Below are 56,717 nucleotides of genomic sequence, written 5' to 3'. Positions count from 1 at the left end.
GCGGCCGGGTCGAGCTCGTCGTCGGCCGGCTCCTGCTGGGTCCCGCCCGACGCCGCGGGCTGGGTGGGCGAGGCCGTCGCCGCGATCTCGTCCGCGGGCGTGGGAAGCGTGGGCAGGGCGCTCGTGGCGGGGGTGGCCTGGGCGGAGATCGCCTGGGTGGCCTGCGTGGTCGCCTCGAGCGGGCTCGTCATGGCCTGGGTGGCGGCGTCGCCGGCCCCCAGGAACGCGGCCATGCCCGGCACGGCCGCCACGGCGGCCTCGGTGCGGCCGGCGCGCAGCGCGTCGGCGGCGATGGCCAGCTGGGACGCGTTGGCGGGGCGGTCCGCCGGGTCCTTGGCCAGCATCGAGAGGATGAGGGCGCGCAGCGGTAGCGGCAGCGTTTCGGGCAACGCCGGAGGGCGGTCGTTGACCTGCGCCAGGGCAATGGCGATCTGCGATTCGCCCGTGAACGGGCGGCGACCGGCCAGGCACTCGTAGCCAATGACGCCGAGCGAATAGAGGTCAGATTGGCCCGTGGCCGTCTGGCCCGTGGCCTGCTCCGGCGCCAGGTATTGGGCCGTGCCCATGACCTGGCCCGTGGCGGTCAGCGGCACCTGGTCGGCCAGGCGGGCGATGCCGAAGTCGGTGATCTTCACCTTGCCGTTGGGCATGATGAGCAGATTGCCCGGCTTGACGTCGCGGTGCACCAGCCCGCGCGCGTGCGCGGCGGAGAGCGCCCGCGCCGTCTGCGCGATGACGGAGAGCGTGAAGTCGGGCGTCAGGACCCGCTCGCGCTCGATGATCGTGGAGAGGGGCTCCCCCGGCACGAGCTCCATCACGAGGTAGGCCGAGCCGTCGGCCTCGCCGTAGTCGAACACGTTCGCGATGCCATCGTTGTTCAGCAGGGCAGTGTGCCGGGCCTCCGCGCGGAAGCGCTCAAGGAAGCCGGGATCGCCCGTGTATTCCTCCTTGAGGATCTTGATGGCCACGACGCGCCCGAGGACGTCGTCGAGGGCCTTCCAGACCTCGCCCATGCCCCCGATGGCGATCCGGTCGGTCAGCCTGTATCGGCCGCCGAGGGAGATGCCGCTGGTGGGTCTCACTTGTTGAACACCGCCTTGAGTACGTTCTTCATAATCGTGCTGGTGAGCCCGTGGCTCTGGTCGTAGGTGATGTTCTCGACGTTCACCGCGATGGCGACCTCGGGATCATCGGCCGGGGCGAACCCCGTGATCCACGCGTTGACCTTGCCGGTCCCCGTGCCGATCTGCGCCGTGCCGGTCTTGGCGGCGATGTCGAGGCCGGGAACGGCCGCCCGCCTCGCCGTGCCCGACTGCACCGGGCCGCGCATGAGCTCGGTGACGTCGTTGGCAATCTGCGGCGTCGTCACGGTGGAGTACTTCTCGGCCTTGAAGTCCTGCAGGACCTTGAGGTCGGAGCCCGTGACCTGCTTGATGAGCTGGGGCTTCATCAGCACGCCGTCGTTCGCGATGCCGGCGGAGACCATGGCCATCTGCAGGACCGTGGTCTGCACGTCGTACTGACCGATCGAGGCCGAGGCGAGGTTGCCGGGGGACATCTTGTCCGTGGGCCACACCGAGGCGGCCGTCGGGGAGAGACCCAGCCAATCCGGCTTCGAGTTGAAGCCGAAGCGCTCGGTCACCTCCTTCATCTTGTCCTGGCCGATCTCCTGGATCGCCTGGCCGAAGGGGGTGTTGCAGGACTGGGCCACGATGAAGCGCAGCGAGGCCTTGTCGGGCTGCTGCGAGCAATTGCCGCCGTCGAAGTTGCCGAGCGGCGTGCTGGTTCCGGGCGGGGTCCACTTCAGGGAGTTGTCGTACTCCCCGTCGAGCTTGAAGTAGCCCGTCTCCATGCCGGCCACGAGGTCGAGGACCTTGAACGTGGAACCGGGGGACACGCGGTCCTGAACGGCCGGATTCCAGTAGAGCCGGATGTTCTTGTTCTTCGAGAGCTCCGCGCGGTTGGCGGCGGCCTTCGAGGTCGACTGCACGGCGAGCAGGTTGGTGTCGAAGCTGGGCTTGGACACCATGGCCAGGATCTCGCCGGTCTTGGGGTTCAGGACGACGACCGAACCCTTGAAGTCATCGGGCAGCGCGTCGTAGGCCGCCTTCTGGATCTTCGGGTCGATCGTGAGCTCGATGTTGGCGCCCTGATCCTCCGTGCCCGTGAACAGGTTCGCGATGCGGTCGAAGAACTGATCGTCCGAGCTGCCCATGAGCGTCTGGTTCTGGGAAGACTCGAGCTGGGTCACGCCGGCGTCCAGGCTGAAGTAGCCAGTGAGGCCCGAGTACAGCTTGGCGTCGTTGTAGACCCGCTTGTAGGCGTAGGTGCTGCCCTCGGGGTTCTTGACCGACTCGGCGATCGCCTCGCCTCCGGCCAGGATCGTCCCACGCGGGGAGGAGTTGGCGGCGTCGAGCTTGCGCGAGGTGTTCAGCGCATCGTTGTTGATCGCGTCGGCGGCGAAGAACTGCACGTAGGTCGTGGCACCCATGATGATCGCCAGGAGCGCGACGATGGCGACCCAGGTGCGCCTGATGGCCTGGTTCACGCGTCCTCACCCCCCGCGAGCGGCGCGCCGGGGCCGGTCTCGCTGGCCTCCTGCGCGCGCTTGGCCTCGACCTTGCGGTCGATGAGGCCCTGCTCGGTGGTCGAGAGGGTGCCGCCGCCCGTGGAGGGGCGCCTGGCGTTGTGGGAGATCAGGAGCAAGAGGGACACCAGGATCCAGTTGGCCAGCAGGGCGGAACCGCCCGCGGCGAGGAAGGGCGTGGCGAGGCCGGTGAGCGGCATGACGCGCAGGACGCCGGCCGTCACCACAAAGAACTGCAGCGCGAGGATGAAGCTCAGGCCCGTGCCCAGCAGCTTGCCGAAGCTGTCGCGGGCGCCGAGGGCCGCGCGGATGCCGCGGCTGATGAGGATGAGGAAGAGGCAGACGATCGCCAGCATGCCGATGAGGCCGAGTTCCTCGCCGAGGGAGGCATAGATCATGTCGGACTTGGCCACGGGGATGCGGTACGGCTGTCCGCCGCCGAGGCCCGTACCCACCATGCCGCCGTTGGCCATGGCAAAGAGGCCTTGGACGATCTGCAGGCTTCCGCCCTTGGCCTCGTAGACGTTCGGGTCGAAGGCGTTCAGCCAGACGTTGACGCGGCGCTGGACGTGGCCCATGAACATCATGGCGGCGGCGCCGCCGAGCACCATGAGGCCCAGGCCGATGACGATCCAGGAGACGCGGCCCGTCGCCACGTAGATCATCACCATGAAGAGGCCGAAGAACATGATGGCCGAGCCCAGATCGCGCTGGAAGACCAGGACGCCGAGGGCCACGGCCCAGGCGACGAGCATGGGGCCGAGATCGCGGGCGCGGGGCAGCTGGAGCGGGCCGATCTTGCGCCCGGCCAACAGGATGAGATCCCGCTTGGAGCCGAGGTAGGACGCGAAGAACAGCGCGAGCGTGATCTTGGCGAACTCACCCGGCTGGAGCGAGAAGGAACCCACGCGGATCCAGATGTTGGCGCCGTTGATGGTGCCGGCGCCGAGGCCCGGAACGAGCGGCAGGAGTAAGAGGACCACGGAGGCGGCGAGCCACACGTAGGTGAAGCGGCGCAGCACGCGGTGGTCGCGGATGATCCACATGACCACCACTGCGCAGATCATGCCTAGTCCGGTATATAACAACTGGCTCGTGGCTGCATTGCTGCCCGCCGCCGCGCTTGAGGCCAGATCGAGGCGGTGGATCATGGCCAGGCCGATGCCGTTCAGGGCCACAACGACCGGAAGAATGAACGGATCGGCATATTTTGCCCACAGGCGCAGAGAAACGTTCACGCCGAACCCCAGCAGGCCGAGGACGACCACGTGGGTGATCCAGGAGGTGTCGTTGCTCGAGGCCCCGACGCTGGAGGAGACGAGGAAGTCGGCCAGGGCGGTGACGCCCAGCGCGAGCAGGAGCAGGAAGAGCTCGAGGGTGCGGCGCGTGGGCTGCGGGCGCTGTCGTTTCGCCTTCATGCCGCTTGTAGCATCAACAACGGGGGCGCTCACTGGGGCACCTCCTCGGTGCAGAAGGCCGGGGCCTCGCTGCTCACCGAGCCGCCGGCGCCGGGTGCCACGACGGTGCATTGCTCCTTGGCCTTGAGCACGATGAGGCGCAGGGTGTCCATGGCCTCCTGGCGATTTTCGGCCGGGATGCCGGCGCTGAGCTTGTCCTGCCAGAACTTGGGCAGCACGTCGACCGGCACCTGCGTGGTGGTGTCCACGTGGGAGAGCTTGAGCGGGCCGATGTCCTGGGAGACGCCCTGGAAGACGGCGACCTTGCCGTTGTCCAGGCCGGCGAAGTAACGGGTCTGCGTCCACGTGTACCCGAAGTACAGCACCGAGGCGAGCAGGCCGATGCACACCACAAGGATGCCCGGGAGCACCCAACCGCGGCGACGGCGCGGCTCATCGGTGAGCAGCTCGGCCTCGGGGGCCAGCGCATCCGCCTCGGCCTGGGCCGACTTGTGGTTGAGCAGGGCGGCGGCGCGGCGCTCACCGGAGCGCTGCGTGACGATCGGAATCTGCCCGGACTCGGTCGCGAGCAGGGCGGCGCCCACGAGGGAGTGCGGGCGATTGGCCATCTCGTGGCGCAGGATCGCCTGGTTGGCGGCAAGGTCGCCGTCGGCCGCCACGCGCAGCTGGCCGGTGTCCGGCGAGGGATCATCGGCCGCCTCGGCGGGGGTGCGGGGAAGCGAAGGCGGCGTCGCCGCGTCGTCGAGCACCTGGACCACCACGGCGGTGACGTTATCCGGGCTCCCCAGCTCCAGCGTGCGCTGGACCAGGGCGTTCGCCGCGTCCTCGACGGAGCCTGACAGGCGCACGATGCGCTCGGTCTCCTCCTCGGGAACCACGGCGTTGATGCCGTCGGAGCAGAGCATCCAGACCTCGCCGGGTTCCACGGGGAACTCCTGCAGATCGAGCTCGGGGGAGGCATCGGAATCTCCGAGCACGCGCATGATCACGTTGCGGTGGGGGTGCACCTTCGCCTCTTCGGGCGTGATGCGGCCCTCCTCGAGCAGCTTCTCCACGAAGGTGTGATCGCGCGAGATCTGCTCCCACACGCCGTCCTTGAGGCGGTAGGCGCGGGAATCGCCGATGTGGGCGAAGCGGAAGCGATCGCCCGTGAGCAGCAGTGCCGTCACCGTGGTGCCCATGCCGGAGAGCTTGGGATTGGCGTCGACGAGCTCGTTGAGGATGATGTTGGCGCTCTGGATCTCATCCGCGAGCGTCGTGGCCGGGTGGGCCACGTCGGGGTGATCCAGGTGCACCAGATCGAGGACGGTGGATGCCGAGGCGACATCGCCGCCCACGTGGCCTCCCATGCCGTCGGCGACGACGGCAAGGTAGCGCCCGGCGTAGCCGGAATCGTCGTTCTTCTTGCGGACGCGTCCCACGTCGGAGGCGGCCGCGAAGTCGAGATAGAGCGCCATGCTACGGCCTCAACTCCATCACGGTCTTGCCGATGCGGATGCGCTGGCCGGGCTCCACCGGCTGGGCGCGCGTGAGCGGCGCGTCATCGATGAAGGTGCCGTTGGTCGAGCCAAGGTCCTCGAGGAACCAGCGGCTGCCCTGCGGGAACAGGCGCGCGTGGCGGCCCGAGGAGTAGTCGTCGTCGAGCACGAGGTTGGCCTCCTGGGCGCGGCCGAGCAACAGCGGGCTGGCGCCGAGGGGGAGGACGGTGCCGGCCCGGCTGCCCGCGAGCACCACGAGCTCACTCGCCGGGCGCGGAGCTTCCTCGACGGGCGGGGCGAGGGGTGTCTCGGGGGCCGGCGCCTTGAGGCCGCGGCGTTCGGCGCCGGCCGCGGCCACGCGGGTGCGCTGGCCCACTCCGAGATCGCGGCGCAGGGCCAGGATGACCACGAGAACGAGGATCCACACCAAGGCCAGGAAGCCGAAGCGCAGAAGGGTCAGGACGAGTGGTGCCACTGGGCTACTTCACCCCTTGGGGGTTGGCCTCAAGGCGGAAGGTGATGCGGGTGTGTCCCAGCGCCACCACCGTTCCGTCGAGAAGTTCGGTGTCTCCCGTGATCCGGGTGCCGTTCACGAAGGTGCCGTTGGTCGAGCCGAGGTCGCGGGCGTAGACCCGGTCCCCGCGGCGCACGATCGCGGTGTGCTTGCGGGACACGCCGGTGTCGTCCACCTGGATGTCGGCCTCGGACGAGCGCCCGATGGTGATCTCTTCCGCGTTGATCCCGTAGCGGCGGCCCTCGACCTCGATGACGGGGGTGGGTGCCTGCGGGCGCGGCGGCGGGGGAGCGATGCGGGTCGTGGCGCCGCGCGGGATCTCCGGGGCGGGCGCCGGCGCCGCGGCGGGTGCCGGGCGGGAGGGGCGCGGGGGTGCCGCCTGCGGGCCACCGAGGGAGGAATCGACCTCGAGGTGGCCGCGACCGAGCGAGGGGTCGTGGCGGAACGTGACGCTCACGGCGTCGCGCAGCGTGTAGTCCTGCGCCTGGGCGTGCTCCAGGGCGACGTCGGCAAGTTCCTGCGCGAGGGGCTGTCCCCAGCCGCGCGCCTTCTCGTAGTCCTCGTCGCCCAGGCGAACGGTGAAGGAGTGGGGCGCGACGGTGCGGCCCTCCGACAGTGCGAAGGCCTCGTCGTCCATGACGTTGCGGAGTCGATTGGCGATCTCGACCGGCTTGACGCCGTCGTTGGCCGCGCCCCGGAAGGCCTTGGCCACCAATCTCTCGAGGCCGCGCTCGAGTCCCTTAACGATGCCCATCGTGGCCTCCTTTCCTCAAACTGGGGGAATGCCGGCGCGCATGCGCCGACCGGACTCGTTGGCGGTGTCACCATGCGTCCCGCGAGGGGCGACCGGCGGGCCGCACGAGGGCACGCCGGGGTGATCACCGACACCGGTGTCCGGCCTCGATGCTACCCAACACGACTGCGAGGAGGGCGGAATCCCCGTGATAGCGCGCTGTGAAAGGGGTTGCGAAGAGGACACGACGACGGCGCGCGGCCGGGTTTTCCGCCGCCGGACACCGGGGCGCGGGCCGTGTCGAGTGGGCGGGGACGGCCCGATTAGGAATCTCGCGGAGAGGCCTGTAAGCTTAATCTCGCTCCGAATGCGGCCCCCACGGCCGCACCAGGTGCAGCTACTCTGCGCGAGTGGCGGAATTGGTAGACGCGCTGGCTTCAGGTGCCAGTGTTCGTAAGGACGTGGGGGTTCAAGTCCCCCCTCGCGCACAAAGGAAAGACCCGGTCCATCGGACCGGGTCTTTTGTTTTGCCCGGACGGTGATGAGCGGACTCGGGCTTGCTCCGGAGGCTGAGCCACGGGCTACGACGGCGCGTGGCCGGCTCCGCGGACCAGGCCGCGCGCCGTCGGGCGGGGAAGCCCCGGGGTCCGTGGACCCGGCCCGAGAAGTGTCTTTCCGTGGTCCTAGGGGCCCGAGGCGGCCCGGCGTAGGCTTCGCGCTGTCCGGCCCCCACCTGTCATTCAAGGAGCCAGCATGCGTCGTCGAGCCGTATTCCTCGCCGCCGCCCTGAGCGCGGCCCTCCTCGCGAGCCCCGTCGCCGCGGCCTCCGCCGCCCCATCGCCAGCCGCCGCCACGGTGCTGCGCACGACGGTCACGCCAGACCCGAGCTGGAAGTCCGTCACCTCCACCTATCTGACGAAGGTGCTCACCGGCACCCAGGGCGCCAGCAAGAAGGCGGGGGCGAAGCCGCTCGCGAAGGACGTCGCCGGCACCGCCGCGCTCATGCGCGCCTACGCCAAGAAGGACACGGCCTATCTGGCCAAGCAACCGGCCTCCTTCAAGATCACGGTGAAGCTCAAGAAGCGCACCCCGGCAGAGGCTCAGGCGCTCGAGGCCTCGACGCTCGCGGCGATGAAGTCCTCCGGGGCGCTCAAGAAGTTCTCCTCGAAGCGGCTCAGCAAGCTCTCGCTCGTGGTCTACACGCGCTTCGACGCTTCCGGAAAGCCCACGGCCCTGACGCTCTGGATGAGCGCCCGCTAGCCCCCTTGGCCCGGTGCCGGAGGGGCCCCTGCCCCGCCGGCACCGGGAGCGCGAGGCCCCTGCGGTATCGTCGCGGGCGAAGGGCGAGCGCCCGGCCCACGCCGCCGCGCGGGGCCGGAGGCGCACGGACGGCACGGCGGGAGCAGCGTGGAAAACAACAAGGCCGAGGGCATCGTCGACACCTACGTGTCGCTGCTCGTCGAGGCCGGGGTGCGCACGGCCACGATCGACGCCGTCGCGAAGGCCTGCGGCCTCTCCAAGGCCGGGTTGCTGCACTATTTCCGCTCACGCTCCGAGCTTGACGACGCCCTCGTGGCCCGCCTGCGCACCCTGCTCACGGAGGACCTGCGGCTCATGCGCGCGGCCGAGGGCGGGCCCGTGCGCTACTACCTGACCTCCTCCCTCGACACCGAGGCACCGCTCGAACGCGCCGTCGTCGCGGCCTCGCGCCTGGCGCAGGCCGGCAACGCGGAGGCCCGCGCGGCGCTCGCCGAGGCCCACGCCGCGTGGCTCGACGTGCTCGAGGACTTCCTGGGCAACCCGGTGCTCGCGCGCCTCGCGCTGCTGGCCGGCGACGGCGCGAGCCATCACGCCGACCTTGCCGAGCCGGGCGAGGAAGCCTTCCTGAGCGCCCAGGACATCGAACACTTCGCGCGGATCATCGAGCGCTGAGCGCCCGCCTGGGTCCATCGGAAGTGCACGACGGCGCGTGTCCGCTTCCGGGGCGGCCGGCCCCTGGCGCGGGCTCACTTTCGGCGCAGGATCGCGTCCCCGAGTGCAGGGAACAGGCGCACCGCGAGCGCGGCGAGCCGTGAGTCGGCTCCCGGCACGATGAGCCGCGGCGGGCGGGGGAGTGCGCGCAGCATCGCTTCGGCGACGTCCTCGGCCGAGAGCGTGCGGACCTTCTCCTCGCTCGCGAGCACCTCGGCCGGCTTGTCCACGTTCTCGGCGGCGAACCCCGGCGTGCGGGTGTTGGGAGGGCACAGCACGCTCACGCGGAGGCCGTCGCGGTGGATCTCGCGCCGCAGGGCGTCCGCGAAGCCGAGGACGCCGAACTTGGCGGCCGAGTACGCCGTGTAGCCGGGCACGGCCACGAGCCCGGCGAGCGAGCTCGTGAGGATCAGCCGCCCAGTGCCCGCCGTGCGCAGGGCGGGCAGGAGCGCCCGCGCCACGTTCATGGAGCCGAGCAGATTGACGGCGATGATGTCCTCCGCCAGTCCCACTTCGTCCTCGCCGAACCAGGCGGCGCGCGCGAAGCCCGCCGTCACGAGGACGAGCTGCGGGGTGCCGTGGAGCGCCAGGGCCTCGCCGAGGACCGCCTCGGTGCCTGCACGGTCGCGGACGTCGAGGGCGTGGGCCGCGTGCCGCGCGCCTGCGGTCCCGAGGGAGGAGAGCGCCGCCTCGAGTTTGGCGGGGGAACGCCCGAAGAGCACCACGCTCGTGCCCCGGGCGGCCAGGGCGCGGGCCGTGGCGAGGCCGATTCCCTCGCTGCCTCCGATGAGGAACGCGAGCCGGGGCGGGGTCGGGTGGCGCGTGGGCATGGCGTCAGGTTACGCGGGGCGACGCCTCGGGACGGTGAGTTTTTTGGCCCGTGCGCGGCGGACCTAGCGTGCCGGGCATGAGCTCTCGACTGCGCCTCGGCTTCCTGCACATCGTTCCTTTCGATCCCGCCGATCCGGGCACGGGGCTCCGGGACGCCCTCGACCTCTTCCGTTTCGCGGAGGAGCTCGGCTTCGACTCCGGGTGGGTGCGCACGCGGCACCTGCAGAAGGCGGCAGGCGCCCCCGGGGTCATCCTCGGCGCGCTCGCCGTGGCCACAGAGCGCCTCGAGCTCGGCAACGCCGTGATCCCGCTGGAGCACGAGAACCCCTTCCGCCTCGCCGAGGACCTCGCGACCGCCGACGCGCTCTCCGGCGGGCGCCTGCGCCCCGGCCTGAGCGTGCACCCGCCGCGTGGTGACGCGGCCTTCAACGCCGCCGTTTTCGGGGCCGGCTGGGAGGCCGGCGACTACGGCTACGGGCGCATCGAAGAGCTGCGGGAGATCCTGCGCGGCAAGAAGCTGCGGGAGGTGCCCCCGTACAAGGGGCTGGGTGGGGACCTCGACACCGAAACGGTCCAGCCGCTCGGCGTGGGGCTCGCCGACCGCCTCAACTACGGGGCCGGATCCCTGCGCTCGGCCACGTGGGCCGGGTCCGCCGGGCTGGGGCTCCTGCTCTCCAACATCTCCTCGGCCGAGGAGGGCAACAGCACCGTGGGGACGGCCCAGGCCGCGCAGATCGGCGCCTACCGGGCCGCCTACGCTGCCGCCCACCCGGCCGGGCTGGGCAACGTGGCCCATGCGCGCGTCGTCGTGCCGGTGGAGGGAACCACGCCGGAGCAGGAGGCGCGCTACCGCGCCTACGCGGAGGCGCGGAACCCGCGCACCGAGGGGATCGTGGGGGAGAAGACGATCATTGCGCGCGACATCATCGGCTCGCTCGACGAGATCGTTGAGGTCTACCGCGCCGACCCGTCCTTCGCGCTCGCCGACGAGGTGCTCTTCGAGCTGCCCATCGAACTCGAGCCCGCCGATTGGCGGCACCTGCTCACGCAGCTGGCCACGCGCGTGGGCCCGGCGCTCGGCTGGCAGCCCCGCACCGCGCCCGCGCGGTCGGGTGCCTCGGCGTCACGCGGCGACGCATCACGGTTTCGCTGGCGTCGCGCGGCGTCATGAAGGGCCGCCGGGGCCCGGCGGGCGCGTCGCGGAAGCGTCACGCGGGGACGTGGGGGAACACGTGTTCTCCGCCCGGGGCGCCCGCTTCGTAGCGTGAGCGGGCCGGGCATCGGGCCCGGCCGCACCCACGCCGAGGAGAATCATGGCTCAGCCGAGCGCTCCGTCCCACACCACCGCCGCCCAGCGGCCCGCCGCAGCTGGCCCCGCGCCGCAGGGCGCCGAAAGCACCGGACACGGGAGCGGCCTGCGCGGCCGCCTCGGCCTATGGTCCATCGTCTTCATGGTGGTCGCCGCCGCCTCGCCGCTCGGCGTCATCGGCGGGCCGGTTCCCCTCGGCAACGGCGCGGCCTTCCCCGCCACCTTCGTGATTGCCGCCCTGGTGCTCGCGCTCTTCGCGGTGGGCTTCACAGCCATGACCCCGCATGTGCGCCGCGCCGGCGCGTTCTCCTCCTACGTCCGCGAGGGCCTCGGCGCCGGAGCCGGCGTGGGAACGGGCTTCGCCGCCCTGCTCACGTACCTGACGCTCGAGGCCGCCGTCTACGGGCTGATCGGCCCAGGCATCCAGGAGCTCCTGGCCTCCTACGGCGTCCCGAGCCTCCCGTGGTGGGCCTGGGCGCTGCTCGTCGCCGCCGGCGTGGCCGCGCTGGGCTACGGGAACATCGCGGTCTCCGGGAAGGTGCTCGCGATCCTGCTGATCGCCGAGGTCGCCATCGTGGTGGTGCTCGACGTCGCCGTCATCGCCTCCGGTTCCGGCCCCGAGGGCCCCTCCACCGCCGCCTTCCAGCCCTCCCAGATCTTCTCCGGTGCCCCGGGAGTCGCCATTCTCTTCGCGCTCCTGAGCTTCCTGGGCTTCGAGGTCACTGCCGTTTTCCGCGACGAGACCAAGGACCCCAGCCGCACCATCCCGCGCGCCACCTACGTGGCCCTCCGCGGCGTTGCCGTGTTCTACGCCGTGTCCAGCTGGGTCCTCGTGACCGCCGTGGGCGAGTCCACCGTGGCCGGCGTCGCCTCCGATCACTCGGCGACCCTGCTCTCCGACGTCACGGGCACCTACCTCGGCCCATCCGCATGCCCGCCTGGTTCGGCCCGATCCTGACCTTCGGTGTCGGCGCCGCGTTCTTCGCCGTGGTCGTGGCCCCGCTCAACGTGGTGGGCCGCATCCTTTACGTCATGGGCAAGGAGGGCGTGATCCACGAGAGCTTCGGTCGCACCCATGAACGCCACCTGACCCCGCACCGCGTGCTGCTCATCGCCGGCCCGCTCGCGATCGCCCTGGACATCGTCCTGCTGCTGATCGGCACGGCGCCCATGGACATCACGGTCTACGTGGACACCTACGGCACCTACGGGTACATGGTGGCCTACGCGCTCGTTGCGATCGCCTGCGTGGTCTACACGCGCCGCGAGGGCATGAAGAACACGCGCTCGTGTGGATCTGCGCGACGGTCGCCGTGGTCAGCATGGCCTCCGTCTTCTATGCGAACGTGTGGCCCGTCCCGGCGTTCCCCGTCAACGTGATCCCGTACCTCTTCCTCGTCACGATGCTCGTGGCCGTGGCCTGGTACGTCTTCCTGCGGGCCCGCCGCCCCCAGGTGATCTCCGCGATCGGCAACACCGAGACCGACATGCTCGACGGCGTGGGCTAAGCACCCAGCCGCGCGTCGCCTGAGGCGACGCGAGACTCGCGCGACGCCCTCCCGCCGGGAGGCGGGAGGGCGCCGTCGTGCTGCGGCTCAGTCTTGCAGTGCCCGCAACGCCAGGTGCACGGCGAGGCGCGTGTCCGGATCGGCGAGGTCCAAGCCCAAGAGGTCCTTGATGCGCTCGATCCTGGTGCTCACCGTGTTGCGGTGAAACCCGAGCGCGTGGGCCGTGGCGGCTGTGGAGGACTCGTGATCGAGATAGGCACCGAGCGTCGGAAGAAGCTCGCCGCCGGCCTCGATGAGTGGCTGTAGGAGCGAACGCGCGGCGGGGAGAAAGATGTCGTTGCGCGTGCGGGAGAGCAGAAGCTGCTCCAAGCCGAGGGCGTCGATGCGCAGGAAATACCCGCCGCGCTCGCGATGGGCGGCGACGCGCGCCGCCTCGCCGGCGGCGTCGAGGCTCGAGGCAAGCCCCTCGGCCCCCGCCTCGGGCGTCCCCACGCCGGTGGAGACGTTGAATGACCGGCGCAACGTCCGGTGCAGCTCGCGCAGCGCCCCGGTGTGGCGTTCCAGCTCGCGGCTGGAGGGCGGCTCGGGAAAGGTGAGCCAGCCGATGACGCCGAGGCCGGCCGTGCTCACGTGTGTGTCGACGTCCCAAGCCCCCGTTTCACGGGAAACGCTGCGCAGGAGCTCCAGCGGAGTGAGCCGGCTGAGCCCCTGAATGCGGAAGCCAAGGTGCACCCCGGAGGTGCGCCAACCGCGCTCGTGCATGCGGCGGCGCACGTCGGAGTCGGGGCCGCCCGGCTGCTCGAGGAAATCTCGAATGAGGCCGGAATCGATCGACGCGTTGTTGACTGAGGCCACCTCGTCGATGAGGAGGCGCGCGGCCACGGCGGGCATGGCCATTTCGGCGGCCACCGCGAGGGCCGAGAGCTGCGCGCCGGCCAGGCCTCCGTCGAAGAAGACGAGGCGCAGTCCCTCCCGGCTGGGGCTCTCCACCCTGACCGAGGCACCGGAGGTATCCCCGGCCTGGGCCGCCTGAGTCCATGCGTCGGAGCAGAGGGCCGCGTGCAGATCGGGGGAGAGGTGTTGACCGGCCTCCAGCAAGACGCCTTCGCGGTCAACGAGGGCCACCCCGTGCCCCACGCTCGCCGCGAGATGGCGCAGCAGATCCTGCACATGATCGGCGTGGTATTCGACGGACTGCGCCACCTTGCGCACGTATCCCAAGGTGAGGGCGTCCTGATTTCCCTGCAGCTCCCACGCGGCCCGTGCGAGCGCGAGTGGGGCACCCGACCCCAAGACGTGAAGGCCGAGGCGGCGGGCCACGGCCAGAGTCCCGGCCCCCAGGTCAGCGGGTTCCTTGAAGGCTAGGGCGACGTGCCCGCGCGACTTCACCCGGCGCAGGAGCGCGTCGGCCTCCCATGGCTCCGCTGGCGGGGGTTGGGTGAAGACGACGAGCGATCCGACGGGGCCGGGGGCGCCCGGCCCCACGGCTTCCGCCGGCCCGTGGGAGGGGAGCTCCTCGACCGAGGTGACTAGAGCGACGTCGTGCAACGGGATATCTACCGGATCCAAGAGGTCAGCGTTCTCGGCCGGTTCGATCCACCGCAGGCCCCCATTGCGGGGGTGGGCCACGAGAGCCCTCAAGTTCAAGGTGTGCTGCATGATCCTCCGTCCTGATCCAGGCCCCGCACGCCATAGGCGGCCGGGGTGACGTGGCGCAGGCGGTGCGGCGCCGCCGACCACCACGCAGGGGCGGGCAAGGCGAAAATCTCCACACGTCGGGCCGGATGAATGCCGTGCACCTCGAGGATCTCGTTGCTGCTCGGATCGATGCAGACGATCACCTCCGGCGCGCTGGCGACCGCCTCGCCGTCGCGCTGCACCGCCAGGAATTCTGTGTGGGAGACCAAACGCAAGACCGCGCCGTCGTCCCCCGCCATGAGCGCGGAGGAGGTGTAGGGGTCCGCCACGCCCGCCGTCACCGACTCCACGCGGCCGCCGCCCACGTAACGCCCACCCACGGAGGCTGCCACCTCCAGCGGGGGGCCGCCCAGATCCACCCGGCCCAAGGTGAGGGCCCGCTCCATCCCGCCCGTGATGGCATGGTCGGTCAGCTGCCCCACCGTAAAGCCGGCGATGAGCACGGGGCCCACCCCGCCGGCGCAGACCACTGCTGCGCGCACGAGCGACTCCACATCCGCGGAGCGACTCGCCTCGATGACGCACACCCCGCCCGCACCGGTGGAGACGCAGGCGAGCAGGCCGGGAACCTCGTCGACAAACATGGTCATCTGGTCGAAGCGGGGGAGGGCGCGGCCCGTGAAGTCGGCGTCAATGAGAGCAAGCTCCGGCGCCAAGAGGAGCGGCGTCAGGCCGTTCATCCCGCCGCCCTCCATCGAGCACACGGCGCGCGCCGGGGTACCGGTCCAGCGTTCGGCCGCCGCCAGGAGCGGGGCGAACAGGGCGGCATCGGGGAGGCGTTCCGTCATGAGGTAGGTGGAGCCCGCGTAGCCGACGGCCACCGCTGGGGTATCAGGGTCCAGCTCGTGGACGCCGTGAACCTGGAGCGGCCAGGGCCTGCGCTGGCCCAGGATCAGTTCGAGCGTGAGCGTGTTCCCGCCACCACCCGCCCCCAACCACGAGAACCCCCGGGCCAGCACCGGAAGGTGCTCGGCTCCGAGGGTCCTCGTCATGGCTTCAGTTTAGGCGGCGGCCAAGCGCTGCCTATGACTCCACGGGAACGAAGGGCTCGCTCAGCCCGAAGGCCGCCGGGCCAAACGTGGCCAGCGCCTCCGGAGTGCGCATGATTTCCGGCGTGGAAATGCCGAGCACGCGCACGCGCTGGCCGTACCGCAGGCCCTCCGTGGTGATGGGCTCGGCCGTCTCCGCATCAACAACGCAGATGAGGTCGGGCACGATCGCTACGACCGCCCCGCCACAACGGGCCACGAGGTTTTCGTTCTGAAAATCGATCTCCATCTGCTGGCCCTCGGGCGCCTCGATGATCGCCCGGCCGCGTGCGAAGCCCTCAGTGGTGCGCCGTTCGACATCGGCGACCTTGCCGCGGAAGAGCTCGCGAACGTGGCTGTAGAGCGTGGGGGCCAACGCCGCCGCGATCGCCTCGAACGGATCCTCGTGGCGCTCCCGCGCCTCCCGGATGGCCCGGCCGAGCGCCAGCGCCATGGAGAGCGTGCGTGGCACCGCAGTGGCGCGGACTTGCTCGCCCGTCATGGCGTACTCGGCGATGTGGCCCACACCGCCCAGGCGGATGGTGACCCCACGTGCAAGCCACTCCATCTGCCGATCGTCGTCACCGGTGTCGATGATGACGCGCTCGCCACGCTCGCCGGCCAGCGCCAGCGGGGATCCGTGGACCCCGTAGACGGCAAAGGTCTCCATCGACAGCTCGGGGAAGGCCCGACCCATGCCGTCGGCATCGACGACGGGCAGTCCCGTCTCCGCCGCGACGATGAGCGGGATCATCGAGTTGATGCCCCCGCACTCGATCGGCATGGTGGCCTGCGCCGTGCGTCCCAGGTGCTCTTCGAGCATCCGTAGTGCCAAGGTGGGCTCGGTCCCCGCGGGGATCTTCTCCACCATGACGGTCGGCGCACCCATCTGCGCCGTGGGAATGACCAGGGCGTCGGCCGGAACATCCTCGGGATCCCACACCGTGATGGTGCGCTCGCCGAGCACCCGCTCAACGAGCTTTTGGCCGATGTACGGATCACCGCCGCCGCCCGTCCCGAGGAGGGTGGCGCCGCGGGCCAGGTCGGGGAGGTCCTCGGCGCGCAGCTGCCAGCTCATGAGGCCACCGTCGCCGGCTCGGGATCGGTACTGCCGTCCCAGCGGTGCGATGGCATCTCGTAGCCGAAGTAGCGGGGCCCCACCATGGCCAGGGCCTCCGGCTGGTGCCAGCGCGGATCCGACGGCGCCGCGAGGACACGCACGCGCTGGCCGTAGCGCAGCGCCTCCGTGGTGATCGGTTCACCGGAGTCGTGGTCGACCACCATGATCAGATCCGGCGCAGTGACGAGCACCTTGGTGTCGGTGCGGGCCACGAGGTGCTCGTTCTGGAAGTTGAGCTCGAGGGCGCTCGCCTCCGCGCCGCTCCCAGCCTCGATGCGTGCCCGGCCGCGGGCGAAGCCGGCAGTGGTGCCGCGCTGGACATCGACCACCTTGCCGCCAAAGAGTTCGCGGCCGCGCACCAACTCGACGATGGCGCCGACTGGGTCGCGCTTCTCCTCTCGGGCGGCCAGGATCGCGGATCCGATGTTGCCGCAGTGGCTCAGGGAGTCCGGAACCAGGGCGGCCCTGGCCGTGGCACCATCCATGGGGAAGCCGGAGATTATGACGGAGCAACCCATCTCCACGCAGGCTACGCGGGCGATCCGCTCGGTCCAGGTGTTGTCCACGGTGTTCAGGACGGAGACATTCCCCTTCTCATCGGCGAGGGCCAGGGGCGAGGCCGTGACGCCGTAGAGGGTGGGGAGCACCATTTGCAGCTCGGGGAAGGCGCGGCCCATGCCGTCGGCGTCGATGAGCGGCAGGCCCAGCGCTGCTGCGGCGGCGATGGGAATCGTGGAGTTCACCCCGCCCACCTCGGCGCAGGCCACGTGCGTCACAGGGCGACCCAGGTACTCGCCCACGGCGCGCACGGGGGCCATGACTTCCTTGAGGCTCGGCAGCTTCTCCACCATCACGGTGGGGGCGCCCATCATGGCAACGGTGAGCACGACTGCGTCGTCGGGCACCTCTTCGAGGGTCACCGCGGTCACGGGGCCGTGTTCGGCCAGCGCCTGGCGGGCGAGCAGGGCACCGATGTAGGGGTCTCCGCCGCCGCCCGTGCCGAGCAGTGCCGCACCGCGGGCGATGTCTTCGACGCGCCCGGCGTCAAGGATCCAGCTCATGCCTGCACCCCCGTGTTCATGTCGAGATCGCCCACGGCCTTGACACGGAGGCGCGTGGCGTTGCCAGGCAGATAAGGGATGGGCACCTCGTCGAAGTCGACGATGACGACGGAATCCGGCGCGGCGCCGGCGGCGATGGCCTTGTTGACTGCCTCGGCACGGACGTCGGCGATCGTCTCTTCGCGGCGCCCCGGTTCCACGGCGTAGACCTTGTCGATCTCGCCGCCAACCTGGGCGATCGAGGCGCCGATGGCGTTGGCCACGGCGTAGTTCTCGGGGCGGTGCACCGTCCCGAAGAGCGGCAGCTCGTCCGGCAGCAGGATGGACCCGCCGCCCACGGCGACCACGGGGAGCGGCTCGGGGGAGGTGCGCATGCGGTCCACGGCTTCGGAGACGCGTTCGGCAATGCGGGCGAGGACGCGCTGGACGAGCTCGGGGTCAAGGTGGGCCACCTTGCTCGCGTCGCCAACGCTCGCGCGCCCGGCGGCCACAGCGATGTCGGTCGCCGTCAGAGTGGAGCCGCCGAACACGAGCGCCTCGGTGCTCAAGCGATAGCCCACGGACTCCGGCCCCACCTCGGCGGTGTCGGGGTTCACGATGGACCCGCCGCCGATGCCGAGCGAGAGCACGTCCGGCATGCGGAAGTTGGTGCGGATGCCAGCGACCTTGACCTCGTTGGCGGTCTCACGGGGGAAGCCGTTGATGAGCAGGCCGATGTCGGCCGTGGTGCCTCCCACGTCGATGACGGCGCACGTGGCCAGCCCCGAAGTCTGGGCGGCGCCGCGCATCGAGTTGGTCGGGCCGGAGGCGAAGGTGGCCACCGGGTACTGGCGCACGTAGTCCTCGTCCATGAGCGTGCCGTCGTTCTGGCTCAGGAAGATGGGGGCCTCGATTCCCTGGGCGCGGACCGCGGCGGTCAGGCCGTCGACGATCTCGCCGGCCAATTCGCGCAACGCCGCGTTGATGATCGTGGCGTTCTCGCGCTCCAGGATCCCGATGCGGCCGATCTCGTGCGAGAGCGAGATGGCGACGCCGTCGCCGAGCACCTCGGAGAGGATTTGGGCCGCCTGCACCTCGAGGTCGTGGTTGACGGGGCTGAAGACGGAGGAGACGGCGACGGAGCGGATGCCGTTGGCCGCCATGTCGGCGGCGATACCGCGCAGTTCCTCGGGATCCAGGGGTGAGATGGGGCGACCGTCGAACTCGTAGCCGCCGTGCGCGAGGTAGCTCTTGGCATGGATCGCCTCGAGCAGCGTGTCCGGCCAGTCGACGAGCGGCGGCAGCGCAGCAGTGGCCGGGAGGCCGAGCCGGACGGCGGCCGTGGGGGCCAGGCGCCTGGCCTCGACGAGGGCGTTGATGAAGTGCGTGGTGCCGATCATCACGGCGGAGATCTCGTGGCCTTCGAAGGCATGGTCGCCGCGCAGCGCTTCGATGGCGGCCACGATGCCGCTGGTCACGTCGGAGCTGGTGGAGTTCTTCACGCCCGCGAGCGTGGTGCGCCCGTCCATGAGGACCGCGTCGGTGTTGGTTCCGCCAACGTCGATGCCGATGTGCATGTGCTTCTTCTTTCGCTGAACTAAACGAGGAGGGGAGGTGAGGGGTCAGTGAGCGGCGATCGGGGCGGTGGTCGTGGCGTCGGCGGTGGCCGCCTGTCCCACGCCGCACACCAGGCCGAGCTTGCCCGCCGCGATGTACAACAGCATGGAGAGCAGGAGGGACCAGAGCGAGGGGATTCCCCACGTGACGACGTAGCCCACCACGGCCGAGATCAGCCAGATGACCAGCGTGGCCGGGACGACGCGCGGCGCGGTGGTCGGCAGGGCGCCGGAGTCGCGCGTGGCGTCCAGCTCGGGGCGCCAGCGCTTCACGATGAAGTACTCGGCGACCATGATGCCCGCGATGGGCGGGAAGGCCACGCTGAGCACCACGAGGAAGTCGGTGAACTTTCCGAGGATGCCAGCCGCCGCGAGGACCGAGCCCACCACGCCGAGGATGATCGTGAAGGGCACGCGGCTGACCTGCTTGCGGAAGGTCGTGGCGATGAAATTCACGAGGCCGAGGGAGGAGGAATAGAGGTTCCAGTCGTTGATCTTCAGTGTGCCGGTGATAACGATGATCAGGCCGACGAAGCCGACGGATGAGGTGACGATGGCGACGATGTCTCCGCTGGCGGCCGCGTGAGCCAGGAGGACACCGGCCAGGCCAATGCCGAACTCGCCCAAGCTGACGCCCACGACCGTCTGCTTGACGACGTCGGCGGCGGAGCGGTTGTAGCGGGTCATGTCGGCGGTGATGATCGCCCCAACGATGAGGCCGCCCGCGACGATGCCGGTGCCGGCCCAGATGCTGATGCTCGGACCGGGGGCAGGGGAGGAGAGCAGCTCGGAGAACGAGTGCTTGCTGAGCTCGGAGATGACCGACCAGCCGACGAGCACCAGGAAGAGCGGAACCGTGACGTTGGCGAGCCACTGCATGCCCTTGAATCCGAAGGCGACGATGGCGGTGACGAGCAGACCGAAGAGCAAGCTCCAGAGCCACACGGGCATGACGCCGGGCATCATCGCGTCGAGCGACTGGGCAGAGATGGCCGACTGGATGCCGAACCAGCCGATGAGGCTGATACCCACGGCCAGACCGACGAGCGAGGCGCCGATCTCGCCGAAACCGGTCCAGCGCGCCAGCAGCGCAGTGTTGAGTCCTTCGCGCTGGCCGATGATGCCCACGATGCACATGAGGACCTCGAGGATGACCGAGCCGAGCAGGAGCGCGAGCGCTGCCTGCCAGAAGGTCATGCCGAAACCGAGCGTGGCGCCGAGCAGGAATTGGGAGAGCGCGGAGACCTGGCCGAAGCGTTGCACGGCAATGCCGAACCAATGCTTCTGATCGCGCGGGGCAACGCGGCTGAGGGCGGCATCATCAGCGTGGGCAAGCTGGGCCATGGGGCCTCCTGGGGGTTCAAGGCGGCAGCGCCGCCGGGCGAGATGGTTCCCACGCTAAGCAAGGAACCGACCCTCAGAAATGGGCATTGCGCTGAAGTTTCGGCATCGAATCGACACTTTGCACATGGGGGTGGTGGTCACTGAGCCAAGGTCGGCGCTGAGTGAATTCACACGTCGTTTGCTTTGACTGGGCGGGGATGTTGCCGGGCGGGTTCACAGTGGGGGGCGTCATCCGCGGGCCCGGCCCGCTCCTGCTCAAGAGGTGAAGGACGCAGTCATGAACAAGACGCTCTCCCGCACGCTCACGGTGGCCGCTGTCGTGGCCGCCCTGGCCGGTGGTGCAGCCGCCGCGACCGCGGCGACCGGACAGCCCACCGCGGCTCCCCTCCCCGCCACCAAAAACGTCCAGCCGACCACGAGTGACATCACGCAGCACGGCGGCGCCGCCCGCAACGACGGTGACCGCAGCAAGGAGCTGCGCAAGGCGATCGACGGCAGCTCCGCCATGAACGTCATCCTCATCATCGGCGACGGCATGGGCGACTCCGAGATCACGGTGGCGCGCAACTACCAGTACGGCGCCGCGGGGCGCTTCCCGGGCCTCGACGCGCTGCCGCTGACGGGCCAGTACACGACCTACGCGCTGGATAAGGCCACGGGCAAGCCCGACTACGTGACGGACTCCGCGGCCTCCGGCTCCGGCTGGGCCACGGGCACCAAGACCTACAACAACGCCATTTCCGTTGACATCAAGGGCAAGGCGCAGAAGACGCTCCTGGAGCTGGCCAAGGAGAAGGGACTGCGCACGGGCAACGTCTCCTCGGCCGAACTGCAGGACGCCACCCCCGCCGTCCAGGCCTCGCACGTCACGGCTCGCTCTTGCTACGGCCCCGTGGAAACCACCGCCAAGTGCCCCACCAACGCGCTCGAGAACGGCGGCCGCGGCTCCATCACCGAGCAGCTCATCGCCACACGCGCGGACGTGACCCTGGGCGGGGGCGCCAAGAGCTTCGCCCAGACCGCAACGGCGGGCAAGTACAAGGGCAAGACGCTCCTGGAGCAGGCCACGGCCGAGGGTTACCAGGTGGTCACCGACCGCTCGCAGCTGAACCGCGTTTCCAAAGCCAACCAGTCCAAGCCGGTGCTAGGGCTCTTCTCGCAGGGGAATATGCCCGTGGACTGGCAGGGCCCCAAGGCCACGCGCACGGGCGGCAAGGAGCCGGCCGTGCGGTGTGCTGACAATCCGGCCCTCACGAGCAAGACCCCGCGGCTCGAGGACATGACGAGCAAAGCCATCTCGCTGCTGAACAAGAAGAACAACGAGAAGGGCTTCTTCCTGCAGGTGGAGTCGGCCTCGATCGATAAGGAAGACCACGCCGCGAACCCGTGCGGTCAGATCGGGGAGACCGTGCAGATCGACGAGGCCATCCAGGTGGCCCTGGAGTTCGCGAAGAAGGATAAGAACACGCTCGTGGTGGTGACGGCGGATCACGCGCACTCCTCGCAGATCGTCTACCCCGGCGAGACCACGCTGGGCCTGACCCGCACGCTCACGACCAACGAGGGTGCGCCGCTCACGGTCGCCTACGGCACCTCCGACGAGGGTGGCTCACAGATGCACACCGGCTCCCAGGTGCGCATCGCCGGCTACGGCCCGCAGGCCGCCAACGTGGTGGGTCTGAGCGACCAGACCGACCTCTTCTTTACCGTGCAGCGGGCGCTGGGGCTGGGGGCGGGCGGCGAGCTCCGATAGGCATCGACACATGTCTCGCGTAGGCTGACGCTGTCATCTCTTCGACATTTCAGGAAAGTGGGGGACCTCCCTTGAAGAAGAACACCCTGTCCAAGATTGCCGGTGGCGTCGCCACCCTTGCCCTGGCCGCAACGCTGACCGCCTGTGGTGGTGGCAATGCCAACCAGGCCGCCTGCGATTCCTTCAAGGATGTCTTGAAGGCGAACGGCGTCGAGAGCTTTGACAACGCCTCGGGCCAGGAGCTCGGCCAGGATCCGACCAAGCTCAAGGCCGTCGGCGACAAGATGGTCGAGATTGGGAAGGGCTCCGGCGACGTCGCGAAGGACTTCGCCACCGTGGGCGACCTCTTCTCGCAGCTCGGCGCTGTGGTTGCCGACGTGAAGGCCGATCCCGCGAAGGCCACCGAGTCTGCCGCCAAGATCACCGAGCTCTCCACCAAGATGAACGGCGATGAGTTCAAGAAGGCCACGGAGAACATCGACAAGGCTTGCAAGCTCAAGTAGTCGCCGGGCCTTGTCCGAGGGGGTGGTTCCGCCTTTGCGGAGCCACCCCGCGGCGCGTCTCCTTGCTCTCGAAAGATCTCGAGATCGTGACGTGACACGCCAGGTCTTTCTGTGAGTTCACTCACAACGCGCATCCCAGTGATCGCAAGGAAAACGTTGCACACACCGTGTTGAGGCCGTGATTTTTAGATCACGGATTGGTCACGGGTGGGGTAACGTTCTCGGAGTTCGTCCCCCGACGCCGCCGGAATCTCCCGAAGAGAATCCTGCGAACGCGGTGCAAAAGGGGGTGTTCGCGCCGGTGAAACTGCCGGCGCGGCAGACCTGAAACGGAGAACGCCCCCATGCAGAACTCGACCAAGCTGATCAAGGTCGGCGCCGCCACTGCGGCCATCGCCGCCGTCGGTGTCGCAGGCCTGGCCACCGCGCCCGCCGCCTCCGCCGCTCCCAAGGTGGTCGGCAAGTCCTTCACCTCCAAGACCCCCAAGATCGCCGCCGTCGGCGACAAGAGCGTGGCCAAGGGCAAGAAGGTCAGCATCAAGGCGGCCGGTCGCACCACGACCAAGGGCCTGAAGATCGTCTCCACCACCATCAAGGTGAAGAAGACCGGCAAGAAGTACGGCTGGGCCGTCAAGGGCGTCAAGTCCTACAACGTGGGCGTCGGTCGCTGGACCGTCCGCACGGACGTGAAGTTCGGGGATCCCAAGACCAAGAAGGTTAAGAGCGTCTACCTGACCAACCGCTTCTCGGTGAAGACCAAGGCCGCTCCAGCCGTCAAGATCTCGGCCAGCCGCGCCGGCGTCTGGGCCAAGGTCGCCAAGTGCGAGTCCGGTGGCAACTGGAAGATCTCCACGGGCAACGGCTACTACGGTGGCCTGCAGTTCTCCGCGAGCACCTGGCGCGCCTACGGTGGCGGCAAGCACGCCTCCATGGCCCACCGCGCCACCAAGGAGCAGCAGATCGCCATCGCCGAAAAGGTCGTCCGTGGCCAGGGCCCGGGTGCCTGGCCGCACTGCGGCCGCAAGGCCGGCCTGACCCGCATCTGAGCCAACGGCTCGCAGCACTTTCCCGCAGGGGCGTCGCGCATCGCGCGGCGCCCCTGCGCGTTTCCGTCGGCGTTTCCCGGCCGCCCCGCCAGCCCGACGCCGCCCGCTCGCCCCGGTGGGCGGCGTCGAGGAGGGCGGTGAATGGTTTTCAGACGGCGTATGGATTCGACATTCCAGGCCAAGCGGACTAACCTCAACACCTGTCTACGGCGCCGCAGCGTGAGCATCCGATCCGGATGCCCCCGGCGCCCGCCGCCCAGCCCGACCGCGAGATCGTCCCGCGGAGGGTGCCGCAGGATGCGGGGAAATGCGGGCGGAACGCGAGAATCGCGGCCGCACGACGCTCTGGGAGCGCTGCGGTACATCCAGAAGGGAGCGCCGCTCGCGCGGCCCCACATGGACACGAATCCTCAGCACAACTCTGGCTCCGCCCAGGCCAAGCGACGCATCCTCGAACGCATCACGCCACGCCGCCCACGCTTGCGCGTTGAAGACGTCAACGTCGTGGACCGGCCCATGTTCCGCCGGGCCATCGGCGGCACCGTGGTCGGCAACCTCATGGAGTGGTACGACGTCGGCGTCTACGGCTACCTCGCCGTCATCATCGGCAAGCTCTTCATGCCGGACACCGTTGACCCCTCGGTGCAGACCCTCTTCAGCCTCGGCGTCTTTGCCGTGACGTTTGTGGCCCGCCCGCTCGGCGGCATCGTGCTCGGGCAGCTGGGTGACCGCATCGGTCGCCAGAAGATCCTCGTTTTTACACTGCTCATGATGGCCTTGGCCACCTTCGGCATCGGCGTGCTGCCCGATTATTCGGTGTGGGGCGTCGCTGCTCCGATCATGCTGGTGGTGCTCAAGCTCGTCCAGGGCTTCTCCACGGGCGGCGAGTACGCCGGTGCCACGACGTTCATTACCGAGTACGCACCGGACCGGCGCCGCGGCTTCTACACAGCGCTCCTCGACCTCGGCTCGTACCTGGGCTTCGCCGTCGGTGCCGCCTTTGTCTCCGTTCTGCAGCTCACCTTGAGTGAGGACGCCATGGAGGGCTTCGCCTGGCGGATCCCGTTCCTGGTTGCCCTGCCACTGGGCATCATTGCCTTGTGGTTCCGCAGCAAGATCGAGGACACGCCGGCCTTCAAGGAGGCGCAGGCCTCCGCCGAGGCCGCCGGCGCGGATGCCGCCCGTGACGCGGACGCCCCTAAGGGGATCAAGGACCTGGTGCGTAGCTACTGGCGCGAGCTCCTGACCGCCTTTGTCCTCGTGGCGGCGGCCAACACGGCCTCGTATGCCCTGACGAGCTACATGCCGACCTACCTCTCCGAGGCGCTGCACTACGACCCGGTGCACGGCAACCTGCTCACCTTGCCGATCTTGGTGCTGGTTGCCCTGACGATCCCGCTGGCTGGCTTGCTCTCCGACCGGCTCGGACGCCGCCGCGTGATGTTCTCGGCGGCCATTTCCGCGCTGGTCCTGGCCGTCCCGGCGTTCCTGCTGATGATGCATGGCCAGATCTGGTCCACGCTGCTCGGCCTGTTGCTGCTGGCCGTTCCAGTGGTGCTGTACGTCGGCATCCAGTCCTCCTCGCTGCCCGCGATCTTCCCCACGACCTCGCGGTACGGAGGCATGGGCATTTCGTACAACCTTGCCGTGGCGATCTTCGGTGGCTTCGCGCCGTTCATCATGCAGGCTCTCGTCACCTTCACCGGTTCCGCCCTGGCCCCGGCCTTCTGGGTCATCGGCACATCTGTCGCCGGGCTCGTGGCGGTGTTCTTCCTCAAGGAAACGGCGCGTCGTCCGTTGCCCGGATCGCTCCCCTCCGTCGCGAGCGACGAGGAGGCCGAAGAACTGGTGGCTACCCAGGAGGAGAACCCCGATCTGGACATGGCCGAGCTTTTCGAGCAGGTACCGTCGCTGCGTGATGTCGAGACCGAGGTTGACGCGAAGATCGCGGCGGCCGGCGGCCTCAGCACCGTCGCCGACGGCGAGGACGACCCCGCTGTGAATCCCGAGGCGTCCGGCCCGGATGCCGCTCCGACGGGCGAGGCGGCCCCGGGGGAGGCCCCGACGGCGCGCGCCTGAGAGCGCAGGGCACCGCCTCCCCGCTGCCAGCTCCGCGTATGGTTGTCACGTCTCCGGGCAAGCCTCGCTTGGGCCGGACCACCATCGGCCGATGGCTGTGGAATGGTGCGTAGAGGCCCAGGGTTGAACCCGGAGAGGCCAACCGGTGGCCGGGTGGAGGAGAGAATCGTGCGTCCGTACATGGACAAGGTGTTGCCGCAGGCCTGGAAGGCCGCCCAGGAGTACTCGGCCGCGGTCGCGGAGCAGACAAAGGAACAGGGGCTCAGCGGCGAGGACGTGGAGCTCATCAAGGTCCGCGCGAGCCAGCTCAACGGCTGCGCGTTCTGCCTGGACCTGCACTCTCGCGAGGCCCGCTCCGTGGGGGTCCCCCAGCAGAAGCTCGACCTGCTCCCGGCCTGGCGCGAGTCCTCCCTGTACTCGGAGCGCGAGCGCGCGCTCCTGGCGGTCGTCGAGGCCGCCACGCGCCTGCCCCTCAACGAGGAGAGCGCCGCCGACCTCGAGGGCGCCCGCGCCGAACTCGGCGAGGAGGCCTACGTGGCGGCCGAGTGGGTCTCGGCGACGATCAACCTCTTCAATCGCATCTCCATCTTGAGCGAACACCCGGTGCGCCCCCGCGGCGCCGACGGAAGGATCCTCCGTGAGCAATCTTGAGGCCAGCCCCGAGTGGGACACGCTGGACGCCGGCCAGGCGTGCACCGCGGTGGAGGTGCTCGAGCCCCGCGCCGTGCCGCTCGGAGGCATCCGCGCCATGACCGTGTACCGCACGCTCCCGCAGCGCCAGCGTTCGCTCATCGGCGCGTGGTGCTTCCTTGACCACTACGGACCGGACGACGTCGCCGTCACGGGCGGCATGTCCGTGCCTCGTCACCCCCACACGGGGCTCGCCACGGTGTCGTGGCTCTTCAGCGGCGAGATCAACCACCTCGACTCGGCGGGCAACGCCGCCGCCGTGCTTCCCGGCCAGCTCAATCTCATGCTGGCCGGGGCCGGCATCACGCACCAGGAGCTCGGCACCGACGCGACCACGGTGCTGCACGGCGTCCAGCTGTGGTTTGCCCTGCCGGAGGACGAGCGCTTCGGGGAGCACGACTTTGTTCACTACGAGCCGGAGGCCGTGCGCGGCGCCGGGTGGGAGGCCCGCGTCTTCATCGGCGAGGCCCTCGGCTCCGCCTCCCCCGTGCGCACGCGCACGCCAGACCTGCTCGGCGCCGAGATCCTCCTGAGCGCCGGAACCCGCCTCGAGGTGCCGGTGCGCCGGGACTTCGAGCTCGGTGCGCTCGCCGAGAACGGCCCCGTCACGGTCAACGGAACTCCCGCCAAGCACCGCGAGCTCGTCTATGCCCCGCCCGGCGCCGACACCGTCGTGCTCGAGGCGGGCGCGCAGGACGTGCGCGTCATCCTCCTCGGCGGCGTGCCGCTCGGCGAGCAGATCATCATGTGGTGGAACTTCATCGGGCGCACCCACGAGGAGATCGAGGAGTTTCGCCGCCGCTACCAGGCCGAGCTCGGCTTCGAGCCGGCCGATCCGCGCGACGCTGGCAAGCCGGAGCTGTTCGGCCCCTGGCCGGCCGGTCAGCCGGACCCGCTGCCGGCCCCGATCCTTCCGACCACCCGCCTGCGCCCGCGCGGCTGAGCCAACCACCCGCCGTCGGGCCTTCATCCCCACGCCACAGCAGAAGAGGGCACCATGAGCGAGACCGAGTTCAGCATCGTCGACGACCCGGCGCAGAGCCGTTTTGAGCTGCAGGAGGGCGGCAAGGTCATCGGCTTTGCCGCCTACGTGCAGCACGATGGCCGCCGCATCTTCCACCACACCGTGGTGGACGAGGCGTACAACGGGCAGGGGCTCGCCTCGCGCCTCGTCGCCGCCGCGCTGCGCGAGACCTTCGACGCCGGCCTGGCCGTGGTGCCGGTGTGCCCCTACGTGCGGTCCTGGCTCGAGCGCCACCCCGACGTCGCCGAGCGCACCTCCGCGCCGGACGCGAGCGACTTCGAGGCGCTGCGTTCCCTCGCCTGAGCGGGGGAGCCCGCAGCGCGAGTCGCGCCACAGCTGAGGTGAAACCCCGTGCCCGGAGGGCTTCGGCGCGCTATTCTCACTGGGGAGTAGAGCATCAGGCGCGCCGGTATCCCGCAGGCCGCAGCGATTCACCAGATTGGAAGGACTTCCATGAGCACCTACATCGTCGGCGTCGACGGATCCGAGACCGCCTTCAAGGCCGCCAGCCGCGCCGCTGAGCTCGCCGCCAAGACCGGCGACAAGCTGCTGGTCCTTTCGGCTCACTCCAAGGACAACACCGAGGTCGTCACCATCGGTTCCGACACCTGGATCCTGGACGACGCCGATCAGGCCGGCAAGCTGGCCGAGCGCATCGCCGTCCGCCTGCGCGAGGAGAACCCCGCCGCCTCCATCGAGTCGGGCGCCGTCTTCGGCAAGCCGGTCGACGCCCTCATCGGTGCCGCCAAGGACAACTCGGCCCAGGTCATCTTCGTCGGCAACGTCGGCACCCACGGCCTCGGCCGCGTGCTGGGTTCCGTCGCCACCGGCGTCATCCACAATGCCCCGTGCGATGTGTACGTGGTCCGCACCGTCGACTGATCGGTAGCTCGTGTCCGAATTGAACCTGGCGTACGCCCCCGGCGTCATGCCAGCCAAGTGGCTCAACCGCTTCAAGGACACGCATCAAGAAGACACGCTGCACGCCCGGCCGCTGCCCGAGGGAATCGATCCCCTCGAGGAGCTTGCGGCCGGGCGTGCGCGCGTTGTTCTGCTGCGTTTCCCGGAAGATGCCTCCCCCGCCGGCCCCGGCCTGCACGTCATCGAGCTCTACACCGAGCGCGCTGGTCTCTGCGCGCCCAAGGACCATGAGGTGGAGTACTACGACGAGCACGCCGTGATCCCGGCCGAGGACGCCGCCGCGTGGCAGCGCCTCGACCCCGCCGATTACCCGCCCGAGGTGGGCGGCGTGGCCATGATGCTCGAGGTGGTCGCCTCCGGTGCCGGCGCCGTGGCCCCCGTGCCGCAGCCGCTCGCGCGCCTGCACGCCCGCAAGGACGTGGTGTGGCGCGAGGTGGCCGGCGAGCCAGCCACCAAGGTGGGCCTGGCCTGGCTGCGCGTTGATCCCGCCCTGCCCGACGACGCGCAGCCCCTCGCGCTCGAGGCAAACGCCGATCTGATGCTCGAGGAGTTCATCGGCGTGGTCCGCGGGCGCCGGGCCGGAAGCTCCCGCCAGCCCTCCGTGCGCGAGCGCGAGCAGGACGAGGCCGTCCAGCGCCGCAAGGATCGCGCCGCCTCGCAGTCGGCGGAGGCCAAGGCGGCGCACGCCGCCAAGCTGTACCCCGTGCGTTCGGAACCGGCCGCCAAGCCGGTCGCGGAGGCCGCAGAGGGCACCGAGGGCACGGACGACGCCGCTGCGTCGAGCAAGCGCCAGGGCTGGGCCAAGGCCAAGCAGGGCCACGGCACCAAGGGCGCCAAGGCCGCGGCCAAGGCGGCGGCGAAGTCGGCCAGGGCGAAGGTCAAGCGGCCCCGGCGCGGCACGAAGGGCGGCGGCAAGGGGCGCGGAGCGCGCTAGGTATCGCCTTTTGGCCGGAGGTGGTTCGCGGATCTTTTTCGACCCCAGGGTCAAAGGATGTGACGCGATCCACTTTTTTAGGCCATGATGAGGCAGGCGCGTCGTGCGTGGCGGGCGCCGGAAGAGGCAAGCCATGGCATCGGAATCCGCCCCTGCGGCCGTGCTCCAAGAGGGAGTCGTGGACGCGCTGGGTCGCGAGATCGTGGATGGTGAGGTCCTTCCGGGGCACCGCTACACGCTCGAGGGGCTTCAGGATCGCTTCGAAATCTCGCGGACCGTGGCTCGCGACGCGATGCGTTCGCTCGAATCGCTCGGCCTCGTGGAGTCCCGCCGCCGCGTGGGGCTTTCCGTCCAGGCGTCGCGGCGCTGGAACGTGCACCACCCGCGCGTCATTCGCTGGCGCCTCGAGGGCCAGCATCGCTCCACCCAGTACCGCGAGCTGGCCGAGCTGCGCATCGCCGTGGAGCCGCTCGCCGCCGCCTGCGCCGCCGTCCGCGCCGACGCCGCGGCCCGCATCCGCCTGCGCGAGCTGGCCCAGGAGCTCCACGAGCACGGCCGAGCCGGCGACGCGGACGCCTTCCTGCGCGCGGACATCGAGTTCCACGCGCTCATCCTCAACTCCAGCGGCAACGCCATGTTCGGCTCGCTCGACGAGATCGTCGGCGAGGTCCTCGCCGGCCGCATGAGCGGCGGCGTGCTGCCCTTCGCCGCCACCGAGCGCTCGCTCGAGGCCCACACGGGCCTCGCCGCGGCCGTCGCCGGCGGCGACGCCGAGGAGGCGGAGCGCCTCGCCCGCGAGGTGGTCGGAGAGGTGCGGGACGCCCTCGCGACCGGCCTGGATCCCGTGGGCGAGACGCCCGGCATGGGCGAGGGCGAGCACATCCTGGCGGCCCGCCGGACCGCCGGCGCGCTCGGCAAGTAGCCGCCTCCCGGGCGGCGGGCGGTGCCCGCCCAGCCAGCCGGAAAGCCCTGCCCAGCCAGCCGGAAAGGCGCGCCAGCGCGCTCGACCCGGCCCCGCGCCGTCGTGCACCTCTGGCATGCTGGTCAGTGACGCAGGCCACGCGCCGGCCCCGGGGGAACCCGAGGCCGCGGCGCACTAGATCCGGAGGAAGTATGCAGCTGGGCACGTACGCCACCCTTGAGCTCGAGACCCGCGGGGCAGCGCTCATCGTCACGATCAACCGCCCCGAGGCGCTCAACGCGCTCGCGGCGGCCGTGGTGGAGGACCTGGGGTCCCTGACGCGCAAGCTCGCGGCCCTCGGTCGCGACGGCGAGTGGCCCGTGCGCGGCGTGATCATCACGGGGGCCGGCGAGAAGTCCTTCGTGGCCGGCGCCGACATCGTGGAAATGAACTCCATGAACGCCCAGGCGGCCACCGACTACGGCCGCGCCATGCACCGCGTGACCCAGGGCCTCGAGGCCCTGCCGATCCCCGTCATCGCCGCCGTCAACGGTTTTGCCCTGGGCGGCGGATGCGAGCTCGCGCTCGCCTGCGATTGGATCTACGCGAGCGCGAACGCGCGCTTCGGCCAGCCCGAGGTCAACCTCGGCCTCGTCCCCGGCTTCGGCGGCGCCGTGCGCCTGCCGCGGCGCGTCTCGCCCGGCATCGCGCGCGAGCTCATCCTCACGGGCCGCCAGGTCAAGGCCGACGAGGCGCTGCGCATCGGCCTCGTGAACCGCGTGCTCGAAGACAAGGCGGCGCTGCTCGACGCCGCCGTGGCCACGATCGAGGAGATCGCCACCAAGGCGCCCACCGCGGTGGCCAACGCCAAGGCCGCCATGGAGGCCATGGTGGGTCTCTCCACGGCCGAGGCGCTCGAGGTCGAGTCCGATTCCTTCCGCGCCGCCTTCCTCACGGAGGACTCCGTGGAGGGGCGCGAGGCCTTCGTCTCCAAGCGCGCCGCCGTCTTCCCCGGGCGCTGAGCCGCGCCTCAACCGTGGCGTGCGCGGCGCCTCACCCGCGGCACCTCGGACGCCCCTTCCGGGGCGCCCAGGAGCCGCCCGCGCCCTAGACTGGGCGGAGGCAGGCTGGGCGCGCGCGGCGCCCGCAGCGGAAGGGATCAAGCGGATGTTCCTGGTCATGGGTGAAGCCCTCGTCGACGTGATCTCGGGCGGCATCGAGCCCCCCACCACCCACGTGGGCGGCAGCCCACTCAACGTGGCGGTGGGTCTCGCGCGCCTCGACGTGCCGGTGACCCTCGTGACCCGCTACGGGCGCGACGCCTACGGGACCCTGGTGCACGAGACGCTGCAGCGCAACGGCGTGGCCGAGCTGCTCGGCGCCGATGAGTACCCCACGGCCACGGCCCACGGCATCCTCGACCCGGCCGGCAGCGCCGACTACGAGTTCGACACGGTGCAGTGGAGCCTCGAGGGCTTCACGGGCGTCCTGGCCCAGCGCGCGCTCGAGGACGCCGAGGCCCTGCACGTGGGCTCCCTCGGGGCGGCCCTGGAGCCCGGAGCCAGCACGGTACGCCGCGCCGTGCAGGAGGCCCGCCCGCACGCGACCATCAGCTACGACCCGAACGTGCGCCCGCGCCTCACGCCGGATCGCGCCGCCGCCCGCACGCGGGTGGAGGGCTTCATCGCGCTCGCCGACGTGGTGCGCGCCTCCGATTCCGATCTGGCCTGGCTCTACCCCGATCGCGATCCGATCGAGACGGCGCGCTCCTGGCTCGCCGCGGGACCTTCCGTGGTGATCCTGACGATGGGCGCCGGCGGCGCCCACGGCTTCGCTCGCAACGGGGACGTGCACGTCGCCGCGATCGAGGCGGACGTCGAGGACACCGTGGGGGCCGGCGATTCCTCCATGGCCGCCGTGCTCATGGGCCTCTCCGAGCGTGGCTACGTGGGCCCGGGCCGCCGCGAGGCGCTGCGCGAGATCAGCGCGGAGGAGCTGCGCAGCATCATGGAGCTCGCCGCGACGGCCTCCTCCATCACCGTGTCCCGGGCCGGCGCCAACCCGCCGACGCGTGCGGAGCTCGGGGTATGAGGCTCATCGCCACCGACCTGGATGGAACGATCGTCCGGCACGACGGCACGGTCTCGCCGCGCACGGCCGCTGCCCTGAACGACGCCCGCGCGGCCGGCGTGGCCTTGGTCCTCGTGACCGGGCGCCCCACGCGCTGGCTCGCCGGGCTGCGCGAGGCCCTCGGCAGCCTCGGCACCGCCATCTGCTCCAACGGGGCCGTGGTGTACGACGACGACGCCGGCCGGGTGTTGGAGGCGAGCGTCCTGCCCGTGGGCGACCTCGTCGCGGCGCGCGAGCGCGTCCTGACGCTGGCCCCCGACGCGGTCTTTGCCGCGGAGACGGTGGCCGGGCTGCACCTCGAGCGCGGCTTCGCCTCCTCCCGCGCGGAGCGCGAGGGCCTCGCCGAGGAGCCCTTCGACGCCGAGGCGCTGGCCGCCGAGGGCGTCGTGAAGCTCCTGGCCCGACGCCCGGGCGGCACCTGCACCGAGTTTGAGCGGCTCGTGGCACCGGCGTTGGACGGTCTCGTGGCGCTGACCCACTCGGCCCCCGGCGTGCCGCTCATCGAGATGGCGGCGCCCGGCGTGGACAAGGCCGTCACGCTCGCGCGGCATGCGGCGCGCCTCGGCGTGGATCCGGCGGACGTCGTGGCGTTTGGCGACATGCCCAACGACGTCGGGATGCTCTCCTGGGCCGGCCGCAGCTACGCCGTGGGCGACTCCCAGCCGCGCGTGGTGCGCGCGGCGGATCACGTCATCGGCACCGTGGAGGAGGACTCCGTGGCTCGGGTGCTCGAGTCCCTCCTGGCGGTGGACCGGGCGTGAGCGGTTACCTGCTCAACGCGCCGGGCGGTCCGCTGGCCGGCGCCGCGCTCGGCTTTGCGCACCGCGGCGGCGGGCGGGCCGACGAGAACACCCTCGCGGCGTTTACCGCGGCGGCGGCCCACGGCTTCGCCTACCTCGAGACGGACGTGCGCCTGAGCCGCGACGGCGTGCTCTACGCGATCCACGACGCCACGGTGGATCGGGTCACGAACGGCACCGGGGCCGTGGCAGAGCTCAGCGCCGCCGAGCTGGACGACCTCACGGTGCACGGCCCCGCCGGCGAGCCGCCGGCGCGCTTCGAGACGCTCCTGCGGGAGCTGCCGCACGCGCGCTGGAACGTTGATGTGAAGTCCGACGGCGCGGCGGACGAGTTGGTGCACCTCGTCGCCGAGGCGGGGGCGCAGGACCGCGTCCTGGTGGCCTCCTTCGCGGCGGCCCACCGGCGCCGCGCGCAGGCCCTGCTCCCGAGCCTGGCCGGGAGCGCCGGGCCGTGGCTCGTGGCTGCCTCGGTGCTGCTGGGACCGCTCGCCGTGCCGCTGCTCCAGCGCGCCAGGGCCCGCGGCATCGTGGCGCTGCAGGTGCCCGTGCGACAGTACGGCATCCGGGTGGTGCGCGAGTCCTGGGTGCGGCGCCTGCACGCCGCGGGCGTGCAGGCGCACGTGTGGGTCGTGGACGATCCGGAGCAGATGCGCGAGCTCATCGACCTGGGGGTCGACGGGCTGATGACGGACGAGCCAGTGCTTCTGGCCGCGGTGCTGGGCGAGCGCGGCGAGTGGCCCCAGCTGCAGGGGGAGCGGGCCTAAGCCCGGCGTCCGGCGACGGGCGCGGCGTCGGGCAGGTGTGCCCGCCCGAGCGTGGGTGAGGCTAGCGGGCGCGGCGGCGGCCGGCGCTCGGCGGGGCCGAGGCCTGGGTGCGCAAGCCCTGGCGCGCAGAGCCGCGACTGCCCGCGCGGGCGGAGCGGCGCGAGGCGCGGCCGGGGGTGGCGAGCGCGCCGGCCAGGAGGCGCAGCGCCTCGGGGGCGTGCTTGGCCTGGTCCTCGGGATCGGCCAGGAGCAGCAGTTCCATGAGCGCCTCGTGGCGCTGAGCCTGGGCCACGAGCGAGGCCGGGCCGAGGAGCTCCACGAGCTCCGCCACGGGCGCGGCGTCGCTGAAGGGCTCGAGGTAGGCCAGGAGCATGGAGCGGACCGGCTCCTGCGTGGGCTCCACCCCGTGCACCTCGCACAGGCGCTGGACGGCCTCGCCGATCAGGCCGAAGGGGTGCGACCAGCGGGCATCGGCCCAGCCGATGAAGAGGTGGGAGGCGCGAGCGGACTCCGGGACGAGGATCTGCTCGGGGTCCAGGGTTCCCTGCTGCAGCGTGAACGGCACAGGCACGGCGGCGAGGCGGCGCGTGGCGTCCTCCACCGTGGCCAGGCCCTGCGAGAGTAGCTCGGCGTCCTCGCCGGAGATGTGCAGGGGGCTCCCGGCGGGCAGCTGCGCGTGGCGCAGGAGGGCGGTGTCGAGGTAGTCGGGGGCGGCGGAGGGCAGGAAGCCGGGCATGCCACCCTCGGCGAGCTCGTCGGCGGCGGCGGAGAGCGAGGTCTGCAGGGCGGCGGCCTCGCCGAAAACGCGGCGCCAGCCAACAGGATCGCGCGGGACCGTCTGCGTGGCCAGGGTGACCCCAAGGCCGGGGGAGAGCATCCAGCCCTCGTCCAGCTCCACCGCGAGCGGCTGGGGGACGAGGCCCTTGGAATGCGGCGCGATGCGGGAGACGAGCTCCGCCTCGTGCGTGCGCGTGGGTGCCGCCGTCTTGAAGTAGAGGGGGCCGGCCTCGGTGGGCACGGAGAACACGATGGCGCCGAGGCCGTGGCTCACGCGCTCGAGCGGGCCGGCCTGGGCGACGTCATAGGCTTCCAGGACGCGCGAAATCCAGTCCTGGACCGATGCGTTCCAGGACGCGGATTCCCACTGCTTCATCCAGTGCGCCACAACGCTCGATCCTACTCGCGATTGCTCTCCCGTGGGCGGAAAACTCTACTCGATGAGACGGAAGTATCTCATCAGGTGGCCTTTGCCCGTCTCGGCTGCTGAAACGTCGGGGCCGCCCGGCGGCGCGGATTCCGCGCGGCCGGGCGGCCCCGACGCTGTGGTGTTCGCCGCACAAGCGGCCCACCGGGCCTGAAATGCAGCGTCTGGCGACTCAGACCAGCTTGCCGGGCGTCGCGACGTCGAGCTCCGTGGAGTCCTGCGGCTCCGTGCCGCGCCACTTCGCGATGCCACGCATCAGGTGGTACACGACGAGCGTCACGATGGTGCCGAGGGCGATGCCGCCCACCGAGAAGGGGCCCCACACCAGATCGCCCGTCACCGAGTTCACGGCGAGGGCCGTGATGAGGCCGGCGCCGGCGGTCATGAGGTTGATGGTGTTGGAGAAGTCCACCTTGTTCTGCACCCAGATGCGGGCGCCCATGACGCCGATCATGCCGTAGAGCACGATGCCGGCGCCGCCCAGGACGCCGAAGGGGATGGAGCCCACCACGGCGCCGAACAGGGGGAAGAAGGCCAGGAGGATCGCGACGATGCCGGCGACCCAGTACGCGGCCGTGGAGTACACGCGCGAGGAGGCCATGACGCCGATGTTCTCGGCGTAGGTGGTGGTGCCGGAGCCGCCGGCCGAGCCGGCCACCATGGTCGCGACGCCGTCGGCCATGAGGGCGCGGCCGTTGAGCTTGTCCAGGTTCTGCCCCGTCATGAGGCCTACGGTCTTCACGTGGCCCACGTTCTCGGCGATGAGCACGAAGATCACCGGCAGGAAGACGAGGAAGGTGTCGACGTGGAAGGACGGGGCGTGGAACTGCGGGACACCGAAGAGGCCGGCCTCACCGATCGGCGTGAAGTCCACCTGGCCCTGCAGGGCGGCGAGGCCGTAGCCCACGACGAGGCCCAGCAGGATCGAGAGGCGGCCCATGAGGCCCTTGAAGAGCACCGAGCAGATGACGACGGCGAGCATGGTGCCGAAGGTCGTGAGCGGCACCTCCTTCATCGCGGCGAAGGTGGAGGTGGCCAGGTTCAGGCCGATGAGGGCCACGATGGTGCCCATGACGGCGGGCGGCATGAGCGCGTGGATCCAGCCCGTGCCGGTCTTCTGCACGATGAGCCCAACGATGAACAGCGCGGCACCGGCGATGATGATGCCGCCGAGCGCGCCCTCGATGCCGTGCGAGGCCTTGGCGCCGACCACGGGGGCGATGAACGCGAAGGAGGAGCCGAGGTAGGACGGGATGCGGTTGGCCGTGATGACCAGGAAGAGCAGCGTGCCGATGCCTGTGAAGAGCAGGGTCGTGGTCACGGGGAAGCCGGTGATGGCCGGGACCAGCACGGTGGAGCCAAACATGGCCATGACGTGCTGGACGCCGATGCCCGTGGTCTGGGGCCAGCCGAGGCGCTCGCCGGGCGCCACGACGGCGTCCTTGGCGACGGTGCGGCCGTCGCCGTGCAGGCTCCAGCCGAAGTTCAAGGGGTTGCTCAAGGGGTGCCTTTCGCCGCTGAGGGCGCGGGGGGCACCCACAGGAATGGGGGAGTGAGCGATCCCCCGGCGCGCTGACCGGCGCGGGCGATCGCTCCATTCTACGGCGGCCGGCCGCCGCCCGCCCACCCGTGACCTCCCCGACCCTCAACCCCCGTGCGCGAGCCCACCAACCCCAAGATCGGAGTGCCACATGTCGTTTTCTTGGCCAAAAAGGCGACATGTGGCACTCCGATCCGGGGAAGGTGGGGGAGTGCTGGCGGGCGTGACGCTGGGGGAGTGCTGGCGGGCCCCGGGCTCAGCGGTCGAAGAAGGCGATCTCCCGCTCGAGCGACTCGGCGATGGCCGCCTCCATGAGCGCCACGGTCGGTTCATCGGCGCCGGCCGCGATCGCGTCCACGCGGTCCATCGCCTCCGCGGCGGACGCGGCGAAGCCCGGATCGGCGTAGCTCGTGACCCACGCGCGCGCCTCCGCGTTGGCCTCGGCCGGCAGCACGCGCGCGAGCCGCGCGCCCACCTCGGCGTAGAGCACGAAGCACGGAAGCAGCGCAGCGGCGAGGGCCTCGTAGCCGTCGGCCTCGGCCGTCGCGAGATGCTGCGCGTACGCCGCAGTCACCGAGTCCGGCGCCGGCACCTCGGCCCCGAGCTGCAGGTGCAGCTGGGGCTCCTCCTCGCGGCACGCGGTGGCGGAGGCGGCCCAGAAGGCGGCGTCCTCGATCGCCCCGCGCGCCTCGGCGAGCCCCGCCGCGGCGTCGAGCCGATCGGCATAGTCGACCAAATACGCGAGGTCCTGGCCCAGGTAGCGGTGCATGAGCCCGGCGTCGGGCTGCCCCGAGGCCAGCTGCGCCACGACGGACGTGGAGTACGTGGCCTCGGCGCGCGGGGCCAGCCGCAGCCACGCGGCCGACGCCGCCCCCAGGCCCGGCGCCCCGGCGCCCGCCCACAGCTCGCCCAGGTGGTTGACGGGCCCGTGGCCGGATCCGATCGCGAGCCGGTCCGCGCCGGCCAGTGCGGCGGCGAGGTAGTCGGTGGCGGCGTGGCTCGCGGCGAGCCAGCCCAGCCCGCGCGCCGCGAAGGTCGCGAGCGCGGAGGAGAGTGTGCAGCCCGTGCCGTGCGTGTTCCGGGTGTTCAGGAACGGGTGGCTGAGGCTGCTCACCTCGCCCTCGGGCGAGACCAAGACATCCGTCACGCTGCCCGACGCCGCGGCGTCGCCACCAGGGGAGGGCGTCGCCTCGACGGGGACGTGGCCACCCTTGGCGAGCACCCACACGCGGTGCTCGCGGGCCAGGCGGCGGGCCTGCGTGACCAGATCGGCGGTGCAGGACGCGGCGTCGTCGCCCAAGAGGGCGCCGAGCTCCGGGGCGTTGGGCGTCACGATGTCCACGTGGGCAAAGAGCCTGGACATGGCCGCCTCGCCCTCGGGGGTGAGCAGCCGGTCGCCGCTCGTGGCGACCATGACGGGGTCGAGGACCACGGGCGGGCGGGTCCCGGCCGCCTCGAGCGCCGAGAGCTCCGAGGCCACGGCGTGGATGACCTCGGCCGAGCCGAGCATGCCGATCTTGATCGCGGCCGGCGGCACATCGGAGAGCACCGAGCGTAGCTGCTGCACCAGGAACTCCACGGGCGGCACGTGCACGCCCTGCACGCCGCGCGTGTTCTGCGCCGTGAGCGCCGTGACGACGCTCATCCCGTAGCCGCCGCACGCGGCGATGGCCTTGAGGTCGGCCTGGATGCCCGCCCCGCCCGAGGGGTCGGAGCCGGCGACGGACAGGACGGGAAGCCCGAGGTTCCCCAGGCCGGTAAGCGAGCCCCTCACGCCGCCGCCTCCCAGGCCGCGAGGAGCGAGGCGGCGGCGGCGCGCGGATCCTGCGCGCCGGCCACGGCCCTGACCACCGCCAGGCCGGCGGCGCCGGCGGAACGCACGCCGGCGGCGTCGGGCAGGCCCAGCCCGCCGATCGCGACGCACGGCAGCGCCGTGGAGACGGCCACGAGGCCCACGCCCGCGTAGCCGAGCGGCTCGGGGGCGTCCGGCTTGGTGGGCGTGGCGTGGACGGCGCCCACGCCGAGGTGGTCCACCACGCCGGCGCCGAGCGCCTCGGCGGCGGCCGCCTGCTCCACGGTGGAGGCCGAGAGGCCCAGGAGCGCGTCGGGACCAATCAGCCCGCGCACCGCGGCGGCCGGCAGGTCCGACTGGCCCACGTGCACGCCGTGGACGTGTTCCGTGGCGGCGCGGGCTGCGAGGAAGACGTCGACGCGGTCGTCAACCACCAGGGCCGCCCGCCCCGCGAGCGCCTCGCCCATCGCGATGAACGCCGCGAGGACGTCGCGCGTGGGGGAGTGCTTGGCGCGCAGCTGGATGATGCCGGCGCCGCCGAGCGCCGCCGCGAGGGCCACGGCCGGGGCGTCCTGGAGCGAGCACACGGAGGTGTCAACGACCGTGTAGACGCGCAGATCGGGGGTGGGGCGGCTCATCGAAGCTCCTTGGACGGGTCGGTGCCGGCGCCGTTGCTCGCGCCGGTCGGGCGGTACGTGCGCCCGTGGTGGGGCAGCGGGTTGGCGGGGATCTCGTGCGGAGCGGGGTTCCCTGCCGCGGTGCGGGGGTCAACGGCAATGGCCTCGGCGGCGTGCTCGGCGTCCTCCACCGGCGCCACCGTGATGCGCGCGCCGTGGGCCAGCGCCGGATCGGCGGGATCCAGGAGCGAGAGCTCGTCGAGGAAGGCCACGGCAAAGCTGCCCGGTCCGCGGGAGGCGGCGGCCGCGCGCTCGGCGGCCACGGAGTACAGGGCGTGGGCCACGGTGGCGGCCCAGGCCGCCCGGGTGCCGGCGCCCAACGGGGCGCCCTCACCGGCGTCGCCGCCCGCTTCGGTGCCGCCGGGCACCCCGGCCGGCCACGCGTCGTCGTGCATCAGGACCCCGGCCAGCGCCGCGACCACCGAGCCCAAAGCACAGCCGCCGCCCGTCACGCGCGTGAGCCACTCGGAGCCGCCGGCCACGCGCCACACGCGCTCGCCGTCGGTGATGAGGTCGGCGGGGCCGGAGATCGCCACGCCGCCGCCCGTCTCGCGGGCCAGCCCCGCCGCCGCGCCGAGGACGGCCTCGGGGCTGTCGGTCGTGTCGGTGCCGCGCCCGCCCGCGCCGGCCCCGGCCAGCGCCGCGACCTCGGAGGCGTTGCCGCGCACCACGGTGGGGCGGGCGGCGCGGAACTCGTGGGCCAGGGAGGTGCGCACGGGCAGCGCGCCGATCGCCACGGGGTCCAGGACCCACGGGGTGCCGGCGGCGTTGGCGGAGGCGATGGCCTCGCGCATCGCCTGGGCCTCCTCGGCGTGCGGCGTGCCCAGGTTGACCAGGACGCCCGTGGCGATGGAGGCGAAGACGCCGGCCTCGCCTTCGGTGTCGTCCATGGCCGGGGAGGCGCCGAGCGCCAGGAGCACATTGGCCGTGAACTGCTGGACCACGGTGTTGGTCAGGCACTGGATGAGGGGCGGCGCGCTGCGCAGCCGCGCGAGGGCCTGCCCGGGGGTGGGCCACTGGGGGTCAATGGTGGTGCAGGGGTGAGTACCCATGCGACATCCCTCCGCTCGTGTGAACGAGATCAGGTGCGACGGGTGTGATCTCAGTCCGCCCCATCCGGGGGCGGACACCCCGTGCCGCTAGTTGTCCGGCCAGCCTAGCGGCTGGGGCGTGATCCAGCGCACGACGTCGGGTGCTTGGGGTCCGTGTGCGACGCGCCGGGGGCGCGTGGTCGGGCCACTGCGGGGCCTCGGGCGCGGTGGCCGGGGTGGGGGCGGCCGGGGAGGCGGCGTCCGGTGCGGCAGTCGGGCCGGGGGCTCAGGCCCCGCCGTGCTCGCGGACGAAGGGGCCGAGCAGCTCGGCGACGCTCGCCTGGGCCTGCTCGCGGCTCGCCCCCGCCTCGAGGCGGCGGGTGGCGGCGTGCACCACGGCGTTGATGAGCTCCGCCACGGCCTCGGGATCGGCGACCCCGAGGGTCTTGAGCGCCTCGGCGAGCGGCTCGCTGATCTGCTGGTGCATCTGGTGCGCCTCGGCACCCATCGCCTCGCCGGGGGTCAGGGTGGCGAGGGCCGCGCCCACGGCGTGCTCGCCGTCGGCGACAAGGTCGAGGTTGGAGCTCGCGTACGCCAGGACGGCGTCGGCCGGCGTGGGCGCCGCCGCCATCGCGGAGGTGATGCGCTCGGCCCACCGCGGGAAGACGTCCTTGACGAGGCCCTCGAGCAGCGCCTGGCGCGAGGAGAAGTACTGGTAGACGCTCGAGCGCGCGAGCCCGGCGCGGGCTGCGACGTCGGCCATGCTCGGTGCCTTGCCGCTTTCCCTGAGCAGCTCCCGCGTGGCGTCGAGGAGGGCACGGACCTGGGCCGCGTGGTGCTCCGCCACCGAGGGGGCGCTGATCTTGGGCATGGGTCCTTCCGGGTGCTTCCAACGCGTGAGCCCCGCCGGAGGACGGGGCCGTGCTCCTCAGCCTAGCCGCGCCCGCGCGCGAGCGGGCCCCGTGTCTTTGTGTGGGCCCGTCGCGGGCGGCGGCCGTAGATTGGAGCGGTGCCACCCAGCCAGTTCCCCTCCCGCCGCTCGAGCGCCCAGAGCGCGCGCTACGCCAGGCGCCGCCGGGGCCGGCTCGCCAAGGTGGACAACGACCTCCGGACGCGCAGTGGCACGCCCTCATGAACGCCTGGGGAGGCTGCGCGTACTGCCAGGGGCAGGGTGCAGCCCTGCAATAAGGACTGCGTCATGCCGGTCTCCCGCGGCGGGCGCTACACCCTCGGCAACGTGGTGCCGGCCTGCGCCTCCTGCAACGCGAGCAAGCACAACACGGAGGTGACGGGTTGGCTGCGCCGCAAGAAGCTCGACGAGCGGGCCTTCCTCGAACGCCACGCCCTCATCCTGCGCGAGCTCGGCGCGCACCAGGACTGAGCGGCCCGGTCCCGGGCGGGGCCGGCGCCGGGCCGGACGGACGACGCCTCGCGTTTCATCGAGGCTTCTTTGCGCTTCGGGGGATAGTGTCGCCGCATGAGCGCCAGCCAGGTTCCCCCCGCCGTCCCCACCGACCGCGTCCGCGTCGACCCGGGTGCCGCGGCGCTGCGCTCGCCGGCCGAGACGGCACGACACCTGCGCGAGGGTGCCCGCAGCCGCGTGGCGCACTCGCGCCGCTTCCGCATGGCGCAGCTGGAGGCCTTCGACCGCATGCTGCGCGTGCACCGCGAGGAGATCTTCTCCGCGCTCGCCGCGGACCTCGGCAAGAACCAGGTGGAGTCGCAGGCCACAGAGCTGCAGATCGTGCAGACGGGCCTCGACCACGCCAAGCGCCACCTCGAGGACTGGATGCGAACCCGCTCCGTCCCGAGCCCCTTTGTGCTGGCCCCCGTCACCACCACCGTCACGGCCCGGCCGCTCGGGATGGTGCTGATCATCGCGCCGTGGAACTACCCCATCAACCTCACGCTGGCCCCGCTCGTGGAGGCCATCGCCGCCGGCAACACCGTGGTGCTCAAGCCCAGCGAGCTGGCCCCGGCCACCTCGGCCCTGCTGGAGCGGATCATCCCGCAGTTCCTCGATCACCGCGCCGTGGGCATCGTGACGGGCGGCCCCGAGGTGACCACGGAGCTGCTCCAGGAGAAGTTCGACCACATCCTGTACACGGGCGGCGAGCGGGTGGGGCGGATCGTCTACGAGGCCGCCGCCCGCCAGCTCACCCCCGTCACGCTGGAGCTCGGCGGCAAGTGCCCCGTGGTGGTCAACGACGGCGACATCATGTCGGTCGCCCGTCGCCTGGCCTACGGCAAGTTCATGAACGCCGGGCAGACCTGCGTGGCCCCCGACTACGTCCTCGCCGTGGGGGAGACTGGGCCGCGCCTGGCGAAGGCCCTCGGCAAGGTCATCAAGGAGTTCTACGGGGCCAACCCGCAGGAGTCAAAGGACTTCGGCCGGATCATCAACGTCAACCACGTCCAGCGCCTCGCGGGGCTGCTGGAGGAGGGCACCATCCTCGCCGGCGGCCAGGTGGACGAGGCCGATCGCTACGTGGCGCCCACCATCCTCACGGGCGTGGACTCCGACTCGCCCGTCATGCAGGAGGAGATCTTCGGCCCCATCCTGCCGATTCTCTCCGTGCCGAGCTTCGACGATGCCCTGCGCTTCATCGGCGATCGCCCCGACCCGCTCGCCGCCTACGTCTTCACGGAGCGCTCCGGCGTCATCCGCGCCTTCGAGGAGGGCGTGCGCGCGGGCGCCGTGGGAGTCAACGCGACCAACATCCACCTGGCCGTGCCCGAGCTGCCCTTCGGCGGCGTGGGGGCCTCCGGCATCGGCGCGTACCACGGCAAGGCCGGCTTCGACACGTTCAGCCAGCAGCGTCCAACCCTCAACAAGGGCACGCGCCTCGACACCTTGAAGGTCGTCTACCCGCCGTACGGTTCCGCCAAGTCGGCGCTGCTCAAGCGCGTCCTGTAGCCGGCCCGCTCACGCGCCACACGCCGTCGTGCACGGGGCGCCTGGCGCCTTGGGCGCGGCGGCGTGACTTCTTTTCGATGCACGACGGCGTGTGACGCGCCGGCGCGCGCCGCGCCTCGGGTGCGTGGCACGGTGGGGGAGGGGCCGCCCCCGCGGCCCGCATCAGCATCATCCCCAGGAGTACCCGTGACCACGTCCGTTCTCGTTTTGGTTGGCTCGCTGCGCGCCGCCTCGACCAACCGCTCGCTCGCCGAGGGGCTGGTGGAGCACGCGCCGGAGGGCGCCTCACTGCGCGTCTTCGAGGGCCTGGGCGAGCTGCCCTTCTACAGCGACGACCTCGAGGCCGCCGGTGCGCCCGCCTCCGTTCAGGCGCTGCGCGCGGCCGTCTCCGAGGCCGACGCCCTGCTGCTCGTCACGCCCGAGTACAACGGCGCGCTCCCGGCCGTGCTGGCCAACGCGATCGATTGGATCTCGCGCCCCTTCGGCAACGGCGCCGTGAAGGGCGTGCCTTCGGCCGTGGTCGGCACGGCCTTGGGTCAGTACGGCGGCGTGTGGGCGCAGGAGATCGCGCGCCGCGCGCTCGGGATCGCCGGTGCCTCCGTGCTGGACGAGGTCTTCCTGGCCGTCCCCGGCTCCGTGAAGCGCTACGCCGAGCTGCACCCGCGCGAGGACCGGGACGTCGTGGAGGGCGCGGCCAAGGTCATCGGTGCGCTCGTGGCCGCACACGAGGGCGCCGTCGTCCCGGCCTAATTGCCCCCTCAACGCAACGACCCGTCCCCCACGTGGGGGACGGGTCGTCGTCGTTCAGGGACCCGGAAGCGCGAGCGGGCCTGGCCGCGGCCGGCTCAGCCGGCCGCGCGCTGCAGGAGCGCGGCGAGCTGGAGCAGCTGCACCTCGGAGCCCGCGCGGCCGATGAGCTGCACGCCCATGGAGAAGCCGTCCGAGGTCCAGAACACCGGCACCACGATGGCGGGCAGGCCGGCCACGTTCACCATGGAGGTGAACGGCGTGTAGAGGCACTGCAGGTCGTAGTCGGTCTGCGGGTCGCGCGAGGTGTACCAGCCGATGGGGCGCGGCGTCTGGGCCAGCGCGGGGGTGAGGACGACGTCGTATTCGCCCCAGCCCTCGCGGAGGGTCTGGCCGATCTCCTGCATCCGGGCCCCGGCGGCGCGTTGCACGTCCTCGGGGCGGGCGAGGGCCTCCTCACGGAAGTCGCGGGCGAGCGCGCCGAGCCGGCCCAGCTGTTCCTCGCTCAGCGTCCCCTCGGCGAGGCCGGCGGTCCACACCTTGCGGAACGTCGCCGCGATGTCGTCAGGGAGGATCCAGGCGGCCTCCTCGGTGTCCGCGCCCAGGCCCTCGATGAGCGCGCGGCCGCGCTGGAAGGCTGCCAGCGCCTCGGGGGAGAGCACGGGGTGCAGGTTGTTGTCGAAGGCGCTGCGCGTCGTGAAGCCCACGCGCAGGCCCTCGAAGGCGTCGCCGGCCGCCAGCGCCTCGCGGACGGCGTCCAGGGCGTCGGTGGCGCCGGGGCGCTGGGCGTCGAAGGTCAGGCCGTCCCAGAGCAGGGCGGCATCCTCGGCGTCGCGCGCGATGGGGCCGGAGACGCCCAGGCGCTGCGCTCCCCAGCGGTCCACGTAGACTGGGGTGCCGTCGAGGCCGGCCACGTCCTCCGGGAGGGTGCCGAGCCCGGGCTTCAGGCCAACCAGCCCGCACGCGGCGGCGGGGATGCGCACCGAGCCGCCGCCGTCGTTGCCGGGGGCCAGGGGCAACATTCCGGCCGCGACGGCCGCCGCGGCCCCGCCCGAGGAGCCGCCGGGGGACGTCGCGGGGTCAAGCGGGTTGCGGGCCGGCGGGTGGATCAGGTTCTCCGAGTGGGAGGAGAGCCCGAATTCCGGGACGGCGGTCTTGCCGACCAGGACGGCGCCGGCGGCGCGCACGCGGGCCGCGAGCGGTGCGTCGGCGGCGGCCGGCGCCGCCTCGTAGGCGGCCGTGCCAAACGTGGTGGGCAGGCCGGCCACGTCCACGAGGTCCTTGAACGCCGTGGGCAGGCCCGTCAGCGGGGGCACCGGGGCCCCGTGCTCGCGGAAGGCGACCAGGGCGGCGTCGGCCTCCGCGGCGGCGCGCTTGGCACCCTCGCGATCAAACGAAACGAAGGAGCCGAGCTCGCCGTTGAGCGCGTCGATGCGCTCGAAGCAGCGGCGCAGCAGCGCCGCCGCGCTGAGGGAGCCGTCCAGGAGGGCCGCACGCAGCTCGACTGCGCGCGGCAGGCCGCCGTCCACGCTGCGGGCGGGTCCGGGGGTGGGTGCCAGGGGTGCGCTCATGGTTTCCATCATGGACCTTGCCGCGCGGGCGGGGCCAACGCCGTCCGCAACGGGCACCGCCCGCGGCGCCGCAACGGATTAGGCTGGATGAGCCGCGAGGAAGGCCCGCGGCAGGACTTTCACGAAGGGCAGCGCCATGAGCAACGTCGAGCAGGTCAGCGTCAACGAGGTTCCTGAGGGCGCCTTTGTCCTGGACGTCCGCGAGGACTACGAGTTCGAGGCCGGCCACGTCCCGGGCGCCCGCCACATCCCGCTCGGCGAGTTGCCGCTGCAGTACTCCGAGCTGGACCCCGACGAGGACGTCTACGTCATCTGCCGCACGGGCGGACGCAGCGCGCAGGCCGCGCTCTGGCTGAACGCCCAGGGCTTCACGGCCATCAATGTGGCCGGCGGCTCCGGCGCGTGGATCGACGCCGGCAAGGAGATCGTCTCCGAGAACGGTCAGGCCCCGGTGATCAAGTGAGCTATTCCTACCTGGGCCCCAGCGGAACCTTCTGCGAGCAGGCCCTCCTGACGGTCGACGGCGCGGCCGATGCCGAGCGCGTCCCGGCCGTCAGCGTCGACACGGCGCTCGCCGCCGTGCGCGCCGGCGAGGTCGACGCCGCGATGGTGCCGATCGAGAATTCGGTGGAGGGCGGCGTCTCCGCGACGCTGGACGCCGTGGCCCACGGCGACGCCCTGCAGATCGTGGCCGAGGTCCTCATCCCCGTCACGTTCCAGCTGGCCGTCCGCCCGGGCATCGAGCGCCTCGAGGACATCAAGGTCATCTCCACGCACGGCCACGCGTGGGCGCAGTGCCGCGGCTGGGCCGAGAAGCACATCCCCGGCGTGCGCTTCCTCCCCGCCTCCTCCACGGCGGCCGGCGCCATGGGCCTGCTCGAGCCCGAGTGCCCCTACGACGCCGCCCTGTGCTCCCCGCTCGTGGACACCCAGGCCGGGCTCACGCTCCTGGCCGAGGGCGTCGAGGACAACGCGGGCGCCATTACGCGATTCATCCTCGTGACCCGCCCCGGCGCCATCCCGGACGCGACGGGTTCGGACAAGACCACGGCCGTCGTCACGCTGACGGACGATCACCCGGGCGGCCTGCGCGAGCTGCTCGACCAGTTCGCTATGCGCGGCGTCAACCTGACCCGCATCGAGTCCCGCCCCACTGGCGGCGGCCTGGGCCAGTACTTCTTCTCGGTGGACCTGGAGGGGCACCTCTCCGAGCCGCGCGTCGCCGACGCCCTGGCCGGCGCGCACCGCATGTCCGCCGACGTCCGCTTCCTGGGGTCCTACCCCTCGGCCACGCCGCTCGTCTCGCCGGTCCCGGCGCACGCGAGCGCCCAGGCCTACGCGGCCGCCGGCGAGTGGATCGCGCGGCTGCGCCGCGTGGGCCGCACGGAGGCCTGAGGCCTCCGGCGCACGCCAGACGCGAGATGCCCGACGGCGGGTGGTGACCACCCGCCGTCGGGCATCTGTCGTGTGTGGCGACCCCACCGCTCCCGCACATTTCGTTGAATCCCGGGCAAAGGGGCGGGATTCAACGAAAAATGCGGGATGAGAAGGCGAAGGTGCCGCTGGGGGCTGGGGGCTGGGGGCTGGGGGCCGAGGGCGGGGGCTGAGCGCTCAGCGGCCGGGGAGGAGCGACGCCGCCCGCTCCTGGACGCGCGGCCACAGCTTCTGCGGGCTCACCGCCGAGGGGAGGATCTTGGCCAGTGCCCCGCCGGGCGGGAGCCGGTCCTCCTCGCGCGGCACGTGCACCCGCAGCGCGTGCGGCAGGATCTGGCTCTCCATGGCCGTCACCGTGCCCACGGGGTCGCCGTCCACCTGCGCCTCGACGGGGTAGAAGGTGTGCACGCTCATGCTGGTGCCGGAGCGATAGCTGATGACGGGGACGTCCTGCTTCAACCTCAGGAGCATCTTGGCGGCGACCACCGTCCAACCGGCCAGGCTGCGCGGCGACATGACGATGGCGTCCTGCACCCCGTCGTCGTGCCGCGACCCCGGAACGTACTGCAGCCCGCCCTGGATGTATCCGGCGTTGACCAGCATCACCGTGCGGGCGTTCTCGGTCTCCCACGAGCCCTCATCGACGCTGATGCGCACCGGGTGGCGGCGCAGGCCGAGCATCTTGGCGGCGCCGGTCGCGGCGTAGGCGGCCGGGCCGATGACCTTCTTGACTCCCTCCGAGGTCTGGTTCATCACCTCGGCGTCGATGCCGAGCCCGGAGGCCACCACGCTGATGGTGCTCTCCGTGCTGCGGTCGGGGCGCTGCAGGGTGATGCGCAGGGCATCCACCGGATCGAGTTCCTCGCCGACCGCCACGGCGGCGCACGCCTCGAGGTCGTCCACGTCGATCCCGAGGTTGCGGGCCAGCAGGTTGCCCGTGCCGAGCGGCAGGATGGAGAGCGCGACGCCCTCGGCGCCGATGAGCTCCTCCGCCACGGCGCGCACCGTTCCGTCGCCGCCGCACGCGACGACGGTCGTGGCCCCGGCGGCCAGGGCCTCGCGCGTCATGGCGTGGCCGGCGTCGTCCTCAGCGGTCGCGAAGAAGAGCGGCGCTGGAAGACCGGCGGTGGCGCAGGCGCTCACCAGCAGTTCCCTGGCCTCCTTGGCTTCCCCCTTGACCGGATTGATGACCACGGCCACCACGTTTGTCGTCGGCATACGGTTCCCCTGTTCCGTCACTGCTATGGGTCTGCGATTCGCTGATCGGACTCATCGTAGTGACACCCGTTAGGCTTGGGGTGTGATCGACCTCAAGGACCTTGCAGAGAACCCAGACGCCTACCGTGCCTCGCAGGAGGCCCGCGGAGCCGAGGTGTCTCTCGTGGATTCCGTGCTGGAGGCCGACCGCGCCTACCGCGCGGCGCTGACCTCATTCGAGCAGCTGCGCGCCGAGCAGAAGGCCTTCGGCAAGCAGGTGGCAGCAGCCAAGGGCGAGGAGAAGCATGCCCTCTTGGCGCAGGTGAAGGAACTCGCCGCCCAGGTGAAGGCCACCGAGGCCGCCGCCGGCGAGGCCAAGGCCTCCCGCGACGAGCTCTTGCGCATCTTCCCCAACCTGGTCGAGGCCGACGCCCCGGCTGGCGGCGAGGACGACTTCGTGGTGATCAAGCACGTGGGCACCCCGCGCGACTTTGCCGCCGAGGGCTTTGAGCCCAAGGACCACCTGGAGCTCGGCGAACTCCTCGGCGCCATCGACATGGAGCGCGGCGCCAAGGTCTCCGGCTCCCGCTTCTACTTCCTGAAGGGCGTGGGCGCGCGCCTGGAGATGGCCCTCATCCAGATGGGCATGGACCTCGCGCTGAAGAACGGCTTCACGCCGATCATCACCCCCACCCTGGTGCGCCCCGAGACCATGCAGGGCACGGGCTTCGACGTGGCCCACGACGCCGAGATCTACCGCCTGGAGCGCGACGACCTCTACCTCGTCGGCACCTCCGAGGTGGCACTCGCCGGCTACCACGCAGACGAGATCATCGACCTGGAGAAGGGCCCGGAGAAGTTCGCCGGCTACTCCTCCTGCTACCGCCGCGAGGCCGGCTCGGCCGGCAAGGACACACGCGGCATCATCCGCGTGCACCAGTTCAACAAGCTGGAGATGTTCGTCTACGCCAAGCCCGAGGACGCCCAGCGCGTGCACCAGGAGCTGCTCGGCTGGGAAGAGCAGATGCTCCAGTCGCTCGGCCTGGCCTACCGCGTCATCGACACGGCCGCCGGCGACCTGGGCATGTCAGCGGCTCGCAAGTTCGATTGCGAGGCCTGGGTCCCCACGCAGGACGCCTTCCGCGAGCTGACCTCCACCTCCAACTGCACCACGTTCCAGGCCCGCCGCCTGAACATCCGCGAGCGCGTGCTGGACGCCGAGGGCAAGCCCTCAGGCACCCGTTCGGTCGCCACGCTCAACGGCACGCTGGCCACGACCCGCTGGATCGTCGCGATCCTCGAGACGCACCAGAACGCCGACGGCTCCGTGACCATCCCGGAGGCCCTGCGCCCGTACCTGGGCGGCCAGGAGCGCTTCGAGCCGATCGCCTGATCGCGCCTCACGCCTGAACGCACGACGGCGGGCCGGGACGTCCGCACGGACGTCCCGGCCCGCCGTTGTTGCCTGGAGGGCGTGGCTAGGGAGGCGGCGCGGATCGCGGCGCGCCGCGCACGGCGCGCTCACGGGGAGTTCGGTGAGTGTTCACCGCGCCGCGAGACCCGGGTCATGGTGAGTGTGGGGCGCTTGTGGTGCACTGGGGACATGACCATCATGATGCAGACCGGCAACGATGACCGGTTCGAGAACAAGGACAAGACCATCAACGACACGCAGTACATGGTGTGCCTCGACGTGGACGGCACGATCGTGGATCACATGGGGGCCATGTCCCCCGCGGTCCGCGAGGCGGCCCGCGACGTGGTGGCCGCCGGCCACAACGTGGTGATCTCCACTGGCCGCTCGCTCGGGGCGGCCCTGCCCATCGCCGAGTCGCTCGGCATCGACCGCGGCCACATCGTGTGCGCCAACGGTGGCGTGACCGCCCGCCTCGACGCCTCGCTGCCGGACGGCTTCGAGGTCACCGACCGCCGCCGCTTCGACCCGGCCCCCGCCTTGATGGCCCTGCGCGACGTCCTGCCGGCGGCCAAGTACGCCGTCGAGACCGTCAACGGAGACTTCCTCTCCACCGAGCGCTTCCAGGACGCGAGCTTCGGCGCCGCCGCCCGCGGCGTGACCTTCGAGGAGCTCATGATCGCCGAGGCCGTGCGCCTCGTGGTCTTCTCCACCGACGACACCGCGGAGGCCTTCGGCCGGGCCGTGGAGTCCATCGGCCTGCACGGCGTCACCTACTCGGTGGGCTGGACCGCGTGGCTCGACATCGCCGCGCGCGGCGTCACGAAGGCCTCCGGCCTCGAGGCCCTGCGCGCCCACCTCGCGGTGGATCGCTCCACCACAGTGGCGGTCGGCGACGGCCGCAACGACATCGAGATGCTCGGCTGGGCCCACCGCGGCGTGGCGATGGGCCAGGCGCCGGACGAGGTGAAGCTCGCCGCCGACGAGGTGACCCTCGGGGTGGACGACGACGGCCTCGTGCCCGTCCTGCGCTCGCTCCTCGCCTGAGCGGAGCCCACCCGGCCCGGCCCGCGACCACCGGCGGCGGCGCACCGAAAGGTGCGCCGCCGTCGTTCTCTAGACCTGCGGCGGGCGCCTCTGGTACTTGTGCTCTTGGGCGAGGGCGCCGAACCACGGCGGGCCCAGCATCCGAGACAGAGCGAGGCGAGGCATGAGCGTTGTGGTGGCGGTGGCCCCCGGCCACGATCCGGGGCCGTCGGCGCAGGTGGGCGCGCTGCTCGCGCGCTCCTACGGCCTGGAGCTGTACCTCGTGGCCGTGAGCGTTGAACAGTTCGGGGAGGACGACGCCGCGGCGGGCAGTTGGGCGCAGGACCTCACCCAGGCGCTGGCCATGGCCGACGCCTCGATGCCGCGCGGCACCCGCGCCCGCGTGCTGGTGCGCTCGGGCGAGTCCGTGAGGCAGGTGTTGCTCGATGTGTGCAGGGAGGTGCAGGCCGAGCGGCTCGTGGTGGGATCGTCCGACCGCGCCGAGCCGGGGCGCATCGAGCTCGGTTCGGTGGCCATGAGCCTGCTCTACAGCGCGCCGCTGCCCGTGGTGCTCGTGCCGCGCGAGGCCTCCGTGGGGCGGACAGAGCGCGTCCCACGGGTCACGGCGGCCTACGACGGTTCGGCGACGGCCGGGCAGCTGCTGCTCGGCGCGCGTGTCGTGGCCGAGGATTCGGGCGCCGACTTTAGGGTGCTCTCCTTCGGGGTGACTCATCCGCCCGGATCCGTGGCCGGGATCTCAACCCGCATGCAATGCGACATCATGGGCGAGTGGTCAAAGGACATGGCGGCGCGCGTGCGGGGCCTGGACCCGGACGCGCCACCGCCGGCGTTCAACGCCGTGGTGGGCTACAGCTGGGCCGAGGTGCTCGAGTCCGCCGCGTGGCTGCCCGGCGAGTTGCTCATGGTGGGTTCCAGCAGCTTCGGACCGCTCGCGCGCGTCTCGCTCGGCTCGCAGGCGGGCAAGATCGTGAAGAACTCGCCGGTGCCGGTGGTGCTCGTGCCCCGCAAGGCCCAGGACGCCTACGCCACGCAGGGCTGAGGTCGGGGCGAGCCGCTCGCGGTCCGCTGGCGTGCGGGGGGCTACTCGACGGCGAAGGCGGCGAGGCCCAGCAACAGCGCGGCGGCGGGGCGGGCCTCCCACTCGCGGCTCCAGCCGGCTCTCGCCAGGGCCTGGGAAACGGCCTGCACGCTGATGCCGAGAGCGGAGGCCACCTCGCGCTGCTGGCCGCGCACGCCGGGGATCAGCAGGTCGATGACGGCCCACTCCGCCTCGCTGCGGCGGGCCACGAGGTCGCCGAGCAGGCGGAGGACCGCCTCGGCCGCCGCCGCGGACTCCGGGGCGGAGGGCATGCCCTCGAAGGCCACACCGGCGGGGCCCGCCTCGACGCCCAGCGGGATCGCCTGTCGCGAGCAGCGCTCCACCGCGCGGCGGGAACGCGCCGGCCCCTGACCGACGAGCGAGCCGTCGGGTGCCACGGTCACCGGCCCCACCCCGATGCCGACACTGAAGCGCCGACCCTCCTTGCCGCCCTGGCGCAGGGCCACGAGGGCCGCGGCGACGGCGGCATCCGGGTTGGACACCGCGCCGATGGCCTCGTCCCCCCACGAGCGGCGGAAGGGGTGAGCGGTCGGGTGGGGGGCCAGGGCCGCGAGGAGTTCATCGACGCGATCGCCGTGGCTCCCGGCGTAGCGTTGGGTCAGGGTGAGGACGAACATGGGGACAGTCTGCCCCAGGGACACAGCGACGCCCCACGACCGGGAGGTCGTGGGGCGTCGCTGCCGCGTCCGTGCGGAGGGGTTACTTCGCGGCGAGGATGTTCGACAGTTCCTTGTTGAACTTCAGGCGCACCGGCTCGGCAGCAAAGACATGCTTGTTCTTCTGGCCGGCGGCTAGGTGTACCTGGTCAGGACGTTGGTGACACTCGCTTGATGGGTGTGGTGCCGATGCCTTGGTGGGTTCGTTCAGTGTGAATCGCCCTGGGTTTCGTTCCTATCGGGTTCCCTGTCCGGCGGTGGCGGGCTGGGGTGATTCTTGGTCAGCGTAGTACGCGGCCTCGACCTCAGCGGGCGTGCGGTAGCCGAGCTCGCCGTGGAGACGGGAGTTGTTCCACCACCACACGTACTCGAGTGTCGCGAGCTCGACCTGCTCGACCGTGCGCCACGGGCCGCGGCAGCGGATGAGCTCGGTCTTGTAGAGCCCGTTGACCGCCTCGGCGAGGGCGTTGTCGTAACTGTCGCCCACGGTTCCCGTGGACGGTTTCGCGCCGATCTCGACGATCCGATCCGTGTAGACGACGGAGAGGTAGTTAGACCCATGGTCGGCGTGATGAACGAGCTCATCGAGCGGACCCGCGGCGTTGAACGCGGCCATGTTCAGCGCTTGCAGCGGCAGCACGTCGGCTTTCAACGTCGACGCGACATTCCAGCCGACGATCATGCGGGAGAACACGTCGATCACGAACGCGACATATGCGAATCCCGCCCACGTCGCGACATACGTGATGTCGGCGATCCACAGCCGCCGCGGCGCGGGGGCGGTGAAGTCGCGTTTGACGAGGTCCTGCGGCTGCGGGATCGTCGGATCGGACTTCGTGGTGAACACCTTCTTCGACCGCACCACCCCGCGCACGCCCGCGAGCACCATGAGGCGGGCGGTCTGGTCGCGTCCGACATCCCACCCCTGCCGTCGCAGCAGCGCATGCATCTTCCGCACCCCGTACACGCCGTAGTTCTCCTCATGGAGACGGCGAATCTCCGGCACGAGCAGCTCGTCACGCAACTGCCGGGCAGAGGGCACGCGCGTCTTCGCAGCGCGATACCCACGGGAGGTGACAAACCCTGGAACCGCATCCCGGAGGACACGGCAGAGGAACTCGACTCCGAACTGATCCCGATGCTCGTCGATGAAGCGGATCATGTCGGTCAGGGCCGGTCGAGTTCCTTCGCGAAAAACACGCTCGCGGCTTTGAGGACCTCGTTCGCCTTCCGCAGCTCAGCGTTCTCACGCCGCAGCCGCTGGTTCTCCTCGGCAACATCGGTCGAGACTCCGGGCCGCTGGCCCGCGTCAACCTCGCGTCGACGATGCCACACCCGCAACGTCTCCGCGCTCATACCGAGAAGCCCGGCGACATGACGCACCGCGGCCATCAGGTTCGGATGCGAGGGCTTCGCCTCGTCCAGCATCCGCAACGCCTTCTCCCGCGTCTCGGGCGAGTACTTCTGATTCATCGATTCCATCCTTGCTTGAAGAACGGAACGAAACCCAGGGCGATTCAATATGAGCCGTCAAAGAACGCTTGACTGACCGAGAACACCACCACATTCAGGGAGATCATGAATCGCAAAGGCTGGTCGACTGTATGGAGGTCTTCCGGTCCAGGTCCGGATCGACTTGAATGTCCGTATTTAGATGGTGGCCTTGAAAGGTGGAAAAGATGTACCGCAGCAACGGCAACTACGAAGCATTCGCGCGACCTCGCAAGCCGGAGGGCGCCGACGACAAGACGGTGTGGCTGGTCGGCGGTGGTCTTGCAGCGATGGCCGCCGCGATCTTCATGATCCGAGATGGTCAGGTTTGCGGGGAGAAGATCACTATCCTCGAAGAGCTCGGTTTGCCGGGTGGAGCTCTCGACGGGATCAAGTACCCCGAGAAGGGCTTCGTCATCCGCGGCGGTCGGGAGCTCGAAGACCACATGGAGTGTCTGTGGGACATGTTCCGTTCGATCCCGTCGCTTGAGATCGAAGGAGCCAGCGTCCTTGACGAGTTCTACTGGCTGAACAAGGACGATCCGAACTCGTCGCTCTGTCGTGTCACAGAGAAACAAGGGAAGGATGCGCACACGAACAAGCTCTTCACTCTCACCGAGAAGGCGCAGAAGGAGATCGTCGGTGTCATCCTCGCCACTCGTGAGGAGATGGAGGGCAAGCGCATCGATGATGTCTTCGGCAAGGACTTCCTGGGGAGCAACTTCTGGCTCTACTGGCGGACTATGTTCGCGTTCGAGGAGTGGCATTCCGCACTCGAGATGAAGTTGTATCTGCATCGTTTCATGCATCACATCGGTGGTTTGCCCGACCTCTCGGCACTCAAGTTCACTAAATACAACCAGTATGAGTCGCTCGTGATGCCGATGCGCAAGTTCCTCGACGACCATGGCGTGCAGTTCCGGTTCCGACACACGGTGACCGACGTTCAGTTCGATATCGAGGACGGCCGGATCCAGGCGACCCGCATCGACTGGATCGCTGACGGAAAGCCGGGTGGCGTCGATCTCGGTCCGGACGATCTCTGCTTGGCGACGATCGGTTCGCTCACCGAGAACTCGGGCAACGGCGATCAGCACACGGCCCCAGAACTGAAGACCGGGCCCGCTCCGGCGTGGGACCTGTGGAAGAAGATCGCTGCGAAGTCTCCCGAATTCGGCCGTCCTGAGGTGTTCTGCAGTGACATCGATAAGACCAAGTGGGAATCAGCGACCGTCACGACGATCGACGAGCGTATCCCGAAGTACATCGAGAAGATCTGCAAACGCGATCCGTTCAGCGGGAAGGTGGTCACAGGCGGGATTGTCACTGCCAAGGACTCCGCCTGGTTGATGAGTTGGACCGTGAACCGTCAGCCTCACTTCAAGTCACAGAAACCCAATGAGATCGTCGTGTGGGTGTATGGACTGTTTGTCGAGAAGCCCGGCGACTACGTCAAGAAGCCTATGCAGGAGTGCACAGGCGAGGAGATCGCCCAGGAGTGGCTGTACCATCTCGGTGTCCCGGTGGAGGACATCCCCGAACTCGCCTCCTCGGCTGCGAAGACGGTGCCCGTGATGATGCCGTATGTGACGTCGTTCTTCATGCCGCGCAGGGCGGGAGACCGCCCTCAGGTAGTGCCCGAGGGCAGCGTGAACTTCGCGTTCCTCGGACAGTTCGCGGAGACCACCCGCGACACGATCTTCACTACTGAGTACTCCGTCCGCACAGCGATGGAAGCCACCTATCAATTACTTGGGGTCGAACGCGGCGTGCCCGAAGTGTTCAACTCCACGTACGACATCCGATACCTCCTCAAGGCGACCGCACGGCTGCGCGACGGCGAGACGGTCGACATCCCCGGACCGAACTTCCTCAAGGGTCGACTTTACGACAAGCTCGACAACACGCAGATGGGAGAGTTGCTGACCGACTTTGGTCTCTTTTCACCGCACGGCGGTACCAAGCCGCGACCGCGCGACGATGATGCGATCGCCTGAATCAATTTAACTCCTTTGCTGTGAGGCGTTGCCGCATCTGACAGAGCCCCTGCGAGAGCGGTTGTGAACATGAGATCCGGGCGCTTCAGGTGACGTGCGTGAGTTATGGTCTTACTCTTGCAGGTCACGTGCTAGGCGCTCATCCGACCCGTGGCTGATCCGTGAGTCTTCGCCCCACGACGCGAGTGTGAGCACCGGGAAACGGGACGGTCAAGGTGGTGCCCGAGAACCGACCGTATCCGGGCCACGACAAGGGCGACAGTTCATCTCGAACTGTCGCCCTTGCGTTGTAAAGGTGGGCGGTTGCGTCGATCAGCGATCTCGCAACGCGACGGTGTACGCGTAGCCGTTGCCGCTGCGGACACATCCTTGAGTGAGGCGGACGAAGGACCCGAAGCCGGGTCGAGCCTTGTCTAAGGCGGCGTTACAGGATGCTTTTGTGCCGAACCAGTACATGTGGCTCGAGGCCTGGGCTGGGCCTGCGGCCGCAAGGGCGCTGGCTCCGACCAGAGCAGAGACCGTTGCGAGGGACATGAGGTGCTTGCGTAGTTTTCTCATGGCGTTACGTTACGAAGCGCCCGGAGGGGCGTCAATAGAGGTGGCCGGGAACGGAGGGTGGGCTGTTGTCCCCGCAGGCGCACGTCTACAGCTTCGGGCTCAGATGGCCAGGTCGGGTAGATCGTTGACGCTGCGGTTGGTTTCCAGGCTGAGCGTCACGATGCGGCTGATGAGGTCCAGGATGTATCGGGGTTGTTCGTGTTCGCGAGACCAGTCGTTGGGGTCGTTGACGATGCCAGATGCTTTGTCGGTCTTGACCTGGTAGCGCTCCAGGATCCAGTCGAGGCCGGAACGTGAGCCGAGCATGTACTCCTGGGCCTCGAGCGGGATGCCGGTGACGGTGATGAACGCGTTGTATTTGATGGTGCTCTTGTCCCAGGCGCCGGCCTTGCCCGCGTACTTCATCTTGAAGACGTTGTAGGGCGTGTTGCTAAAGGTGCTGGTGAGCCAGTGGAGTGTCGCGGCGAGGCAGAGGCCGGCGTGGTAGTTGCGGGCGGTCTTGTCTGAGCGCATCGCGATCCCGCGCCATTGCTTGAGCTTGTTGAAGCACCGCTCGACGACGTTGCGGCCGCGGTAGCGGACCCGCTGCTGGTCACCGAAGTCGA

Annotated in this window: 53 protein-coding genes, 1 tRNA gene, 1 riboswitch and 1 other annotated feature (1 of these 56 running past the window's edge); of the genes, 30 read left to right on the top strand and 24 right to left on the bottom strand. The window is 70.6% G+C overall.

Features of this window, described 5'->3' with window-relative positions:
• The 6 genes in view from DWB68_RS07985 to DWB68_RS07960 are tightly spaced (at most 29 nt apart) and all read right to left on the bottom strand, a layout consistent with a single transcriptional unit that may run on beyond the window.
• A protein-coding gene (locus DWB68_RS07985) for a protein kinase domain-containing protein (protein ID WP_119424618.1) crosses the window boundary here: on the bottom strand, positions 1-1,082 show its 5' portion. Its footprint begins 583 nt before the window's first position; the window shows 1,082 of its 1,665 coding nt (coding positions 1-1,082); it begins with the start codon at positions 1,080-1,082; its stop codon lies off the left edge, out of view.
• Positions 1,079-2,548 carry a peptidoglycan D,D-transpeptidase FtsI family protein gene (locus DWB68_RS07980; RefSeq protein WP_119424617.1) on the bottom strand — a complete coding sequence of 490 codons (1,470 nt, stop codon included), beginning with the start codon at positions 2,546-2,548 and terminating at the stop codon, positions 1,079-1,081. The genes DWB68_RS07985 and DWB68_RS07980 overlap by 4 nt, the downstream gene beginning before the upstream one ends.
• Positions 2,545-4,005: an FtsW/RodA/SpoVE family cell cycle protein gene (locus tag DWB68_RS07975; RefSeq protein ID WP_119424616.1), complete on the bottom strand. Its 1,461-nt coding sequence runs from the start codon at positions 4,003-4,005 to the stop codon at positions 2,545-2,547. The genes DWB68_RS07980 and DWB68_RS07975 overlap by 4 nt, the downstream gene beginning before the upstream one ends.
• A gap of 29 nt (positions 4,006-4,034) precedes the next feature.
• A complete protein-coding gene (locus DWB68_RS07970; protein ID WP_119424615.1) occupies positions 4,035-5,462 on the bottom strand; it encodes a PP2C family protein-serine/threonine phosphatase in 1,428 nt (475 codons plus the stop codon).
• 1 nt (position 5,463) lies between these two features.
• A complete protein-coding gene (locus DWB68_RS07965; RefSeq protein ID WP_119424614.1) occupies positions 5,464-5,958 on the bottom strand; it encodes an FHA domain-containing protein FhaB/FipA in 495 nt (164 codons plus the stop codon).
• 4 nt (positions 5,959-5,962) lie between these two features.
• Positions 5,963-6,751 carry an FhaA domain-containing protein gene (locus DWB68_RS07960; RefSeq protein ID WP_119424613.1) on the bottom strand — a complete coding sequence of 263 codons (789 nt, stop codon included), beginning with the start codon at positions 6,749-6,751 and terminating at the stop codon, positions 5,963-5,965.
• Between the two features lie 383 nt (positions 6,752-7,134).
• On the opposite strand from DWB68_RS07960, the gene DWB68_RS07955 reads away from it, so the two are divergent.
• From DWB68_RS07955 to DWB68_RS07945, 3 genes are all read left to right on the top strand, one after another.
• Positions 7,135-7,218 (top strand) — tRNA-Leu (locus DWB68_RS07955).
• Between the two features lie 265 nt (positions 7,219-7,483).
• On the top strand, positions 7,484-7,990 hold the full coding sequence (locus DWB68_RS07950) for a hypothetical protein (protein ID WP_119424612.1): 507 nt from the start codon (positions 7,484-7,486) through the stop codon (positions 7,988-7,990).
• A gap of 147 nt (positions 7,991-8,137) precedes the next feature.
• Positions 8,138-8,662 carry a TetR/AcrR family transcriptional regulator gene (locus tag DWB68_RS07945; protein WP_158588251.1) on the top strand — a complete coding sequence of 175 codons (525 nt, stop codon included), beginning with the start codon at positions 8,138-8,140 and terminating at the stop codon, positions 8,660-8,662.
• 74 nt (positions 8,663-8,736) lie between these two features.
• On the opposite strand, the gene DWB68_RS07940 is transcribed toward DWB68_RS07945, so the two are convergent.
• The gene (locus tag DWB68_RS07940) at positions 8,737-9,531 is read right to left on the bottom strand and encodes an SDR family NAD(P)-dependent oxidoreductase (RefSeq protein WP_119424610.1); all 795 of its coding nucleotides are present in this window, start codon (positions 9,529-9,531) and stop codon (positions 8,737-8,739) included.
• A 77-nt stretch (positions 9,532-9,608) separates the two neighbouring features.
• Here DWB68_RS07940 and DWB68_RS07935 point away from each other — a divergent pair, with 77 nt between their 5' ends.
• The 4 genes from DWB68_RS07935 to DWB68_RS16975 all read left to right on the top strand — a co-directional run bounded on the left by DWB68_RS07935 (position 9,609) and on the right by DWB68_RS16975 (position 12,349).
• Entirely contained in the window at positions 9,609-10,703 is a 1,095-nt protein-coding gene (locus DWB68_RS07935) for an LLM class flavin-dependent oxidoreductase (RefSeq protein ID WP_147391623.1), read from the top strand.
• A gap of 142 nt (positions 10,704-10,845) precedes the next feature.
• A complete protein-coding gene (locus DWB68_RS07930) occupies positions 10,846-11,799 on the top strand; it encodes an APC family permease (RefSeq protein WP_119424608.1) in 954 nt (317 codons plus the stop codon).
• Entirely contained in the window at positions 11,772-12,221 is a 450-nt protein-coding gene (locus DWB68_RS07925) for an amino acid permease (RefSeq protein ID WP_119424607.1), read from the top strand. The genes DWB68_RS07930 and DWB68_RS07925 overlap by 28 nt, the downstream gene beginning before the upstream one ends.
• Positions 12,218-12,349 carry a hypothetical protein gene (locus tag DWB68_RS16975; protein ID WP_267896952.1) on the top strand — a complete coding sequence of 44 codons (132 nt, stop codon included), beginning with the start codon at positions 12,218-12,220 and terminating at the stop codon, positions 12,347-12,349. The genes DWB68_RS07925 and DWB68_RS16975 overlap by 4 nt, the downstream gene beginning before the upstream one ends.
• Before the next feature lie 87 nt (positions 12,350-12,436).
• Here the strand turns inward: DWB68_RS16975 and DWB68_RS07920 are convergent, their stop codons facing one another.
• From DWB68_RS07920 to DWB68_RS07895, 6 genes are read right to left on the bottom strand one after another with little or no spacing between them, the layout of a single operon-like run.
• Entirely contained in the window at positions 12,437-14,008 is a 1,572-nt protein-coding gene (locus DWB68_RS07920) for a PucR family transcriptional regulator (protein WP_119424606.1), read from the bottom strand.
• Complete coding sequence (locus DWB68_RS07915) at positions 13,993-15,039, bottom strand: S-methyl thiohydantoin desulfurase domain-containing protein (RefSeq protein WP_119424605.1); 1,047 nt, start codon at positions 15,037-15,039, stop codon at positions 13,993-13,995. Before DWB68_RS07915 ends, DWB68_RS07920 begins: the two co-directional genes overlap by 16 nt.
• Positions 15,040-15,070: 31 nt before the next feature.
• Positions 15,071-16,153, bottom strand: coding sequence for a DUF917 domain-containing protein (locus DWB68_RS07910; protein ID WP_119424604.1), 1,083 nt, complete (start codon positions 16,151-16,153; stop codon positions 15,071-15,073).
• The gene (locus DWB68_RS07905) at positions 16,150-17,256 is read right to left on the bottom strand and encodes a DUF917 domain-containing protein (protein ID WP_119424603.1); all 1,107 of its coding nucleotides are present in this window, start codon (positions 17,254-17,256) and stop codon (positions 16,150-16,152) included. The genes DWB68_RS07910 and DWB68_RS07905 overlap by 4 nt, the downstream gene beginning before the upstream one ends.
• Complete coding sequence (locus DWB68_RS07900) at positions 17,253-18,812, bottom strand: hydantoinase/oxoprolinase N-terminal domain-containing protein (protein WP_119424602.1); 1,560 nt, start codon at positions 18,810-18,812, stop codon at positions 17,253-17,255. Before DWB68_RS07900 ends, DWB68_RS07905 begins: the two co-directional genes overlap by 4 nt.
• 45 nt (positions 18,813-18,857) lie before the next feature.
• Positions 18,858-20,195, bottom strand: a complete 1,338-nt coding sequence (locus DWB68_RS07895) for a purine-cytosine permease family protein (RefSeq protein WP_119424601.1) — start codon at positions 20,193-20,195, stop codon at positions 18,858-18,860.
• A 277-nt stretch (positions 20,196-20,472) separates the two neighbouring features.
• On the opposite strand from DWB68_RS07895, the gene phoA reads away from it, so the two are divergent.
• From phoA to DWB68_RS07825, 14 genes are all read left to right on the top strand, one after another.
• Entirely contained in the window at positions 20,473-21,948 is a 1,476-nt protein-coding gene (gene phoA / locus DWB68_RS07890; RefSeq protein WP_119424600.1) for an alkaline phosphatase, read from the top strand.
• Positions 21,949-22,019: 71 nt separating this feature from the next.
• Entirely contained in the window at positions 22,020-22,451 is a 432-nt protein-coding gene (locus DWB68_RS07885) for an AvrE-family type 3 secretion system effector (RefSeq protein WP_119424599.1), read from the top strand.
• Between the two features lie 344 nt (positions 22,452-22,795).
• Positions 22,796-23,497 carry a transglycosylase family protein gene (locus DWB68_RS16970; protein WP_199700408.1) on the top strand — a complete coding sequence of 234 codons (702 nt, stop codon included), beginning with the start codon at positions 22,796-22,798 and terminating at the stop codon, positions 23,495-23,497.
• Between the two features lie 396 nt (positions 23,498-23,893).
• Positions 23,894-25,576, top strand: coding sequence for an MFS transporter (locus DWB68_RS07875; RefSeq protein ID WP_119424598.1), 1,683 nt, complete (start codon positions 23,894-23,896; stop codon positions 25,574-25,576).
• Positions 25,577-25,744: 168 nt separating this feature from the next.
• A complete protein-coding gene (locus DWB68_RS07870; protein ID WP_119424597.1) occupies positions 25,745-26,227 on the top strand; it encodes a carboxymuconolactone decarboxylase family protein in 483 nt (160 codons plus the stop codon).
• A complete protein-coding gene (locus DWB68_RS07865) occupies positions 26,214-27,209 on the top strand; it encodes a pirin family protein (RefSeq protein ID WP_119424596.1) in 996 nt (331 codons plus the stop codon). Before DWB68_RS07870 ends, DWB68_RS07865 begins: the two co-directional genes overlap by 14 nt.
• Positions 27,210-27,263: 54 nt before the next feature.
• Entirely contained in the window at positions 27,264-27,593 is a 330-nt protein-coding gene (locus tag DWB68_RS07860) for a GNAT family N-acetyltransferase (RefSeq protein ID WP_119424595.1), read from the top strand.
• Positions 27,594-27,743: 150 nt separating this feature from the next.
• A complete protein-coding gene (locus DWB68_RS07855; RefSeq protein WP_119424594.1) occupies positions 27,744-28,172 on the top strand; it encodes a universal stress protein in 429 nt (142 codons plus the stop codon).
• Between the two features lie 10 nt (positions 28,173-28,182).
• A complete protein-coding gene (locus DWB68_RS07850) occupies positions 28,183-29,145 on the top strand; it encodes a LysR family transcriptional regulator substrate-binding protein (protein ID WP_119424593.1) in 963 nt (320 codons plus the stop codon).
• Positions 29,146-29,278: 133 nt separating this feature from the next.
• The gene (locus DWB68_RS07845; RefSeq protein ID WP_119424592.1) at positions 29,279-30,067 is read left to right on the top strand and encodes a FadR/GntR family transcriptional regulator; all 789 of its coding nucleotides are present in this window, start codon (positions 29,279-29,281) and stop codon (positions 30,065-30,067) included.
• Between the two features lie 191 nt (positions 30,068-30,258).
• On the top strand, positions 30,259-31,068 hold the full coding sequence (locus tag DWB68_RS07840; RefSeq protein WP_119424591.1) for an enoyl-CoA hydratase/isomerase family protein: 810 nt from the start codon (positions 30,259-30,261) through the stop codon (positions 31,066-31,068).
• A gap of 145 nt (positions 31,069-31,213) precedes the next feature.
• Entirely contained in the window at positions 31,214-32,137 is a 924-nt protein-coding gene (locus DWB68_RS07835; protein ID WP_119424590.1) for a carbohydrate kinase family protein, read from the top strand.
• Positions 32,134-32,937 (top strand): HAD family hydrolase, encoded by an 804-nt coding sequence (locus tag DWB68_RS07830; protein ID WP_119424589.1) that lies wholly within the window; start codon positions 32,134-32,136, stop codon positions 32,935-32,937. Before DWB68_RS07835 ends, DWB68_RS07830 begins: the two co-directional genes overlap by 4 nt.
• Positions 32,934-33,740, top strand: a complete 807-nt coding sequence (locus DWB68_RS07825) for a glycerophosphodiester phosphodiesterase family protein (RefSeq protein WP_199700407.1) — start codon at positions 32,934-32,936, stop codon at positions 33,738-33,740. Before DWB68_RS07830 ends, DWB68_RS07825 begins: the two co-directional genes overlap by 4 nt.
• 61 nt (positions 33,741-33,801) lie before the next feature.
• Here DWB68_RS07825 and DWB68_RS07820 read toward each other — a convergent pair whose 3' ends face one another.
• The 6 genes from DWB68_RS07820 to DWB68_RS07795 all read right to left on the bottom strand — a co-directional run bounded on the left by DWB68_RS07820 (position 33,802) and on the right by DWB68_RS07795 (position 40,855).
• Entirely contained in the window at positions 33,802-34,905 is a 1,104-nt protein-coding gene (locus tag DWB68_RS07820; RefSeq protein ID WP_119424588.1) for a hypothetical protein, read from the bottom strand.
• 211 nt (positions 34,906-35,116) lie between these two features.
• On the bottom strand, positions 35,117-36,445 hold the full coding sequence (locus tag DWB68_RS07815; RefSeq protein WP_119424587.1) for a uracil-xanthine permease family protein: 1,329 nt from the start codon (positions 36,443-36,445) through the stop codon (positions 35,117-35,119).
• Positions 36,446-36,740: 295 nt separating this feature from the next.
• Positions 36,741-38,258, bottom strand: a complete 1,518-nt coding sequence (gene thiD / locus DWB68_RS07810; RefSeq protein WP_158588250.1) for a bifunctional hydroxymethylpyrimidine kinase/phosphomethylpyrimidine kinase — start codon at positions 38,256-38,258, stop codon at positions 36,741-36,743.
• Positions 38,255-38,914 (bottom strand): thiamine phosphate synthase, encoded by a 660-nt coding sequence (locus DWB68_RS07805; RefSeq protein ID WP_119424585.1) that lies wholly within the window; start codon positions 38,912-38,914, stop codon positions 38,255-38,257. Before DWB68_RS07805 ends, thiD begins: the two co-directional genes overlap by 4 nt.
• Positions 38,911-40,005, bottom strand: coding sequence for a hydroxyethylthiazole kinase (gene thiM / locus DWB68_RS07800; RefSeq protein ID WP_119424584.1), 1,095 nt, complete (start codon positions 40,003-40,005; stop codon positions 38,911-38,913). The genes DWB68_RS07805 and thiM overlap by 4 nt, the downstream gene beginning before the upstream one ends.
• A riboswitch (TPP riboswitch) is annotated at positions 39,995-40,097 on the bottom strand. It overlaps the preceding gene by 11 nt.
• Positions 40,098-40,270: 173 nt before the next feature.
• Entirely contained in the window at positions 40,271-40,855 is a 585-nt protein-coding gene (locus DWB68_RS07795) for a TetR/AcrR family transcriptional regulator (RefSeq protein ID WP_119424583.1), read from the bottom strand.
• Between the two features lie 300 nt (positions 40,856-41,155).
• Between DWB68_RS07795 and DWB68_RS17145 the strand changes: the two genes are divergently transcribed.
• From DWB68_RS17145 to DWB68_RS07780, 3 genes are all read left to right on the top strand, one after another.
• The gene (locus tag DWB68_RS17145) at positions 41,156-41,365 is read left to right on the top strand and encodes an HNH endonuclease (protein ID WP_325048555.1); all 210 of its coding nucleotides are present in this window, start codon (positions 41,156-41,158) and stop codon (positions 41,363-41,365) included.
• Positions 41,366-41,461: 96 nt separating this feature from the next.
• Positions 41,462-42,901, top strand: a complete 1,440-nt coding sequence (locus DWB68_RS07785; protein ID WP_119424582.1) for an aldehyde dehydrogenase family protein — start codon at positions 41,462-41,464, stop codon at positions 42,899-42,901.
• Positions 42,902-43,087: 186 nt separating this feature from the next.
• Positions 43,088-43,651 (top strand): NADPH-dependent FMN reductase, encoded by a 564-nt coding sequence (locus DWB68_RS07780; RefSeq protein WP_119424581.1) that lies wholly within the window; start codon positions 43,088-43,090, stop codon positions 43,649-43,651.
• 95 nt (positions 43,652-43,746) lie between these two features.
• On the opposite strand, the gene DWB68_RS07775 is transcribed toward DWB68_RS07780, so the two are convergent.
• Positions 43,747-45,219, bottom strand: a complete 1,473-nt coding sequence (locus tag DWB68_RS07775; RefSeq protein WP_119424580.1) for an amidase — start codon at positions 45,217-45,219, stop codon at positions 43,747-43,749.
• A 136-nt stretch (positions 45,220-45,355) separates the two neighbouring features.
• On the opposite strand from DWB68_RS07775, the gene DWB68_RS07770 reads away from it, so the two are divergent.
• Both DWB68_RS07770 and pheA read left to right on the top strand, forming a co-directional pair.
• A complete protein-coding gene (locus tag DWB68_RS07770) occupies positions 45,356-45,682 on the top strand; it encodes a rhodanese-like domain-containing protein (RefSeq protein WP_119424579.1) in 327 nt (108 codons plus the stop codon).
• Positions 45,679-46,614: a prephenate dehydratase gene (gene pheA, locus DWB68_RS07765; RefSeq protein WP_119424578.1), complete on the top strand. Its 936-nt coding sequence runs from the start codon at positions 45,679-45,681 to the stop codon at positions 46,612-46,614. Before DWB68_RS07770 ends, pheA begins: the two co-directional genes overlap by 4 nt.
• 216 nt (positions 46,615-46,830) lie before the next feature.
• Here pheA and DWB68_RS07760 read toward each other — a convergent pair whose 3' ends face one another.
• Positions 46,831-47,871, bottom strand: coding sequence for a diacylglycerol/lipid kinase family protein (locus DWB68_RS07760; RefSeq protein ID WP_119424577.1), 1,041 nt, complete (start codon positions 47,869-47,871; stop codon positions 46,831-46,833).
• An 82-nt stretch (positions 47,872-47,953) separates the two neighbouring features.
• On the opposite strand from DWB68_RS07760, the gene serS reads away from it, so the two are divergent.
• From serS to DWB68_RS07745, 3 genes are all read left to right on the top strand, one after another.
• A complete protein-coding gene (gene serS, locus DWB68_RS07755; protein ID WP_119424576.1) occupies positions 47,954-49,243 on the top strand; it encodes a serine--tRNA ligase in 1,290 nt (429 codons plus the stop codon).
• Between the two features lie 210 nt (positions 49,244-49,453).
• The gene (locus DWB68_RS07750) at positions 49,454-50,311 is read left to right on the top strand and encodes an HAD family hydrolase (RefSeq protein WP_119424575.1); all 858 of its coding nucleotides are present in this window, start codon (positions 49,454-49,456) and stop codon (positions 50,309-50,311) included.
• Positions 50,312-50,474: 163 nt separating this feature from the next.
• Complete coding sequence (locus tag DWB68_RS07745; RefSeq protein WP_119424574.1) at positions 50,475-51,350, top strand: universal stress protein; 876 nt, start codon at positions 50,475-50,477, stop codon at positions 51,348-51,350.
• Positions 51,351-51,391: 41 nt separating this feature from the next.
• Here the strand turns inward: DWB68_RS07745 and DWB68_RS07740 are convergent, their stop codons facing one another.
• Both DWB68_RS07740 and DWB68_RS07735 read right to left on the bottom strand, forming a co-directional pair.
• Positions 51,392-52,027, bottom strand: coding sequence for a hypothetical protein (locus tag DWB68_RS07740; RefSeq protein ID WP_119424573.1), 636 nt, complete (start codon positions 52,025-52,027; stop codon positions 51,392-51,394).
• Between the two features lie 274 nt (positions 52,028-52,301).
• A protein-coding gene (locus DWB68_RS07735; protein WP_407645673.1) for an IS3 family transposase occupies positions 52,302-53,548 on the bottom strand; the annotation gives its coding sequence in 2 pieces (ribosomal slippage) (positions 52,302-53,254 and positions 53,254-53,548; 1,248 coding nt in all).
• Positions 53,164-53,267: a sequence feature (AL1L pseudoknot), on the bottom strand. Its footprint overlaps the gene before it by 104 nt.
• A 197-nt stretch (positions 53,549-53,745) precedes the next feature.
• Between DWB68_RS07735 and DWB68_RS07730 the strand changes: the two genes are divergently transcribed.
• Positions 53,746-55,554 (top strand): oleate hydratase, encoded by a 1,809-nt coding sequence (locus DWB68_RS07730; RefSeq protein ID WP_119424571.1) that lies wholly within the window; start codon positions 53,746-53,748, stop codon positions 55,552-55,554.
• 657 nt (positions 55,555-56,211) lie between these two features.
• On the opposite strand, the gene DWB68_RS07725 is transcribed toward DWB68_RS07730, so the two are convergent.
• A partial coding sequence (locus DWB68_RS07725) for a type ISP restriction/modification enzyme (RefSeq protein WP_325048554.1) occupies positions 56,212-56,717 on the bottom strand: 506 nt, incomplete at its 5' end.

The sequence above is a fragment of the Galactobacter valiniphilus genome (assembly GCF_003575975.1).
Taxonomy (GTDB): Bacteria; Actinomycetota; Actinomycetes; order Actinomycetales; family Micrococcaceae; genus Galactobacter; species Galactobacter valiniphilus.
Note: the sequence above shows the minus strand (reverse complement) of the source record. Positions and strands in the feature narration are given on the sequence as shown.

Bases quoted from the DNA above. Each gene is read 5' to 3' on its own strand.
- DWB68_RS16970 (WP_199700408.1), top strand. From the start codon at position 22,796: ATGCAGAACTCGACCAAGCTGATCAAGGTCGGCGCCGCCACTGCGGCC.
- DWB68_RS07845 (WP_119424592.1), top strand. From the start codon at position 29,279: ATGGCATCGGAATCCGCCCCTGCGGCCGTGCTCCAAGAGGGAGTCGTG.
- DWB68_RS07915 (WP_119424605.1), bottom strand. From the start codon at position 15,039: ATGACGAGGACCCTCGGAGCCGAGCACCTTCCGGTGCTGGCCCGGGGG.
- DWB68_RS07910 (WP_119424604.1), bottom strand. From the start codon at position 16,153: ATGAGCTGGCAGCTGCGCGCCGAGGACCTCCCCGACCTGGCCCGCGGC.
- DWB68_RS07875 (WP_119424598.1), top strand. From the start codon at position 23,894: ATGGACACGAATCCTCAGCACAACTCTGGCTCCGCCCAGGCCAAGCGA.
- DWB68_RS07740 (WP_119424573.1), bottom strand. From the start codon at position 52,027: ATGTTCGTCCTCACCCTGACCCAACGCTACGCCGGGAGCCACGGCGAT.
- phoA (WP_119424600.1), top strand. From the start codon at position 20,473: ATGAACAAGACGCTCTCCCGCACGCTCACGGTGGCCGCTGTCGTGGCC.
- DWB68_RS07805 (WP_119424585.1), bottom strand. From the start codon at position 38,914: ATGAGCCGCCCCACCCCCGATCTGCGCGTCTACACGGTCGTTGACACC.
- DWB68_RS07785 (WP_119424582.1), top strand. From the start codon at position 41,462: ATGAGCGCCAGCCAGGTTCCCCCCGCCGTCCCCACCGACCGCGTCCGC.
- DWB68_RS07835 (WP_119424590.1), top strand. From the start codon at position 31,214: ATGTTCCTGGTCATGGGTGAAGCCCTCGTCGACGTGATCTCGGGCGGC.
- DWB68_RS07750 (WP_119424575.1), top strand. From the start codon at position 49,454: ATGACCATCATGATGCAGACCGGCAACGATGACCGGTTCGAGAACAAG.
- DWB68_RS07975 (WP_119424616.1), bottom strand. From the start codon at position 4,005: ATGAAGGCGAAACGACAGCGCCCGCAGCCCACGCGCCGCACCCTCGAG.
- DWB68_RS07840 (WP_119424591.1), top strand. From the start codon at position 30,259: ATGCAGCTGGGCACGTACGCCACCCTTGAGCTCGAGACCCGCGGGGCA.
- DWB68_RS07855 (WP_119424594.1), top strand. From the start codon at position 27,744: ATGAGCACCTACATCGTCGGCGTCGACGGATCCGAGACCGCCTTCAAG.
- DWB68_RS07830 (WP_119424589.1), top strand. From the start codon at position 32,134: ATGAGGCTCATCGCCACCGACCTGGATGGAACGATCGTCCGGCACGAC.
- DWB68_RS07935 (WP_147391623.1), top strand. From the start codon at position 9,609: ATGAGCTCTCGACTGCGCCTCGGCTTCCTGCACATCGTTCCTTTCGAT.
- DWB68_RS07745 (WP_119424574.1), top strand. From the start codon at position 50,475: ATGAGCGTTGTGGTGGCGGTGGCCCCCGGCCACGATCCGGGGCCGTCG.
- DWB68_RS07795 (WP_119424583.1), bottom strand. From the start codon at position 40,855: ATGCCCAAGATCAGCGCCCCCTCGGTGGCGGAGCACCACGCGGCCCAG.
- DWB68_RS07770 (WP_119424579.1), top strand. From the start codon at position 45,356: ATGAGCAACGTCGAGCAGGTCAGCGTCAACGAGGTTCCTGAGGGCGCC.
- DWB68_RS07775 (WP_119424580.1), bottom strand. From the start codon at position 45,219: ATGAGCGCACCCCTGGCACCCACCCCCGGACCCGCCCGCAGCGTGGAC.
- DWB68_RS07860 (WP_119424595.1), top strand. From the start codon at position 27,264: ATGAGCGAGACCGAGTTCAGCATCGTCGACGACCCGGCGCAGAGCCGT.
- DWB68_RS07950 (WP_119424612.1), top strand. From the start codon at position 7,484: ATGCGTCGTCGAGCCGTATTCCTCGCCGCCGCCCTGAGCGCGGCCCTC.
- DWB68_RS07920 (WP_119424606.1), bottom strand. From the start codon at position 14,008: ATGCAGCACACCTTGAACTTGAGGGCTCTCGTGGCCCACCCCCGCAAT.
- DWB68_RS07970 (WP_119424615.1), bottom strand. From the start codon at position 5,462: ATGGCGCTCTATCTCGACTTCGCGGCCGCCTCCGACGTGGGACGCGTC.
- DWB68_RS07930 (WP_119424608.1), top strand. From the start codon at position 10,846: ATGGCTCAGCCGAGCGCTCCGTCCCACACCACCGCCGCCCAGCGGCCC.
- DWB68_RS07925 (WP_119424607.1), top strand. From the start codon at position 11,772: ATGCCCGCCTGGTTCGGCCCGATCCTGACCTTCGGTGTCGGCGCCGCG.
- DWB68_RS07905 (WP_119424603.1), bottom strand. From the start codon at position 17,256: ATGAGCTGGATCCTTGACGCCGGGCGCGTCGAAGACATCGCCCGCGGT.
- DWB68_RS07960 (WP_119424613.1), bottom strand. From the start codon at position 6,751: ATGGGCATCGTTAAGGGACTCGAGCGCGGCCTCGAGAGATTGGTGGCC.
- DWB68_RS07730 (WP_119424571.1), top strand. From the start codon at position 53,746: ATGTACCGCAGCAACGGCAACTACGAAGCATTCGCGCGACCTCGCAAG.
- thiM (WP_119424584.1), bottom strand. From the start codon at position 40,005: ATGGGTACTCACCCCTGCACCACCATTGACCCCCAGTGGCCCACCCCC.
- DWB68_RS07940 (WP_119424610.1), bottom strand. From the start codon at position 9,531: ATGCCCACGCGCCACCCGACCCCGCCCCGGCTCGCGTTCCTCATCGGA.
- DWB68_RS07760 (WP_119424577.1), bottom strand. From the start codon at position 47,871: ATGCCGACGACAAACGTGGTGGCCGTGGTCATCAATCCGGTCAAGGGG.
- DWB68_RS07895 (WP_119424601.1), bottom strand. From the start codon at position 20,195: ATGGCCCAGCTTGCCCACGCTGATGATGCCGCCCTCAGCCGCGTTGCC.
- DWB68_RS07900 (WP_119424602.1), bottom strand. From the start codon at position 18,812: ATGCACATCGGCATCGACGTTGGCGGAACCAACACCGACGCGGTCCTC.